Annotated in this window: 49 protein-coding genes and 3 tRNA genes; 20 read left to right on the top strand and 32 right to left on the bottom strand. The window is 47.6% G+C overall.

What is annotated here, in order from left to right; genetic code table 11:
* Positions 1–55: 55 nt before the first annotated feature.
* From sufC to M0R47_RS15210, 9 genes are all read right to left on the bottom strand, one after another.
* Positions 56–811, bottom strand: coding sequence for a Fe-S cluster assembly ATPase SufC (gene sufC, locus M0R47_RS15250; protein WP_292556348.1), 756 nt, complete (start codon positions 809–811; stop codon positions 56–58).
* A 64-nt stretch (positions 812–875) separates the two neighbouring features.
* Positions 876–1,646, bottom strand: coding sequence for a hypothetical protein (locus M0R47_RS15245; RefSeq protein WP_292556346.1), 771 nt, complete (start codon positions 1,644–1,646; stop codon positions 876–878).
* A gap of 173 nt (positions 1,647–1,819) precedes the next feature.
* The gene (locus tag M0R47_RS15240) at positions 1,820–2,086 is read right to left on the bottom strand and encodes a type II toxin-antitoxin system RelE/ParE family toxin (RefSeq protein ID WP_292556345.1); all 267 of its coding nucleotides are present in this window, start codon (positions 2,084–2,086) and stop codon (positions 1,820–1,822) included.
* Positions 2,086–2,280, bottom strand: coding sequence for a hypothetical protein (locus M0R47_RS15235; protein ID WP_292556343.1), 195 nt, complete (start codon positions 2,278–2,280; stop codon positions 2,086–2,088). Before M0R47_RS15235 ends, M0R47_RS15240 begins: the two co-directional genes overlap by 1 nt.
* A 33-nt stretch (positions 2,281–2,313) precedes the next feature.
* On the bottom strand, positions 2,314–2,523 hold the full coding sequence (locus M0R47_RS15230; protein WP_292556341.1) for a type II toxin-antitoxin system HicB family antitoxin: 210 nt from the start codon (positions 2,521–2,523) through the stop codon (positions 2,314–2,316).
* Positions 2,516–2,752 carry a type II toxin-antitoxin system HicA family toxin gene (locus tag M0R47_RS15225; RefSeq protein WP_292556339.1) on the bottom strand — a complete coding sequence of 79 codons (237 nt, stop codon included), beginning with the start codon at positions 2,750–2,752 and terminating at the stop codon, positions 2,516–2,518. The genes M0R47_RS15230 and M0R47_RS15225 overlap by 8 nt, the downstream gene beginning before the upstream one ends.
* Before the next feature lie 20 nt (positions 2,753–2,772).
* A complete protein-coding gene (gene sufB / locus M0R47_RS15220) occupies positions 2,773–4,221 on the bottom strand; it encodes a Fe-S cluster assembly protein SufB (RefSeq protein WP_292556337.1) in 1,449 nt (482 codons plus the stop codon).
* Between the two features lie 8 nt (positions 4,222–4,229).
* Positions 4,230–4,679 (bottom strand): SUF system Fe-S cluster assembly regulator, encoded by a 450-nt coding sequence (locus tag M0R47_RS15215; protein ID WP_292556335.1) that lies wholly within the window; start codon positions 4,677–4,679, stop codon positions 4,230–4,232.
* Positions 4,680–4,747: 68 nt separating this feature from the next.
* On the bottom strand, positions 4,748–7,111 hold the full coding sequence (locus tag M0R47_RS15210; protein ID WP_292556334.1) for a DNA internalization-related competence protein ComEC/Rec2: 2,364 nt from the start codon (positions 7,109–7,111) through the stop codon (positions 4,748–4,750).
* Between the two features lie 71 nt (positions 7,112–7,182).
* Between M0R47_RS15210 and M0R47_RS15205 the strand changes: the two genes are divergently transcribed.
* Complete coding sequence (locus M0R47_RS15205) at positions 7,183–7,749, top strand: DUF2062 domain-containing protein (RefSeq protein ID WP_292556332.1); 567 nt, start codon at positions 7,183–7,185, stop codon at positions 7,747–7,749.
* A 51-nt stretch (positions 7,750–7,800) separates the two neighbouring features.
* On the opposite strand, the gene lolD is transcribed toward M0R47_RS15205, so the two are convergent.
* The 3 genes from lolD to fur are packed head-to-tail and all read right to left on the bottom strand — an operon-like array spanning position 7,801 to position 10,163.
* Positions 7,801–8,481, bottom strand: coding sequence for a lipoprotein-releasing ABC transporter ATP-binding protein LolD (gene lolD / locus M0R47_RS15200; protein WP_292556330.1), 681 nt, complete (start codon positions 8,479–8,481; stop codon positions 7,801–7,803).
* Complete coding sequence (locus M0R47_RS15195; RefSeq protein ID WP_292556328.1) at positions 8,474–9,721, bottom strand: lipoprotein-releasing ABC transporter permease subunit; 1,248 nt, start codon at positions 9,719–9,721, stop codon at positions 8,474–8,476. The genes lolD and M0R47_RS15195 overlap by 8 nt, the downstream gene beginning before the upstream one ends.
* A gap of 25 nt (positions 9,722–9,746) precedes the next feature.
* Entirely contained in the window at positions 9,747–10,163 is a 417-nt protein-coding gene (fur, locus tag M0R47_RS15190; RefSeq protein WP_292556326.1) for a ferric iron uptake transcriptional regulator, read from the bottom strand.
* A gap of 151 nt (positions 10,164–10,314) precedes the next feature.
* Here fur and bamE point away from each other — a divergent pair, with 151 nt between their 5' ends.
* Positions 10,315–10,878, top strand: a complete 564-nt coding sequence (gene bamE, locus M0R47_RS15185) for an outer membrane protein assembly factor BamE (protein WP_292556324.1) — start codon at positions 10,315–10,317, stop codon at positions 10,876–10,878.
* Positions 10,879–10,964: 86 nt separating this feature from the next.
* On the opposite strand, the gene M0R47_RS15180 is transcribed toward bamE, so the two are convergent.
* The 7 genes from M0R47_RS15180 to M0R47_RS15150 all read right to left on the bottom strand — a co-directional run bounded on the left by M0R47_RS15180 (position 10,965) and on the right by M0R47_RS15150 (position 14,638).
* The gene (locus M0R47_RS15180) at positions 10,965–11,219 is read right to left on the bottom strand and encodes a helix-turn-helix transcriptional regulator (RefSeq protein ID WP_292556323.1); all 255 of its coding nucleotides are present in this window, start codon (positions 11,217–11,219) and stop codon (positions 10,965–10,967) included.
* Between the two features lies 1 nt (position 11,220).
* Complete coding sequence (locus tag M0R47_RS15175) at positions 11,221–11,502, bottom strand: type II toxin-antitoxin system mRNA interferase toxin, RelE/StbE family (protein ID WP_292556321.1); 282 nt, start codon at positions 11,500–11,502, stop codon at positions 11,221–11,223.
* A gap of 69 nt (positions 11,503–11,571) precedes the next feature.
* On the bottom strand, positions 11,572–11,724 hold the full coding sequence (locus M0R47_RS15170) for a type II toxin-antitoxin system HicB family antitoxin (protein WP_292556319.1): 153 nt from the start codon (positions 11,722–11,724) through the stop codon (positions 11,572–11,574).
* A gap of 221 nt (positions 11,725–11,945) precedes the next feature.
* Entirely contained in the window at positions 11,946–12,521 is a 576-nt protein-coding gene (locus tag M0R47_RS15165) for a hypothetical protein (RefSeq protein WP_292556317.1), read from the bottom strand.
* 50 nt (positions 12,522–12,571) lie between these two features.
* The gene (locus M0R47_RS15160; protein WP_292556316.1) at positions 12,572–12,847 is read right to left on the bottom strand and encodes an RnfH family protein; all 276 of its coding nucleotides are present in this window, start codon (positions 12,845–12,847) and stop codon (positions 12,572–12,574) included.
* Positions 12,840–13,271, bottom strand: a complete 432-nt coding sequence (locus tag M0R47_RS15155) for a type II toxin-antitoxin system RatA family toxin (RefSeq protein ID WP_292556314.1) — start codon at positions 13,269–13,271, stop codon at positions 12,840–12,842. The genes M0R47_RS15160 and M0R47_RS15155 overlap by 8 nt, the downstream gene beginning before the upstream one ends.
* A gap of 2 nt (positions 13,272–13,273) precedes the next feature.
* On the bottom strand, positions 13,274–14,638 hold the full coding sequence (locus M0R47_RS15150) for a sodium-dependent transporter (RefSeq protein WP_292556312.1): 1,365 nt from the start codon (positions 14,636–14,638) through the stop codon (positions 13,274–13,276).
* A gap of 139 nt (positions 14,639–14,777) precedes the next feature.
* Here M0R47_RS15150 and smpB point away from each other — a divergent pair, with 139 nt between their 5' ends.
* The 5 genes from smpB (at position 14,778) to M0R47_RS15125 (ending at position 18,089) form a co-directional block, all read left to right on the top strand.
* A complete protein-coding gene (smpB, locus tag M0R47_RS15145; RefSeq protein ID WP_292556310.1) occupies positions 14,778–15,263 on the top strand; it encodes an SsrA-binding protein SmpB in 486 nt (161 codons plus the stop codon).
* 90 nt (positions 15,264–15,353) lie between these two features.
* Positions 15,354–15,920: an isochorismatase family protein gene (locus M0R47_RS15140; RefSeq protein WP_292556308.1), complete on the top strand. Its 567-nt coding sequence runs from the start codon at positions 15,354–15,356 to the stop codon at positions 15,918–15,920.
* A 24-nt stretch (positions 15,921–15,944) separates the two neighbouring features.
* The gene (locus tag M0R47_RS15135) at positions 15,945–16,298 is read left to right on the top strand and encodes a HopJ type III effector protein (protein ID WP_292556306.1); all 354 of its coding nucleotides are present in this window, start codon (positions 15,945–15,947) and stop codon (positions 16,296–16,298) included.
* 176 nt (positions 16,299–16,474) lie between these two features.
* Positions 16,475–17,536: an FAD-binding oxidoreductase gene (locus M0R47_RS15130; protein WP_292556304.1), complete on the top strand. Its 1,062-nt coding sequence runs from the start codon at positions 16,475–16,477 to the stop codon at positions 17,534–17,536.
* Positions 17,514–18,089, top strand: coding sequence for a class I SAM-dependent methyltransferase (locus M0R47_RS15125; RefSeq protein WP_292556302.1), 576 nt, complete (start codon positions 17,514–17,516; stop codon positions 18,087–18,089). Before M0R47_RS15130 ends, M0R47_RS15125 begins: the two co-directional genes overlap by 23 nt.
* Positions 18,090–18,120: 31 nt before the next feature.
* On the opposite strand, the gene M0R47_RS15120 is transcribed toward M0R47_RS15125, so the two are convergent.
* Complete coding sequence (locus M0R47_RS15120) at positions 18,121–18,411, bottom strand: hypothetical protein (protein ID WP_292556300.1); 291 nt, start codon at positions 18,409–18,411, stop codon at positions 18,121–18,123.
* A 282-nt stretch (positions 18,412–18,693) separates the two neighbouring features.
* On the opposite strand from M0R47_RS15120, the gene M0R47_RS15115 reads away from it, so the two are divergent.
* The 4 genes from M0R47_RS15115 to M0R47_RS15100 all read left to right on the top strand — a co-directional run bounded on the left by M0R47_RS15115 (position 18,694) and on the right by M0R47_RS15100 (position 21,861).
* Positions 18,694–19,005: a pyrimidine/purine nucleoside phosphorylase gene (locus M0R47_RS15115; protein WP_292556298.1), complete on the top strand. Its 312-nt coding sequence runs from the start codon at positions 18,694–18,696 to the stop codon at positions 19,003–19,005.
* A 4-nt stretch (positions 19,006–19,009) separates the two neighbouring features.
* Positions 19,010–19,483 (top strand): NYN domain-containing protein, encoded by a 474-nt coding sequence (locus M0R47_RS15110; protein ID WP_292556297.1) that lies wholly within the window; start codon positions 19,010–19,012, stop codon positions 19,481–19,483.
* Between the two features lie 133 nt (positions 19,484–19,616).
* On the top strand, positions 19,617–20,153 hold the full coding sequence (locus tag M0R47_RS15105) for a YaeQ family protein (protein ID WP_292556295.1): 537 nt from the start codon (positions 19,617–19,619) through the stop codon (positions 20,151–20,153).
* Positions 20,154–20,274: 121 nt separating this feature from the next.
* Entirely contained in the window at positions 20,275–21,861 is a 1,587-nt protein-coding gene (locus M0R47_RS15100) for an ABC-F family ATPase (protein ID WP_292556294.1), read from the top strand.
* 184 nt (positions 21,862–22,045) lie between these two features.
* On the opposite strand, the gene M0R47_RS15095 is transcribed toward M0R47_RS15100, so the two are convergent.
* From M0R47_RS15095 to M0R47_RS15085, 3 genes are all read right to left on the bottom strand, one after another.
* Positions 22,046–22,729: a metallophosphoesterase gene (locus tag M0R47_RS15095; protein ID WP_292556292.1), complete on the bottom strand. Its 684-nt coding sequence runs from the start codon at positions 22,727–22,729 to the stop codon at positions 22,046–22,048.
* 167 nt (positions 22,730–22,896) lie between these two features.
* Entirely contained in the window at positions 22,897–25,038 is a 2,142-nt protein-coding gene (locus M0R47_RS15090) for a bifunctional TVP38/TMEM64 family protein/FAD-dependent oxidoreductase (protein WP_292556290.1), read from the bottom strand.
* A 164-nt stretch (positions 25,039–25,202) separates the two neighbouring features.
* The gene (locus M0R47_RS15085) at positions 25,203–25,469 is read right to left on the bottom strand and encodes a hypothetical protein (RefSeq protein ID WP_292556288.1); all 267 of its coding nucleotides are present in this window, start codon (positions 25,467–25,469) and stop codon (positions 25,203–25,205) included.
* Between the two features lie 258 nt (positions 25,470–25,727).
* Here M0R47_RS15085 and M0R47_RS15080 point away from each other — a divergent pair, with 258 nt between their 5' ends.
* The 3 genes from M0R47_RS15080 (at position 25,728) to M0R47_RS15070 (ending at position 28,470) form a co-directional block, all read left to right on the top strand.
* Entirely contained in the window at positions 25,728–26,231 is a 504-nt protein-coding gene (locus tag M0R47_RS15080) for a histidine phosphatase family protein (protein WP_292556286.1), read from the top strand.
* An 18-nt stretch (positions 26,232–26,249) separates the two neighbouring features.
* Positions 26,250–27,203: a magnesium/cobalt transporter CorA gene (gene corA, locus M0R47_RS15075; RefSeq protein ID WP_292556284.1), complete on the top strand. Its 954-nt coding sequence runs from the start codon at positions 26,250–26,252 to the stop codon at positions 27,201–27,203.
* A 202-nt stretch (positions 27,204–27,405) separates the two neighbouring features.
* Complete coding sequence (locus tag M0R47_RS15070; protein WP_292556282.1) at positions 27,406–28,470, top strand: GGDEF domain-containing protein; 1,065 nt, start codon at positions 27,406–27,408, stop codon at positions 28,468–28,470.
* A gap of 163 nt (positions 28,471–28,633) precedes the next feature.
* Here M0R47_RS15070 and M0R47_RS15065 read toward each other — a convergent pair whose 3' ends face one another.
* From M0R47_RS15065 to gltX, 6 genes are all read right to left on the bottom strand, one after another.
* Complete coding sequence (locus M0R47_RS15065; protein WP_292556280.1) at positions 28,634–28,756, bottom strand: hypothetical protein; 123 nt, start codon at positions 28,754–28,756, stop codon at positions 28,634–28,636.
* Between the two features lie 87 nt (positions 28,757–28,843).
* Entirely contained in the window at positions 28,844–30,460 is a 1,617-nt protein-coding gene (locus M0R47_RS15060; RefSeq protein WP_292556279.1) for an alkaline phosphatase, read from the bottom strand.
* Between the two features lie 275 nt (positions 30,461–30,735).
* Positions 30,736–30,811 (bottom strand) — tRNA-Glu (locus M0R47_RS15055).
* A 112-nt stretch (positions 30,812–30,923) separates the two neighbouring features.
* Positions 30,924–30,999: transfer RNA gene (locus tag M0R47_RS15050), tRNA-Glu, on the bottom strand.
* A 22-nt stretch (positions 31,000–31,021) separates the two neighbouring features.
* A tRNA-Ala gene (locus tag M0R47_RS15045) sits at positions 31,022–31,097 on the bottom strand.
* A 49-nt stretch (positions 31,098–31,146) separates the two neighbouring features.
* Entirely contained in the window at positions 31,147–32,550 is a 1,404-nt protein-coding gene (gene gltX / locus M0R47_RS15040; RefSeq protein WP_292556277.1) for a glutamate--tRNA ligase, read from the bottom strand.
* A 506-nt stretch (positions 32,551–33,056) separates the two neighbouring features.
* On the opposite strand from gltX, the gene M0R47_RS15035 reads away from it, so the two are divergent.
* Positions 33,057–34,241: an OmpA family protein gene (locus M0R47_RS15035; RefSeq protein WP_292556275.1), complete on the top strand. Its 1,185-nt coding sequence runs from the start codon at positions 33,057–33,059 to the stop codon at positions 34,239–34,241.
* Between the two features lie 113 nt (positions 34,242–34,354).
* Here M0R47_RS15035 and M0R47_RS15030 read toward each other — a convergent pair whose 3' ends face one another.
* Positions 34,355–35,047, bottom strand: coding sequence for a 4'-phosphopantetheinyl transferase superfamily protein (locus tag M0R47_RS15030; RefSeq protein ID WP_292556273.1), 693 nt, complete (start codon positions 35,045–35,047; stop codon positions 34,355–34,357).
* Between the two features lie 23 nt (positions 35,048–35,070).
* On the bottom strand, positions 35,071–36,738 hold the full coding sequence (ggt, locus tag M0R47_RS15025) for a gamma-glutamyltransferase (protein ID WP_292556271.1): 1,668 nt from the start codon (positions 36,736–36,738) through the stop codon (positions 35,071–35,073).
* Positions 36,739–36,986: 248 nt separating this feature from the next.
* Between ggt and M0R47_RS15020 the strand changes: the two genes are divergently transcribed.
* From M0R47_RS15020 to M0R47_RS15000, 5 genes are all read left to right on the top strand, one after another.
* Positions 36,987–37,178 carry a DUF2934 domain-containing protein gene (locus M0R47_RS15020; protein WP_292556270.1) on the top strand — a complete coding sequence of 64 codons (192 nt, stop codon included), beginning with the start codon at positions 36,987–36,989 and terminating at the stop codon, positions 37,176–37,178.
* A 59-nt stretch (positions 37,179–37,237) separates the two neighbouring features.
* Positions 37,238–37,747 carry an Hsp20/alpha crystallin family protein gene (locus tag M0R47_RS15015; RefSeq protein ID WP_292556268.1) on the top strand — a complete coding sequence of 170 codons (510 nt, stop codon included), beginning with the start codon at positions 37,238–37,240 and terminating at the stop codon, positions 37,745–37,747.
* A 107-nt stretch (positions 37,748–37,854) separates the two neighbouring features.
* A complete protein-coding gene (locus tag M0R47_RS15010) occupies positions 37,855–38,457 on the top strand; it encodes an Hsp20/alpha crystallin family protein (protein ID WP_292556267.1) in 603 nt (200 codons plus the stop codon).
* A gap of 58 nt (positions 38,458–38,515) precedes the next feature.
* A complete protein-coding gene (htpX, locus tag M0R47_RS15005) occupies positions 38,516–39,391 on the top strand; it encodes a protease HtpX (protein WP_292556265.1) in 876 nt (291 codons plus the stop codon).
* Between the two features lie 408 nt (positions 39,392–39,799).
* Positions 39,800–41,044, top strand: coding sequence for an aminotransferase class I/II-fold pyridoxal phosphate-dependent enzyme (locus M0R47_RS15000; RefSeq protein ID WP_292556263.1), 1,245 nt, complete (start codon positions 39,800–39,802; stop codon positions 41,042–41,044).
* 53 nt (positions 41,045–41,097) lie between these two features.
* Here M0R47_RS15000 and M0R47_RS14995 read toward each other — a convergent pair whose 3' ends face one another.
* On the bottom strand, positions 41,098–41,568 hold the full coding sequence (locus tag M0R47_RS14995; protein WP_292556261.1) for a YbhB/YbcL family Raf kinase inhibitor-like protein: 471 nt from the start codon (positions 41,566–41,568) through the stop codon (positions 41,098–41,100).
* Positions 41,569–41,951 lie beyond the last annotated feature (383 nt).

The following is a 41,951-nucleotide window of genomic DNA, read 5'->3' as shown; positions in this document are numbered from 1 at the left end:
CAGAAGCTATGGTTTGGTATTCAGCCGTATAACGGCTTGCTGTTGCCGTATTCATTTATGCCGCCGCCTGATCGTCTTCGACCCAACTGTAGCCTTTTTCTTCCAGCTCCAATGCCAGCTCGGGGCCACCGGATTTAACAATTTGACCATGCGCCAACACGTGGACAAAATCCGGCTTGATATAGTCCAGCAAGCGCTGGTAATGCGTCACCATCACAAACGAGCGTTCCGGTGAACGCAAGGAGTTTACGCCTTCCGCGACGATTTTTAACGCGTCGATATCCAAGCCGGAATCGGTTTCATCCATAATGCACAACTTGGGTTCCAAAATAGCCATTTGCAGGATTTCATTACGTTTCTTTTCGCCGCCGGAAAAGCCTTCATTGACCGCACGGTAAAGAAACTTCTCATCCATTTCCAGCAAGCGCACTTTTTCTTTAACCAGTGTTAAAAAATCCATTGCATCGACTTCAGGCTGTCCATGATGTTTGCGTATAGAGTTCAGCGCCGCTTTCAGCAAATAGACATTGCTGACACCGGGAATTTCGACCGGATATTGGAACGCCAAAAACACGCCTTCGCGCGCCCTGATTTCAGGCGCCATTTCCAACAAATCTTTGCCTTGATAAGTCGCCGTTCCTCCGGTCACGGTGTAACCGCTCTTACCTGACAACACATGCGACAACGTGCTTTTACCGGAACCGTTGGGCCCCATGATGGCGTGAATTTCACCCGCCTTGATTTCAAGGTTAATACCTTTGAGAATTTGTTTGTCATTCACATTGACGGTTAAATCTTTAATACTAAGCATGAGAGTTCCAATTGTTTTTAACGTTACTTAACCAGCTTGCTGCTCGTTTTATAAAGGCAGTGTGTTAGTCTATTTCTTTAACTTTTAGAATATTAAGTTGTTCCCTGGTTTGATATTTCCATGCAGAAGGATGATGCGCTGCATATAAATTATTATTAAACCCATGAGTAAGCAGACAATTCGTAACATTCATTTTTAAATTTGCTGTACAGCAATTAATAATATATTCGGGCTGGTAGTGTTTACAGCGAGCAATAAACTCTTCCCGAATAACATATTCGCCTTTTCCATTGATAATATTCCAAATCGCATTCCACACATTATCACGAACTTTAGTATTTAATTTATCAATGAAAATACCTAAAGAGCACAGATAAGGAATAGGGTTGGATATAATCAAGTTATAACTACCTATTGGTAAATCGGATATTTTTTTCAAAATATCGCTGATAAAACCTTCTATATTACGCCCCGTATAACCTTGAGCCGGCGCCTTGGGTTTCAGTGTAAAGCTTTTCTTGTCATGCTTATATTCGCTTTTATGAGGCGACTCCAGAATAAGCAAAATAATTTTTGTACCTACCGCATCGGCTGCAGGACGGTCATTAAAATCCGATAATTGAACCGTTTTATCAACCGATATAACCTCTATATCTGCATGACTGATGTCTACGACATACCGCCATACATCAGGAACGCGATGCTTGTTCTGAAAAATATCGAGATATTCACCGGTACAATAAGCATTTATTTGCTCTTGTGTTATAGGCGAAATATCAATTTCATCCGTGACATATTCTTCATCGTTACAATCAACCTTGGCTTTAATTTTCATTTCACATACCACCATTGATTCAACTTCAAAAAGACTAAAGCAACTGAGCTTATCTAATAATTGAGACTGGCGTTTTCGTCGTAGCAAATTGTTGGGCTTTCTGCGTCAGCCCAACCTACAACGCTACAAGGCTGCTTGTTTCATTCGAAATGCCCATGAACGGCCTTATAAAATCAAGGAAAGAATTTATATATTTCTCTTCTATGCATAACTGTCTTTACAGCAACTATTTCATTTTCAATCACTAAACCCAGACGGTAATTACCAAACCTGACTTTATAAAAACCATCATTGCCTTTCATTTTTTCAACTTTCCCCATTTCATAAATGGATGAAGCTAAAACTAATTCTTCAAATACAAAACTTTCAATCTTTGACCGAATATCACTGGGAACCGTTGCCAATTGTTTTAAGAATTTTTTACTGTACTCGACTTTCATCAAGCCTTATCCAGAGTCGCGTAGTATTTCTTTGCTTCTTCAGCACTCAGCGTTTCACTTTCATCCGCATTAATAAGCTGAACTAACGCGTAATTCTCCAGAACATCTTCAATTTTTTCGAAAGTATCAATATCAAGCTGCACCGCGACTTTATGATTATCTTCATCAACAATATATTGTCTTTTTAATTCCATTGTATTGCTCCCCAATGACTTAACCTATGTAGCTTAGGCATATAACAATCGCCCTTTAGGCTCAGGAACAAACCGACCAAGCTCTACCGCTGTCTCTATCCATTCAGTAATAACCCGTTCAGCATTACTAACCGCTTCTTGATAACTACTTCCATCGGCCATACAACCTGCTAATTCCGGCACTTCGGCGATATAAGACTGATCCTCTTCGCTCCAGTAAATAATCATTTCATATTTAGTCATCATCTAACCCCAAACGATAGCGAACAATAATGTGTCGGATTTGTTTAACCTGATATGCTTTTGCCATTGAGCCAATTGGTTGTATGTTCAAAATCTCGGCAATTCCATCTTTACTAAAAATATGATGGTCACCACGAACTCGCTCCTGAAAATCTAAACGTAATAGTAATTGCCTCAATTCAGAAAATAATACATTGGCATCGGAACGTCCATGAATGATTTTCTGCAAGATCTTGTCGTACTTGCCCACTAACCTACCGAACCTTCCAGACTAAGCCCCAATAACGCCTGTGCCTCAACCGCAAACTCCATCGGCAATTCCCTGAACACTTCCTTACAAAAACCGTTAACAATCATCGACACGGCGTCTTCGGCCGACAATCCGCGTTGCTGGCAAAAGAACAGCTGGTCTTCACTGATCTTGGAGGTCGTCGCTTCATGCTCAACCTGAGCCGACGGTTGTTTGACTTCCACATACGGAAAGGTATGCGCGCCGCATTTATCGCCGATCAACAGCGAATCGCATTGGGTATAGTTACGGGCGTTTTCTGCGCTTTTTAACACTTTAACCAAACCGCGGTAAGTATTCTGCGCACGACCTGCCGAAATACCTTTAGAAACAATGGTGCTACTGGTGTTTTTGCCGATATGAATCATCTTGGTGCCGGTATCGGCCTGCTGATAATTATTGGTCAGCGCCACAGAATAAAACTCGCCGGTGGAGTTGTCGCCGGTCAGGATGCAGCTGGGATATTTCCAGGTAATCGCCGAACCGGTTTCCACCTGCGTCCACGACACTTTGGAATTTTCACCGCGGCAATCGGCGCGTTTGGTCACAAAGTTATAGATGCCGCCTTTGCCCTCTTTATCGCCGGGATACCAGTTTTGCACGGTCGAGTATTTGATGGTCGCATCTTTCATCGCAATCAATTCAACCACCGCCGCATGCAGTTGGTTTTCATCACGCATCGGGGCAGTGCAGCCTTCCAGATAACTGACATGACTGCCTTCATCGGCAATAATCAATGTTCGTTCAAACTGGCCGGTGTTGGCCGCGTTGATCCTGAAATATGTCGACAGTTCCATCGGGCAACGCACGCCTTTAGGGATATAAACAAACGACCCATCGGTAAACACGGCTGCATTTAACGCGGCAAAGAAGTTATCGGTATGGGGCACGACCGAGCCCAAATATTGTTTGATCAGCTCGGGATGATCGCGTAACGCTTCCGAAATCGGGCAGAAAATAACCCCAGCTTCTTTCAGCTTGCCTTTAAACGTGGTCGCCACCGACACGCTATCAAAAACCGCATCGACCGCAACACCGGCCAGGCGCTCCTGCTCATCCAGCGGAATGCCTAACTTTTTGTAGGCTTCCAATACTTGGGGATCAATCTCGTCCAGGCTTTTGGGACCGTCTTCCTTGCGTTTAGGCGCCGAATAGTAGCTGATCGATTGATAGTCGATAGGATCGAACTTGACGAACGCCCATTCAGGAGACTTCATGGTCTGCCAATGACGAAACGCTTTCAGCCGATATTCCAGCATAAACTCAGGCTCATTTTTGACTTTCGACAACCTGTGAATAACCTCCTCATCCAATCCAGGAAGAAAGGTGTCGGTTTCCAATACGGTCACAAAGCCCTGCTTGTATTCCTTACCGATCAGATTCTTGATTTCTTGTTCACTTGCTGACATAAAATTTTCTACCTATATAAACTGGAGACCGGAATGAACACTTCTTCCGGCACAACAACCGGCCTGATTAAGTCGGCCAAAGTTACTGATTCTAATGCGTTATGAATGGTCTGGTTAATCAGGCTCCAGTTCCCCAAAATATCACAGCCCGAAGCCTGCTCGCAGCCTTGATGGGAAATACTGCATTCGGTGAGGGCAATCGGTCCTTCCAACGCACTGATAACTGTTGCAATGCTGATTTCTTCGGGCATTCTGGCTAAAACATAACCGCCTTTGGCGCCGCGTGTAGAAACCAACACGCCGGAATTAACCAGCAGCTTAAGAATTTTACTGACTGTCGGCAGAGCAATTCCGGTCACTGTCGATATTTCCATGGCCGCATGCATCTGCGTTTTTTCTTTGGCCATAAAACTTAGAATGACCGTCGCATAATCAGTTAACTTACTCAGCCTTAACATACCTTACTCCCAATAATTAAGGACTATTCTAGTCCTATTTAATAACAGAGTAAACCCCTAGGAAATTATCACTTAACATTCCAATATTTGCTTTCCGTTTCACGCATCCCCTGCACTACCCAGGCATTATTTCTAACATTAACAACAATAGCCCCGCTGTCGGCGCTATTCAGCCATTTGGCATTGACTTGCCGATAGTGCGCCAAAACATCTCTATGCGGATGGCCGAATTGATTCCGGTAACCCGCCGAAATCAACACGTAGTCGGGCTGTACGGCCTGCAAAAACTCAACTGTTGATGAAGTTTTGCTGCCGTGATGAGGCGCGACCAGCACGTCGGCTTTTATTGCTTCGCCGTAGGCCTTAACCAGCCAGGACTCCGCCGCAGCCTCTATGTCCCCGGCCAACAATACCGTGCCGTGTTTGGACTGGATTTTCAGCACACAGGAATTGTCGTTCTCTGACACAAACGCCTGCTGCGGAGCCAGCATGGTAAACTTGACCTCGTCCCACAGCCACGATTGTCCGGCTGCGCATTCGATTGGCGCATACTCGCTCAGCTGTTGCGGTACGCTGGTCAACACCTGCCGGGTATCAATGCCGCGTATTAGCGACACAGCGCCGCCGATGTGATCGTTGTCGCCATGGCTGATAATTAGGCTATCGACCTTATCCATACCTTGTGAACGCAAAAACGGCAGCAACACACTCTGTCCCATATCGCTTTGCTCGGAAAATTTAGCGCCGGTATCGTAAACCAGTAGATGATGAGTCGTTTGCACGACAGCCGACAAGCCCTGCCCGACATCCAGCAAGGTCATGTTGATATCACCCGTTTCAGGCTGTTTTGCATCGGTAAACACCAGCGGCAAAAACATCACCAGACTCAACCATCGAGCCGGAATGCCGACCGGCGCAAACAGCCATAAAATGCCCGGTACAACAAAAAGCAATGCCCAATGCGATGGCAGCGCGTGATTTATCGACGCCACCGGAAGCTCCGCCAACTGAACTAACAACCACCATAGACATTGCAATATCTGATCGACCCAATAGAACAGTTTGTTCGCCGCCTCCGGCAGGATAAACAGAACAATGACTGCCAGCAGCGAGAACGGCACAACCAGCAAACTAATGACCGGCACGGCGATCAAATTAGCCAATGGCGCAATCAATGAAACCTGCTGAAAAAACAGCAATAGCAGCGGCGATAAACCTACTGAAGTAACCCAGTTTATTTTTATTCCTCCCCACACATGCCCCAGCATGCCCAAGCGCCCGGACACTGTATAAATAATCACGCCCACGGCAACAAATGACAACCAGAAGCCTGCCGATAAAACGGCTAACGGATCGATAACCAACACGGCGAACATCGCAATGAACAATACATTAAAAGGGCGGCTGTTGCGTTGCAGGATAATGGCCGCCATCGCAACAGATAACATGATTACGGAACGCTGGGTTGGCACCGAAAATCCGGCCAGCCCGGAATAAAAAATCCCCGCCAGCACAGCCGAAAACGCCGCGACCTTTTGCGGCGACCAGGCTAAATAGCCCGACCACACCCACAATCTAAGCACCAGAAAATAAATTAACCCGGCAATAAGACCGATATGCGAACCGGAAATCACCACCAGATGAGTCGTGCCGGTTTTACGGAAAACTTCCCATTGTTGTTGCGTGATGCTGCTGCCGTCACCGATCGTCAGCGCCTTTATCAACGCCAGACTTTCGCTATTTCCCAGAGCGCTTGAAAGCTGATCGGTGATAGTTTGCCGCCAAACGGAAATACTGCTCCAGGCCGAATCGCGCCCCAGCAAAACCGGTTTTGGACTTGGCCGCACATAGCCCGTCGCGCCTACGCCTTCGGTAAACAGCCAACGCTCATAATCAAAGCCGCCGGAGTTCATCGTGCCGTGGACACGCTTCAGCTTAACGGTAAAAAGCCACTGTTGCCCTGCCTTGATCGGCTGATCAGGGTAATACCAGCTCAATCTCAGTTTAGAGGGTAATTGCCATTCAGATTCGGCGACGGTCGCCGGGCCAGTTCCCGACTGGCTTTTGACATACACACCATCCCTGGTGATCGCCGCACCCGTTCCCGACGGGTTTGCGGCATACACACCATCCCTGGTGATAAAGTCGAAGCGGGCGCGTTTTTCATCCTGTTCCGGCAAACCGGCTATGGTGCCGATCACCTGAATCTCTGAACCCTCCAATTGTTCAGGCAAACGTTCGGACAATCGGTGCATTGCAAATGCTATCGCCCAGAGTACGCCGACCATAAAAAACAGACACCGCCAATAGCGCAGCCATGCAATAATGCAGGCTGCTACACCGCCAACTACCAACCATTGAATATCCGGCAATACCGTCAACTGTTGAACCAGCATCAGTCCGGCTAGAAATAACAGAGCAGAGACAACCATTTAGCACCTTGGCGTTTTTTAGGCTAAAAACCTGATAGACTTGGATCAAACGCAATTTAAAAGTGACGACCATGCCAAAAGAAATCATACGAAAACTGATCAACAAGTTCATCCCCGATCCTGAAGTGATCAAACAGCACAAGAGCCTGCAATTTCTTGGCGATAAACTGCATGAGCCTAACCTCTGGCATTTAAACCGGCGTTCCGTTTCTATGGCTTTTGCTGTAGGTCTCTTTTGCGCCTGGATCCCCACCCCAACGCAAATGGCTATCGCTGCTGCAGGTGCCATTTATTTCAGGGCTAATCTTCCTCTTTCGGTAGGCCTGGTCTGGATAACCAACCCCATCACCATGCCGCCGCTATTCTATTTTGCTTATAAAGCTGGGCTCTGGTTTATGAATCAGCCGGCGCTCGCAGATGAATCCGAGTTTTCAGTAAGCGGTATGTTCTCCGGGCTTGGCGATGTCTGGCAGCCGTTTCTGGTCGGCTGTCTTATTATGGGCATCCTCTCGTCAGCGGCCGGTTACTTCAGTATTCAATATTATTGGAAAGAGCATATAACCAAAAAATGGGCGGAAAGAAAGGAAAAAAGGCTTGCGCTGCAAGGTGAGCCGATCGAAGACATAGAAGGCGATTAAGATTGACGAACGACTGCATGAATACAGTCGTTCGTGGCTTTATGCATTGTCTTAACCGACAATCAGCCCATCTTCCATATGCAAAACCTTGCCCATTCTTGCAGCCAGTTCGTGATCATGGGTCACCACCAAAAAGCTGACATTCAGCTCCTGATTTAATTCCAGCATTAACTGGTAAACCTGATCAGCAGTTTTACTATCCAGGTTTCCGGTAGGTTCATCCGCCAAAACCACGCCCGGCTTATTGATTAACGCCCTGGCGACCGCGGCACGCTGCCGTTCCCCGCCGGACAATTCACCGGGCTTGTGTTCAATGCGGTGCCCCAACCCTACCCGCTTTAACAACGCTATCGCCCGGTTACTTGCTTCCTTTACCGAGTTTCCGCCAATCAATAAAGGCATCGCCACGTTTTCCAACACGGTAAATTCGCCCAGCAAATGATGCGACTGGTAGATAAAGCCCAGGGACTTATTTCTTAGCTTAGCCAGCTGGCCTGCGCCGACCTCATTAAAATTAACACCGTCCAAAACCACCTTGCCGCCGGTAGGCTTTTCAAGCCCGCCCAGCAGATGCAGCAAAGTGCTTTTACCTGAACCCGATGCGCCCATAATGGCGACACGCTCACCGACACCGATGCTTAAATCAACCCCCTTTAAAACTTCAACATCCAGTCCGCCTTGATCATAGCGCATGGTCAACTGGTGGCACTGCAAAATGCTGGTATTATTCATATCTGAGAACTTCCGCTGGATTTACTTTGGATGCCTGCCAGGCAGGATAAATAGTTGCCAATAATGACAGGGAAAAAGCCATGCCGGCTATTGCATAAACATCCGTCCAGACCAGCTTGGAAGGCAACTCGCTGATGTAATACACATCGGCCGCCATAAACTGGACGTGAAACAGTTTTTCAATAGCCGGAACGATGGTTTCAACATTCAACGCCAGCAATACCCCGCCTACCGTTCCCAGCGCGGTGCCGGTGACGCCGATAACAGCCCCCAATACCATAAAAATCCCCATCACCGACCTTGATGTAAGTCCCTGCGTTTTTAAAATAGCAATGTCGCCGCGCTTATCGGTGACCACCATCACCAGCGTGGAGACGATATTGAAAGCCGCCACCGCCACAATCAGCAACAGGATGATAAACATAACCCGCTTTTCCGTCTGTATCGCCCGGAAAAAGTTGCTGTGCGCCAGCGTCCAGTCGCTAACCTGATAATCGTCATACAAGGCGTTTGACAGCGCACGGGTAATTTTCGGCGCATTAAACAAATCATCCAGCTTGATTCTAAGGCCTGAAACGGCATCATCCAGACGAAACAACTTGGCCGCATCGTCAAGATGAATCATCGCCATATTGCGGTCGTATTCGTACATGCCAACCTTAAAAATGCCGACTACGGTAAATCGCCGCATGCGAGGCACAATACCGGCCGGTGTCGAGTTTATCTGCGGACTGATGACGGTAATCTTATCGCCCATGAAAACACCCAGATAATTAGCCAGCTCTACCCCTAAAACAATGCCGTATTCGCCGGGAATTAGGTCAGCCAATTTGCCGTCCTGCATCTTATCGGCAACTTCCGACACTCTGGATTCATATTCCGGCAATATCCCGGTTAGCATGGTGCCGCTGACGCGCCGGTCGGCGTTAATCATCACCTGCCCGTTAATAAAAGGCGCAGTGCCTTCTACATGCGGATAATTTTTTAATTTTTGCTCCAGTTCATGCCAATTATCCAACTGGCCGTATTTTCCGGTGGCAGTCGCATGTGCAGTCATGCCAAGTATCCGCTCGCGCAGCTCGGCTTCAAAACCGTTCATCACCGACAATACGGTAATCAATGCGGTAACGCCCAAGGCTATGCCGAGAATGGAGGTCAATGTAATAAAAGAAATGAACTGAGTTCGGCGTTTAGCTCGCGTATAACGCAAGCCGATATAAAAAATGAGAGGTTTAAACATGAAGCCTACAAGTTGAAATTAAAAATCAGGATTTTCTGCATTGAGCGCAAAAACCATAGAGATAAAGACCATGATCGGTCAATTCGTAACCCAGTTTTTCTGCAATTTCTTTTTGCCGGGCCTCAATAACCTCATCGGTAAATTCATCGACCTTGCCACACTTCATGCAAAGTATGTGATCGTGATGAGTGCCTTTATCCAGTTCAAAGACAGAATTGCCGCCTTCAAAATGATGCCGACTCACCAGTCCGGCCGCTTCAAACTGGGTTAAAACCCGGTAAACCGTAGCCAAGCCGATTTCTTCATCTTCACTGAGCAGAATTTTATAAACCTGTTCAGCGGTCAAATGACGCTCATTAGTCTGACTTTCTAAAATTTGCAGAATCTTAACCCGAGGCAACGTCACCTTCAGGCCTGCATTCCTTAAATCATGAGTTTCCAACAGTAATCTCCGTTTATGCCTTGTATAGGCAGTCGTCTATAGAATTACATGCATTGTAGCCTTTTTTTGACAGTATGGGCATGACAGTTTTATAGGATAATCCTTTAACATCCTGTATCATCTTATATTTTAAATACATCCGCAGCCTCAAATGAGAAAGCCGTTTTTCACTTTAAACCTACTCGGCAAACGCTTCACATCCTGCACTCTTGCAGTCGCAGTAAGCCTGACACTAGCTTCATGCACCACCATTCTGAATAACTTGCCCGGCGTCTACAGAATCGATGTCCAGCAGGGCAATATCGTCGATCAATCCATGATCGACCAGCTCAGGCCCAACATGAACAAACGCCAGGTGCTGTACATCATGGGTTCACCGATGCTGGCTGATTTCTTTCATCAAAAACGCTGGGACTATCTCTATTCTGCGCAAATTGAAGGCGGCGACAGGCAGCAAAAAAGGATCTCGTTATTCTTCGATAACGATCAGTTGATCGGCGTGCAAGGCGATTTCAAGCCCAGCGAAGTGCCCGTTATTAAAACATCAGAAGAGACTACCGTAGAAGTACCGAAGCGGGATCTTGATAAAACTTTGTGGGAAATGATCACCGGCCTGTTTGGTTATGACGGCATTGATGACACGCCTAAAGCCGACAAATCGGAGACAAAACCGGTGCCGACATCCGGATCGCCAACAGATCAATTGCCGCTTTAGCAATGATAGGGGTGCATTGCACCCCTTTTTCGGTGTCTAGTTCAAAAATGGTGCGCTATGCGCACCCTGCAAAACTACAACTCTATTTAAGCGGCAATCTCGGCATCCCATCCAGGAAAAACCAATACTGCAGGATGACATTTAAGCGCTTTTGCCAAAATTTTCGCGCGCTCTATGCCTAAGTTTATCTTGTCATGTTCAATTGCCGAGATCGTTGACTGGGGAATGCCGGTAAGTTCAGCCAATTGATTTTGACTTAATTCTTGCAGTTCACGGATGATTCTTACTGATTCACCAACAGACACATCGATTGATTTTTTTGAGATTTGGTATTCATTCATATCATTTTCTCCGATAATCATGAGGCGTTACTTCTTCAACTTGAACATAGACTTCATTCACTTTGGTTTGATAAATAACCCGGTATTGCTTATTTAAGCGGGAAGACCTGTAGCCGTTCCATTCACCTTTTAAAGCCTCATCGCAAAAACCTTTGATCAGCATTAATCCTTGTGGGCCGGATATAACAACAATGTCTTTCCATTTTTCATATCGCTTTTGTACTTCGATCGGGCATGATTTCAACTGCTTTTCGACTCGTTTATGTTCGTATATTCTCCACATACTATTTATAGTATGTCAGTTTACAGGAAGGGTCAATTTTTCAACTGGTTGCGGCATAGGCAAATCATCTTAATTTAGTCCTTCGATATGAAACTCGATTGCCTCACGCATTTCTCGCTCAGTTTCCTCTACGGTATTGCCTGTAGCAACGCAGCCGGGCAAATCGAGCACATGGGCTGAGTAGTTATTTTCGGCTTTTTCGACAACGATTGAGTAACGCATGAGACTTCCTTTAGTTTTGATAACCCTGTAGGGGCGCGTCGTGCCTCCCTACAGGGGCAAACCATACTGGAAATTTTAATATTTGGAATGGATGACCTGTTGGAATGTTTTAAAATAGTCTGGCTATTTTGGCATTCGTAAATGGTGCGCTGTGCACTCTACATGACTAATCAGCCCGACTCGGCATGGTCTGCTGATCTTAGAGGATACGGTTTAGCGAGTTAGACCGCAATCTGTGGCAAGAGTTTAGTCTCCCAGCAGTTCATGGCCTCTGAGAGAACAGCGAGGGCATCGATGCGCACATCCATCTCAACAGAAACCCACGCATGAATCTCGGCTTGTTCGAAATTCTTCACATCTAAGGTCACGTCGCTGCCAGCAAAAATGATTCTCGCCACTGCGTCTTGCGGAACTGTGCAGCCTACGTCTACGAGCTCGGCGTGTCGCCCTGATCGACTTGACTTGAGAGTGCCGTGTTTCGCTCTATTGGCAATGTCGGCGACATAGGTCAGCGCAGGACACGCATTAACTTCATCTTCAACAAGAGCGCTCCTGAGGCCACGAGCTTCAAAGGCCTCCTTGATGTAGCCCTTAAGACTCCAGACCCAAACAAACAAAGCAAGAAAATCGTCTTCGAGTTGTTCTGGTGCTTTGATGCCGATGGCTTTGAAGTTTGTAATGAAGTCCTGTCCGTTGGCTTGATAGCTTGTGGCGTAGCTAATTCCAGAAGCTGTTTGGACAGAACAACGCGCCCTCTCGATGCGAGAACGCATTGCTTTGAGTGTCGAATAATTCATGATCTTGCTGCCTAACAAGTTATTGTCTGATTGTTAATAACCACACACAATCAGCCTCCCTTCAAAGCCCTTTGCCGCCTAGCCTCTTTCGGGTCATGAACCAAAGGCCGATAAATTTCTATCCTGTCACCCTCTCTAACAGGCTGATCCAGTTTGCAGGCTACACCAAAAATGCCCACATTAAGCTCGGACAAGACAATCTCAGGGAATCGTTCCGGCAACCCCGAGGCTTTTATCGCAGCTTCAACCGTCGTTCCTTCCTGCATTTGAAGCACAACTATCACCTGCTCTTCGGGCTTGGCGTAAGCCACTTCGACATTAACCATAAACGACTTTGGCCCGTGCGGTAAACGAACTGACCATCGTATTGCAGATCTGATTAAAGACTGCACCGAAAGCCATGCTTGCCAGCTTGCCTGACATTTCAAACTCCAGGTCCAGGGAAATCTTGCTGGCGTCCTCACGCAACGGTATAAACTCCCATCGTCCTTCCAAAGATGAAAACGGGCCGTTTAACAGGGACAGCGTCATGCTGCGTCCGTTATCAATCTTGTTCCGGGTCGCAAAGGATTTTTTAAAGCCGCCTTTGGAAATCATTAACTCGGCTTCGACAATGTCATCTTCGCGCTTGATGATCCGGCTGCCGCTGCACCAGGGCAAGAACTTCGGATAGGCTTCAATGTCGTTAACCAGATCAAACATTTGCTGCGCTGAGAATTTTACAAGGGCGCTTTTTTGAACAACGGTCATGCTTAAAGAACTCCAACCACGTGCAGAAATACCAGAAATACGGCGGCGGGAGAGACGTAGCTGATTAAAATTTTCCATATTTGATAGCCGAGCGGATTGGGCATGTTCAATTCCTGCTCGGTATGTTGCTGCTTCATGATCCAACCGGCGAACACTGCGATGCAAAAGCCGCCGATAGGCAACATCAAATTGGCTGTTAAATAATCCAGCAATTGAAAGATGGTTCTGTCGAAAATCTTGAGCTCAGACCAGATGTTGAATGAAAAAACGACGCCGAATCCCATCAGCCAAGTTACCGAACCTGACCAGATACAGGCTTGTTCCCGGCTCATGTTTTTATTTTCAATCAACCATGCAACAGCCGGTTCGATTAATGAAATGGACGAAGACAATGCCGCGAACACCAACATTACAAAAAATAAAATGCCGAATAACCAGCCGCCGGTCATGTTGCCGAAAGCAATCGGCAAGGTTTGAAAGATCAGTCCGGGACCGGCGGCAGGTTCCAAGCCATTGGCAAAAACAATCGGGAAAATGGCAATACCCGCTAACAGGGCAACCACGGTATCGGTACCGGCAATCCAATAGACGGTTTTGGCGATCGACACATCCTTAGGCAGGTAAGAGCCGTAAACCATAATGGCGCCCATGCCTAAACTCAATGTGAAAAAAGCATGCCCCATTGCGGTCAATACGCCATCAGCAGTTATCTTGCTAAAATCGGGCGTGAACAAGAATTTGATGCCTTTGTCATAATACTCGTCAAAGGTCATTGCATAAGCCACCATCAGCATTAGCAGCACAAACAGGCTGGGCATTAAAAAACGCACCGCTTTTTCCAGGCCGGTATTAACGCCGCGAACCACGATCAGCATGGTCGCCAGCATGAACAGGGTATGCCAAAACAGCAGCTTGATCGGGCTTCCGACAAAATCGTCAAAAAGCACTTTTATTGATGAGGCATCGGCACCCAAAAAACTGCCGGAAAAAGCTTTTACCACGTAAGCGGAAGCCCAGCCTGCAATAACGCTGTAATAAGACAGTATCAGGAAACCGGCAGTCACTCCCATCCATCCCAAGTAATGCCAGTTTTTATCGGCTCCGGCTTCATCGGACAAGGTTATCATGGTGCTAATGGGGTTTTGTCTGCTGCGCCGTCCCAGCAGGGTCTCCGCCATCATAATGGGAATGCCGATCAGCAATACACACAACAAATAGACAATGACAAACGCCCCGCCGCCGTTTTCACCGGTAATATAGGGAAATTTCCAAATATTACCCAGACCGACTGCGGAACCCGTCGCAGCAAGAATAAATGCGAAACGTGATGACCATTCACCATGTTGTGATTTTTTTGTATCCGCCATTTGTGTGCCTGTAAAAACTCAAAGGTTACCAATTCACCACGAAGTGCTCTTCGTGTCCTTCGTGGTGAGCTTTTCTGACTATTGCAGTAATAATCGAGTAAAATAACAAAATTATTCCTTTACGTCAGTTTAAAAATCTATGGCCGACAAAAAGTCCAAAAAAAATAACAAGCAGCAAAACGCCACTATCGCCGTCAATCGTCAGGCTAAATTCGAGTATACAATTGAAGAAAAGTTTGAAGCAGGAATAGTTTTGGAAGGCTGGGAAGTTAAGAGCCTCCGGGATGGCCGCGTGCAGCTTAAAGAGAGCTACGTCGCGATAAAGCGGGGCGAAGCTTGGTTGTCCGGCGCTCATATTTCGCCGCTGTTATCGGCGTCAACCCATGTTAACCCGGACGCTATCCGCGCCAAGAAACTGCTGCTGAACCGGCATGAACTCAACAAGTTGATCGGCGCCGTCGAACGCAAAGGCTACACCTTGATTCCATTGTCCATGTACTGGAAGAACGGCCGGGCCAAACTGGAAATCGGTCTGGCAAAAGGCAAGCAATTACACGACAAACGCGCGGCCTCAAAAGACCGCGACTGGCAACGTGAAAAAGCACGCGTTATGAAAAAAGGCTAAAGGCGCAAGGCAAAAGGCGAAGGATGTGTGTTTTAGCCTTTTGCCCTTAGCCCTTAGCCTTCTTCCCCTAACCCTTTCTTTCAAATTAAAATGACCACACACCCTAACCTACTGTCTGCACAAAACAGCCTGCTGATCGTTGTCGATTTGCAGTCAAAATTATCCGCTGCCATGCCTGAAGCCGAAGCTGAATTAACGACAGCCAACACCCGCAGCTTGGTTGAAGCCGCCGGACTACTGAACATTCCGGTGTTATTGACCGAGCAATATTCCAAAGGCTTGGGCCCGACCGATACGACCATCACCGATATATTGTCGGAAGGCACCCTGATTTTCGACAAGACCGGCTTTTCCTGCTGTGCGGCTGACGGTTTTACCGACACTGTCGCCAATACCGACCGCAAGCAGATCATACTGGTCGGCCAGGAAGCCCATGTTTGCGTCTTGCAGACCGCGTTGGAATTGATACACCTTGGCTATCAGGTGCATGTCGTTGAGGACGCCATTTGCTCACGCAAAGCGGAGCATAAATTCTATGCCTTGCAGCGCATGCAACAGCAAAATGCCTCCATCACCAATTATGAATCGGTGTTGTTCGAATGGGTTAGGGATTCCACCCACCCTGAATTTAAAAAGATTTCCGGATTACTCCGCTAACTCCTGTTTACCTTGTACTTATATATGTCGCGCGCATCATTTATTGAAAAAATAAAAAATAACGAAGCTGTCGGCTTTAATGACACCATCGCGATCATTACCGATAATTACCATTACCAAGCCACCGAATTCAGCAACGGCCTGAATGAGCAGTTGTTAGTCAATCAGGCCGGCACTAACGAAGGCTCCTGCAAGATTTTCGCTTTTGCCCAGATCAACCAGCTCGACCAGCAACAAACCTTAAACCTGTTCGGAGATTATTACCGAGTGGATGTATTAAACGATCCGGACGGCACAGGCCATCAGAACATCAGGAACTTCATGAAATTCGGCTGGGATGGCATTTGCTTTAATGGCGTGCCGTTGACGGCTAAATAGCATCATCGTTACAAGACATAAAAACTCACCACGAAGACACGAAGGGCACAAAGGTTTTTTTTGCTTGCTCCATTCCTACGCCCCAACGTAATAATGCAGTAAGTGGGATAAAAGCTTTTCACTTTGCTTTCTTCGTGCTCTTCGTGTCTTCGTGGTGAGCTATCATTACTCAAATTATGATCGACTTTCTAATCATCGGCCAGGGACTGGCAGGCAGCTTGCTTGGATGGGAGCTCATACAAAGAGGTTGCAAAGTCGTCATCATCGATAACGGCCGGGAAAATGCCTCGCATGTTGCCGCAGGACTGATCAACCCGATCACCGGCATGCGTTTTGTAAAATCCACTGATGTCGATCTGCTGTTACCTACGGCAAAACATTGCTATACCCAGTTAGCCGATTTTTTTCAGCAAACCTTTTATATCGAAAAACCGATGCTGCGGATTTTCCACAACGACAACGAATTTAAAAACGCTGGCAAACGCCTTAATGACCCCGCTTATCAAGCCTATCTCGGCGACATCCAGCCGCCGGGCAAAACCCTCGACAATCTGGCAACGCCGTTCGGTTTTCTGGAACAAAAACAAACCGGCTATTTATTAACCCGGCCATTACTAAGTTGCCTGAAAGCGTTTTTCATTGCTCAAAACAGCTACCGGCAAACTGATTTTGATTATCGGGACATACAGCTGCAACCGTCTTTACGCTGGCAGGACATTGCACCCAAACAGATTATTTTTTGTGAAGGCTATCAGGCAATGCAAAACCCCTGGTTTTGCTGGCTGCCTTTTCAACCGGTAAAAGGCGAGATTCTAACGCTTGAACACCGGATCGAACTGCCCGATAAAATCCTCAATTACGGCAACTGGCTGATCCCGTTAAATGCCCATCAAATCCGTGTCGGCGCGACTTTCGACCGGGACAATTTGGATACCGAAGCTACCGAGCACGGCAAAAACGACTTGTTAAATACCCTCAGCCAAATCTCGGCCGATTTGACACATTCAACCCTGATCAGCCATCAGGCCAATATACGGCCTTGTACGCAAGACAGACAGCCTTTTATCGGCTGGCACCCGCAACATAAGCACTTGGCTGTCTTTAACGGCTTCGGCGCCAAGGGCAGCTTGCAGATACCCTGGCACAGCCAGCACTTTGCCGATGCCTTATTAAAAGCCGCCACCTTACATCCAACTTGTACTATCCAACGCCATTATGAAACGCATTTCACTGGTTAACACCGCTCATGAACTGATCAGGAACATTCTCAGCCCCGGCGACATTGCCATTGATGCAACGGTAGGCAACGGCCACGATACGGTGTTTCTAGCCGAACAAGTCGGCCCGTCCGGCCGGGTTTACGGCCTTGATATACAGCAGGAGGCCATTGATTCTACGCGGGAGAAATTCCGGCAAAACGAGCTTTCGGATTGCCTGACCTTGATACATGCCAGCCATGCCGACATGAACGAAAAAATCCCTTTCGATCTTCACGGTAAAATCCGGGTGATCATGTTTAACCTGGGCTATCTGCCGGGCGGTGATAAAAGCGTCATCACCCTGACCGATTCGACATTGGGCGCCTTATCTGCCGCCATCCGGATTCTGGCTGTGAACGGCATCATCACCCTGCTTGCCTATCCCGGCCACCCGGGCGGCGATCAGGAAACCGACCAGGTTAAAACCTGGTGCGAACAACTAAATCCTGAGCAATTTAAAGTTCGTACTATTTACAGCACGGCACAGAAAGAATCAGCTCCAAGGCTTTTTGTGATTAGCAAGTTGAGCTAAAAACCACGGCCCCTGCCGAAAATAGCATGCGCTAAGGCTGGTATTTTATCGCTACGGCACGAACGCTATTCAATGGGACACCGCGAAAGCTGCCGGCTGGCCCATCCGATATCGTCCCGCCAATAGGTACATGCACCTGACCATGCTGATGGGTAGGCCCGATGACTATTGCGTCCGCGCCTATTTCCTTGGCCCTTTCAAGCAGAGCATTGTTCGCCTTGGAGCCTGCACTGACCTCAAGCTCTGCGATTTCCAGATATTTTCGATCCCGTGGCCAGGTTTGCAAGACCTCGGCATTAGCGGTCGGCTCGAAGGTATCCATGGTATATCTCATCTCTCGTACCGACGGAAGCCCGCTACAAGCGAACAATGAAAAAAGTATAATTAACAGGATTAATTTATATCTCATGATATGTCTCCCATAGAATCAGACTGTTTTGTTCAAACTACCCCCTTTTCAAGCTGTTAGCAACAATCCTGACCATAAACTTCAAGCCTCAACAGCCATCCAATCGCATTAGAATCCCAAAGATGCGCTAAAAAATGACAACAAATCTGGTATCATTGCGACCCTTTATTTATCCATTCCCCATAAGGACAACCCATGTCAGAATTTAATAATGTAACCGTCGTCAAAAAAGCCAATGTTTACTTCGGCGGCAATGTCAGCAGCCGGACTATCAAGTTCGCGGACGGCACGACCAAAACCTTGGGTTTCATGTTACCCGGCGAATACACTTTTAACACCGCCGATCCTGAACTGATGGAAATCATCGACGGCGACCTGGATGTTTTATTACCCGGCGCTGAATGGCAAAGCGTAAAAGGCGGCGAATCTTTCAATGTGCCTGCGAACTCTGCCTTCACGATGAAAGTTAAAGCGCCTAGCGATTATTGCTGTTCATTCCTTAAATAAGGACATGCAGAAAGTCGCCATCTTTGCCGATGTGCAGAATATCTATTACACCACCCGACAAAGCTACCGGCGGCATTTCAATTACGCTGCATTCTGGGCGCAAGCGACCACAAACAGGGACGTGGTCGCAGCGTTTGCTTATGCGATCGACAAAGGCGACAGCAAACAACAGGGATTCCAGCAGATACTCAGGAACATCGGTTTTGAGGTTAAACTGAAGCCTTACATCCAGCGTAGCGACGGTTCCGCAAAAGGCGATTGGGACGTCGGCATCACGCTGGACGTGATCGACACTGCCCCCAAGGTTGATGTGATTGTTTTGCTATCCGGCGACGGCGACTTCGACCTGTTACTGGATAAAGCTCGAGATGTTTATGGCACAACCACGGAAGTCTACGGCGTTCCGGCACTGACTGCCCCCTCATTGATCAATTCGGCCAGCCGTTTTATTGCTATTGACGACAAGCTGCTGCTGTAATGGAGTATAGGCTTCGCCTGCAAACGCAAGCAAAGCTTGCACTCCAGCTTGGCGTACTGTTTTTCTACCTGCTGAATAGCTACAAATCTGTTAGAATAAACTTTTATTTTTCAAAGCCGTAAAAAAACGCTCAATGGCGCTTAAGTCAACCATCTATAAAGCCGACTGTCAGATTTCAGACATGGACAGAGGCTATTATCAATTACATAACCTGACCATCGCCTTGCATCCCTCGGAAACCGAAGAACGCATGATGGTGCGTCTGTTGGCTTTTGTGATTAATGCCCATGAACAGCTGCAATTCACTAAAGGCCTGAGCACCGACGACGAGCCTGAGCTCTGGCAAAAAAGCTTGGCCGACGACATTGAACTGTGGATTGAGGTCGGCATGCCGGATGAAAAACGCATCCGCAAGGCCTCCAATCGCGCCGATAAAGTCATCCTCTATACCTACGGCGGACGCAACAATATCTGGTGGAACCAGATTCAGCCCAAGCTGGAACGCTTTAAAAACCTGACGGTCATTAACCTACCTAAAGAGGCCACCGATCAACTCTCATCCATGGTAAAGCGCACCATGCAATTGCAAGTCAGCATTCAAGACGGGCAGATTTGGGTTAGCGACGATCAAAACACGGCCAATATAGTGCCTGAAACTTGGCTTAATTAAAAAGCTTTCACCACGAAGTTCACGAAGAATATCATTAAAACTTCGTGTTCTTCGTGCCTTCGTGGTGAATTAATCTCTTTGTAACTCAACAATCTTTTACTTCAATCTTCGGAACAAAAACTTGATTTCTACAGCTAACATCACCATGCAGTTCGGGGCTAAACCCCTGTTTGAAAACGTCTCGGTCAAATTCGGCGACGGCAACCGTTACGGCCTGATCGGCGCGAACGGCTGCGGCAAATCGACCTTTATGAAAATACTGAGCGGCGATTTGGAGCCATCGGCAGGCAACGTCAGCATTAGCCCCAATGAACGCCTGGGTAATTTACGCCAGGATCAATTCGCCTATGAAGACCAACGCGTGCTGGACGTGGTGCTGATGGGCCATGCCGAGATGTGGGCGGCCATGTCCGAGCGCGACGCCATCTACGCTAACATGGAAGCCACCGAAGACGATTACATGCACGCGGCCGAGCTTGAGTCGGTATTCGCCGAATATAACGGCTATACCGCTGAAGCCAGGGCCGGCGAGCTATTGCTGGGACTGGATATTCCGTTGGAACAGCATAACGGCCCGATGAGCGCCGTAGCGCCGGGCTGGAAGTTGCGGGTCTTGCTTGCGCAGGCCTTATTTTCCAACCCCGACATCATGCTCCTTGATGAGCCGACCAACAACCTGGACATCAACACCATCCGCTGGCTTGAAGACATCCTGAACCAGCGTAATTGCACGATGATTATCATCTCGCATGACCGCCACTTCTTAAACAGCGTCTGCACTCACATGGCCGATATGGACTACGGCGAACTGCGCGTTTATCCAGGCAACTATGACGATTACATGATTGCGGTGACCGAAGTGCGCGAACGCCTGCTGGCCGGAAACGCCAAGAAAAAAGCCCAGATTGCCGAACTGCAAACCTTCGTCAGCCGCTTCTCGGCGAATGCATCCAAGGCCAAACAGGCTACCTCGCGCGCCAAACAGTTGGATAAAATCAAACTGGATGAAGTCAAACCTTCAAGCCGGGTTAACCCGTTTATCCGCTTTGACCAGACCAAAAAACTACACCGCTTAGCGTTGGAAGTTGAAAGTTTAAGCAAAGGTTATGGCGAGCAACCGTTATTCAAAGATCTAAACCTGATGGTTGCCGTCGGCGAGCGTGTTGCAGTCCTGGGCCCTAACGGTATCGGTAAATCCACCCTGCTGCGCACCCTGGTCGGCGATTTGACTCCGGATGCCGGCGTGGTTAAATGGTCGGAAAATTCGGAGGTAGGCTACTATGCTCAGGATCATGCCGAAGACTTCGCCGAAAACATGACCCTGATCGAGTGGATGGGGCAATGGCGCAAGGAATCGGACGACGACCAAGCTATACGCGGCACCCTGGGGCGCTTATTGTTCAGCGCGGACGACATCAACAAATCCGTTAAAGTCATCTCCGGTGGAGAGCAAGGCCGCATGCTGTTCGGCAAGCTGATCCTGCAAAAAAACAACATCATGGTACTGGACGAACCGACCAACCACTTGGATATGGAGTCGATTGAATCACTGAATACCGCGTTGGAAAATTATCCGGGTACCTTGATATTCGTCAGTCATGACCGGGAGTTTGTGTCATCGCTGGCGACACGGATTATCGAATTAACCCCGAACGGGGTGGTTGATTTCAATGGTAATTATGAAGATTATCTAAGCAGTCAGGCGTAAAGCGACAAATTGTAAGCTGGGTTGAATCGATAGCGTAAACCCAGCTTTTAATTTAGAACTGGATTGAGCAAACACGTAAAGATAAAAACATTGTCACCACGACACGAAGAGTTTTAGTTTTTCGTGTCGCGGTGAATAAAAGGCCGTTTACCAGCGTTCCGCGCTTAACCCGATTAGATAAAGACTAACCGCCGTTCCTTAACGTATTCCCCACCAAATCCGCGACCGCCCTGTTCGCCACGCCGACTACCTTGATATTGCTTTTAATAGTGCCGATGTAATTTTCGTGCAAATGGCCGTGAAAAATATTTTTTACGCCCATAGCGGCAGCCAATTCGCCAATCGCATCAAACCCGTGCCGATGAGACCCCGGCGCTTCATGGGTTACCAAAATATCCGCTTTCAGCGTTTTTAACGCCTCAAACTCATCGTGCCAAATCGCGCCTTTGTATTTTAACGACATAGCCGTATGTCTCGTATTGGCGGGCTGGTTATGCAGAAAGTGTTGCTTGCCACGCCATTTAGGCTGCTGCGGCGGATACCAAACCCGGCCAAGAAAAATACCGCCTAAACCGGCAATTCTCAGTCCCGCTATTTCCGTAACTTTCAAGTGTAAACTGTTTTCAGCCAGGGCCGAGTGAAACAGGTTTTTATATTTGCAGGGCGTTTCAAAATCATGATTTCCGGCAATCCACCAGATTTGGGTTAAACCGACAATTTCCTGCAAACAGGTATCTAGCGGCGTATCCAGGTCGTAATCGCCCAACAAGACAACGGCCTCGGGTTTATATTCATGTACTGCCGCTATCAGCGGCTTGAAATCTCCGTGCGGATCTCCTGCAAATAAAATCTTGTTTTTGGGGTTCAAACTGTTACTCCTGTTAACTGGAACCTGGCACTAACGCTGAAATAACATCATTCTATTTTCGTTGCTCCGCGCGGGCTTGGCATTTTTTTCGATTATAGACAAAAGTCGCTCTGATTAATATCAGGCAGTTAAATACGGAGTATATTTATCAAGATTTACAATGCGCCTTAACCTCTGCGCCAACCGTTATAACGAGCGACACACCATAACAAGCCTTTGGGCACATGGTTGCGCTTCCAGATGCCGGCCACATATTTGTTGGCTTCGGATAAGGTGGGATAAATATGAATGGTACCCAGCAGCTTATTCAGGCCGATATTATGTTTCATCGCCAGCACGAACTCGGCAATTAACTCGCCGGCCTGTTCACCGACAATGGTCACACCGAGAATCCTATCCCTGCCCGGCGGAGTTAAAATCTTAACAAAGCCGTGCGCCACTCCGTCGGCAATTGCGCGGTCAAGATCGTCAAGATGATAAGTGCTGACTTCAAAGGCAACCCCCTTGGCTAAGGCATCCTGTTCATTAATGCCTACCCGCGCAATTTCAGGATCAGTAAAAGTAGCCCAAGGAATCACCGAGTAATCGGTACGAAACTTAAACAAGCCGCCAAGCAGCGCGTTCACTGCCGCATACCAAGCTTGATGGGCCGCCACATGCGTGAATTGAAACGGGCCGGATACGTCGCCGCAAGCATAAATGTTCGGGTAGTTGGTCTGTTGAAATTCATTGGTTTCGATGGTGCGCGAAGTTTCAACGCCCAACTGTTCAAGACCATATCCTTGGATATTGGCAACCCGGCCGATAGCCAACAATACTTGATCGAAAGGAATACGCAGCTCTTTATCGTCATGCTCGGCAAGCAGGATTTTTTCATTGTTTTCAATGATAAATCCTTTGGCGGTATGTCCAACAAGCACATTAATGCCTTCCAGACGGAACTTAGCCATCACAGCCTCGGAAACTTCGATGTCTTCCTTAATCAGCAGGCGCGGCGCCATTTCGACTTGCGTGACCTGGCTACCGAAACGGGCAAAGCATTGGGCCAATTCACAACCGATCGGCCCGCCGCCCAATACCACCAATCGCGCAGGCAATTCGCGCAACTCCCAAATATTATCCGAGGTCAGATAGCCGATATCCTCGACACCTGAAATCGGCGGAATCAATGGCCGCGAACCTGCGGCAACAACGATGGCGCGCGTAGTGATAATGCGGTTTTCCCCGGCTGTTGTCACCTGAACTTCCCACGGTGAAATAATCTTCGCTTCGCCTTCGACAACGTTTACGCCAAGGTCTGTATAACGTTGCACAGAATCATGCGGCTCGATAGTAAGAATAACCGACTGCACCCGAGCCATGGCATCGGCGAAATCGAATTCGGTATCGGCTTTTTTAATGCCGAAATCGGCGGATCGGCGCATCTGGGCCAGCAACCTGGAGGATCGGATTAAGGCTTTGGACGGAACGCAGCCGGTGTTCAGGCAATCACCGCCCATCTTATGCTTTTCAACCAAAGTGACTTTGGCTTTGGCGGCGGCTGCAATATAAGCGGTGACCAAGCCGCCCGAGCCAGCGCCTATCACCACGATGTTGTTATCAAAGCGCGGCGGTTTATGCCATTTCGCATAAACCTTGTTGGCCTTGATAGCTTCGACGATTTTATTAGCCAACAGCGGAAAAATCCCCAATAAAATAAAAGAGCCAACCAATCCTGGAGACAAAATATCCGCTAATGATCCCAGTTTACTCAGCTGGGTTCCGGCATTCACATAAACCACGGTACCGGCGAGCATGCCAATCTGACTGACCCAATAAAACGTTTTGGTGTTCAGGTTTGTTAAGCCCATAACCAGGTTAATAACAAAGAAAGGAAAAGCCGGCACCAGCCTCAGTGTAAAAAGATACAATGCGCCGCCTTTATCTATACCTTTATTTATATTTTCCAGGCGGTCGCCGAAACGGGCTTTAACCGCATCCCGAAACAAAAAACGCGCCGCCAAAAAAGCCAGCGTTGCGCCGATCGTGGAGGCAAACGAGACAATCAACGTCCCCCACAATAAGCCGAACACCGCACCGCCGGCCAGCGTCAGAATCGTAGCCCCCGGCAAAGATAGCCCGGCCACTGCGATATAAATCAGTGCATAAATAAAAATTGCCGAAACGGGATGGTTGCTGCGATAAGCTTCGATAGACGCTTGCTGCGCCTTGAGTGTTTCCAGCGTTAGATAGCTTTGCAGATCAAAAATAAAAAACGCCGCGACCAGGGCGATGATGGCAGCCAAGAATGCCCAACGTGAAATATTCATGATATTCTCCTTGCCGAAAGTAGTTTGCAGGAATTCCCCATAGCCCTGTTTTATCTGTAAGAGGCCCAAAATGAACTATGAGTTCGATATCCTGCCTTCCTTAACTAAAGAGAATACAAGAAAATATGTAAGCTTATAAATTCTATGTGAATAAAAGGTAAAGCTTAACCCGCCAAACGTTTGGCAATTCGATGGTAAGCATCCTTAAGTTCTTCACCGACTATTTTTGCATTGGCTATAAATTCCTCGGAAGTTTCTACCGACTCATCCCCAATTTCAGCTGCTTTGGCTTTTAAATGGCGCCAATCTTTTTCGGCTTCTTCAAACTCTTGCCTTGCTTCCATGGAAGCAAGATGCAGCTTTAATTTGGCTTCATCACGTTCTGCTTGTAACTTTTTTAATACATTTTCAAAATCTTCTTTTAATGACATGATACGCTCCCGTTTTATCTCTCATCGCTTAATTTGAAACCCATTGATATCGCATAAATACCAGTAGAATAGAGAAATCAACCTCTTCAATCAATAAGTAGTTGCACTGATCAAGCTTGGCGACCAAGACTCCAAATGCCTTGCATTACCTGCGTTTCAGCTATTTTTTGCTGTATGATTTAATAAAATTGTAAAAAATTACTGGTATAGTATCTTGATAAACGAATGTCCGAAATTACATCCACGAATAGCACTTTTATGACATACCAACTTTTATTGTTAAGGCATGCAAAATCGGATTGGTCGGTTGATATGGATGATTTTTTCCGACCCTTGAAAAAACGCGGCCGGCGCGCTGCCAAGCAGGTGGGGCGCTGGTTGAGCACGCAGCACTTGATACCCGACACCATACTCAGTTCACCGGCAACGCGTGCCCTGGAGACGGCACAGCACGTTTGCCGGCAATTAGACATAGACGAGTCGTCTATTATTTGCGAACCGCGCATTTATGAAGCCGATGCTCAGACTTTGCTTGCCGTATTAAAAAATCGATGCCATGAACGGTGCGTACTGTTAGTCGGGCATAACCCAGGCTTAGAGGAATTGTTACTAAAATTAATCCTCCATCCGGTTCCATTATCGGCTAACGGAAAATGTCTACCTACCGCCGCTTTGGCTCAACTCGCATTTGAAAGCGACTGGGCAGAACTGACCGATGCCAGACTGGTCACGCTGATCCGCCCGGACAGCTTGCCTGAATAATTAAAAGACGGAAATATAATGTTAAGACTATTCAACTTTGACAAGGGCAGACTCAAAGAACATACCCCGCCTGAAGATCAGCTCAAGCAGGCCGTCGACAAAGCCGCCTGGATCGATGCACACGATCCCAGCGAAGACGAACGCGCCCAACTGCAAGCATTTCTGCGCACTACCCTGCCCGAATCGGATGATGTGGAGGAAATCGAATCTTCGGCACGTTACTTTACCGACCCCACCGGCGTTCATGTACGCTCTTTATTCCTGTCAATAAGCGAAGGGCGGCACAGTACGGCAACCGTCGCCTTCATTTTGCAAAATGACCGGCTCATTACCCTGCGTGAAGGTGCGTTAGCCGATTTCCGCCTGCTGCGTATGCGTGCCCGGCATGGACAGGTAGCGGCGCATTCACCGCAGGAATTGCTGGTGCTGATCTTCGAGCAAAAAGTGGAAAACCTCGCCGATGCGCTGGAAGATATCCACCGCAAACTGGAAGACGTTAGTTATCTGGTGCTGGAAGAAATAGACTCCGATCTTGAAAATGCCATTGACCAGTTGGCCAAACTGGAAGACAGCAACGGTAAGATTCGGCTGTGCCTGATGGATACGCAACGCTCCATATCCTTTCTGCAACGGCATTTGCGCAACCATCCCGAATTACAGGAAACGGCACGGGAAATTATGCGCGACGTGGACACGTTGATGTCGCACACCACTTTTCTGTTCGACAAAATCAACTTCTTGATGGACTCGACCCAAGGCTTTATCAACATTACCCAGAACAAGATCATTAAAATCTTTTCCATTGCCGCCGTGGTCTTTCTGCCCCCTACTCTGGTCGCCAGCATTTACGGCATGAATTTCCAGTACATGCCGGAACTCAACTTGCAGCTGGGTTATCCCGGTGCACTGGCATTGATGTTGCTGTCGGGGATTGCGCCTTATTGGTTCTTCAAACGAAAAGGCTGGCTGTAGGTTATTCAGCCTAAGTCAACATGCCACTCGAACCACTGTTTTAATCCGATCTAAATAAACAACTCGGTGATCAATAGCAAGGGCTATCGGTCATCGACAACCTACTCCACAGGGCTGTCGCGCAGCAATTGTGATAAGATAAAAAATTAATCTTCCCTCTCTACGTTCTACTGCCGGACACTGTCTACCTGGAAAATTCGCCATGCCCAAGGAACCTTTTTTTCGTCTCAATCAAGAACCCGATGCCCTGAGCGGTTTTTCCCGCACTGTCGCGGAAATCCAGTGGTTATTACTGGTCTTGATGATGTTTTACCTGGTGGTGGGCCAAATCGATGAAAACGTTAAAGTCTTTTTATTAGGCGGTCTCTGCGCCTTCGCCGGCTTTGTCATGACGTTCCATTACCTTAATTTTTTTGCCAAAGCCAACGTCTGGAAACTGGCATTAGAAACCTGGGTTATGATCTTGTTAGTCACTTGGTTCGTTTGGCATACCGGACGCCAGGACAGCCTGCTGCTTAACTTGTACTTTCTGCCCATCATTACCAGCGCCCTGGCCTTGGGCAGGCTAACTACATTATTAGAAGTAGCCTTAATCGGGGCTTGTTATCTGTATTTGGGCAAAAGCGGCCTGCCCAACGACGAGGTATTTTCCTTAACCCAAAGCAGCGTCCTATTGGCTTGGCTGTTTCCTATGTTGCTGGTCGGTTATGTCACCACCATGTTGTCCAGCGACATCTACCATGTCTTCAGTCGCATTAAAACCACCGCGCAAACCGATGAATTAACCAGTCTCTACAACCGCCGGGCATTCATGGATCTGCTAGAAAAACAGCTGCAACAAGCCCAACGTAGCGGACACACTTTCAGTCTGTTGCTGGGAGATTGCGATAACTTAAAAATCGTCAATGACAAATACGGTCATGAAGCAGGAAACCTGTTATTGCAAGCCATCGCCGGCAACTTTCGTAACTGTTTAAGAGGCTGCGACTCCGCTGCCCGCTACGGCGGCGATGAATTTACCGTATTGCTGCCCAACACTACTATAGAAGCCGCTGAACTGGTGACCAAGCGCATCCAGAAAACATTGGCTTCGAGCTGTTTTAATTACCGTGGCAGTGTAATCAGCACCAATATCAGTATCGGCATCGCCACCTATCCACAACATGGCAACACAGCTGAGGCATTGTTACGGCATGCGGATGAAGCCATGTATGCCAACAAGCGCGAAAGTAAAAATCAAGCTATTGAGAATGCAAAAGGATCGTAGAGCACATACAGCGCACCCTGTCCGGCTAAGTTTCAATCTTGTTTTTCAGATTGTTTTCAAGCGTACGAAACAGGTTTCGTCTGCAAACCCGCACCTCGCATATCCGCTCAACGTGCTCTGATCGTACTGATCAACTTGATGGGCTCGCCATTAATTCACTGCTTTAACCCAAGCGAAATAATTCCTTAAGCAATAGCTCAACACCCCAGGTAACAACCAATCCCAAAAAAGACATAGCCAACGATACTGTCATTATATTGAGATTATTCAGTGTAAATTTGTTCATCGCGATGCCCCTTGATAAAAAATCATTCAAGGAGTCATTTTGAGCCCTCCACGTTAAAATTTGATGACATGGCAATAGGCCGATCATTTATTGCAGGGCGTCAATCATCAACCGGCCCAATTGGGTATGATGCAGGATTTTGGCAAAGGGTCGCATCGTTTGCTCCTCCCCCTTTACGAAAACTAACACCGGCGTGCTGGTATGGGTTCCGGTCGCCCAAACTACCTGCTGACTGGTAGCTACTGCTTGTGCCAGCAAGTTTTCACGATTTCCATTTTGATAAACAAAAAACGCACCGTTAACCTCTATTTTGGGCACGACTTTCTTACCTAACGAGATATGCCCTTCCCGATATAAAGGATTGGCTTCGGTTGCGAGAATTTTTACCGCCTGAGATTCGGTAATCTTAAATTCCGTGTAGCGATTAACCAATTCGGTAAGTTTTAATGGTGTTTGTTGATCTTTAGGCAGTTGATCAAACTGGCTGAAAATATCACGGTAACTCAATTGTTGCGCATAAATCCTGTCCAACACTTCGGGACTGCCGAAATTAAAGTTGGGCTGAAACAATGTCCCCTCACCGAATGCGGCTCCAGGCAGACTGTGCGGTTTAGGGATGTCTACGCCAGAATAGCTAAAGCCGAAACCGCCGGTTTCATGATCGGCGGTGACTATAATCAATGTATCTTGCCGGCCTTTCGCCCAGTCCAGCACTGCATTCAAGGTGTCATTAAAACGCAGCATTTCATGCAACAGCAAACCGGTATCATTACGATGCGCCGCCCAATCGATCTGCCCGGATTCGATCATCAAGAAAAATCCCTGCTCGTTACGGTCAAGAATTTCTAATGCTTTAACGGACATTTCCTTTAACGTCGGTTGGACATGCTTTGCATCGCCACGGTTTTGAGTTTCAACAATACCGTTTGCCATGCCTGAACCTGCAAATAAACCCAGCGTTTTACCTTCGGATTGTTGCAGTTGCGCCTTGTTGAAAGCCAGCTTGTAACCTTTTTGTTGCGCGGCGGTTAACAGGTTTTTTTCATCCTTGCGCAACGATTTGATCTCAATGTTATTGTCCGTTAACTGTGCCAATTGCCGATATTGCTCAGAGTTTTTATCATCAACCTGTTCGGGCAACCAATAGCTTAAACCGCCCGAAAACATCACATCGGCCCCGGTTGCCAGTAGATCTTCCGGGATGCTGTCTACCTGACTGCGGTGCGTCTGATGCGCGGCAAAGGCGGCGGGGGTTGCATGGGTAATGTGGGTATCTGAAACCAAGCCAGTCGCTTTACCCAGGCGCCTGGCTTTTTCGATAATATTTTCCTGAACATTGCCATCCTTATCCAGGCCCAGCATTTCCGCGCCGGCAAATCTCCCGGTTGCCAGTTGCGTTGCCGATGCAGCCGAATCGGTCACTAGCGCGTCGCCGGTATAGGTCATGGAAATGCCCAGTCTCCCCTGCTCCATCATACGATCTAACGCAGTAGTACGGTTGGCGATAACGCTATGCGGCGCCTGTCTGGCATAAGACAATAATAATCCGACTTGCTGCGGCCCCATACCGTCGCCAATAACCATGATTATATTTTTGACCTTGGCGGCCGCCTGCGGCTTAACACTGTCCGCTGAGGTGCAACTTAACAGCGCCGCGCTAATCAGCAAAAAGAACCATCTTTCTTTCTTCAGTATTTTTAGCATTGTGTGTTTTTTAAACCGGGTAACGTACTGTTACTGGGTATGATTAAAAATGAGGAGGTTAACATACGTCAGAATACTCATTTTCCGTTACATGTTGATGACGGAGAAATTACGCTCGTGTATCAGAAACTTAAACGGGTGCCCATGACGAGCAACAAAGATCATAAAGGCCTGGTTTATGGAAATAAAATCAAGATGCTCTTTAATGCCCGACGCCAGAGTCAAACTGACAGGCATAAAAAAAGGGTTATCATTTCTGATAACCCTTCTATATATGGCGTCCCCAGGGGGGTTCGAACCCCCGTTACCGCCGTGAAAGGGCGGTGTCCTAGGCCACTAGACGATGGGGACTAAAACTGGTTTAGTCAGCCTAACTAACTGTAAATCACATTGCAGTTTTTTATGGTTTAAAACCACAAAAAATAAAGTCATAAAAAAAGCCTAAAAACTAGACTCTAATATATGGCGTCCCCAGGGGGGTTCGAACCCCCGTTACCGCCGTGAAAGGGCGGTGTCCTAGGCCACTAGACGATGGGGACTAGAACTGATTTATCAACTACTTGGTGGAGCCAAGCGGGATCGAACCGCTGACCTCTTGCATGCCATGCAAGCGCTCTCCCAGCTGAGCTATGGCCCCTCTAAGCTGAGAACCGGCATTATACGGCAATTACCGGTTATGTCCAACATTAATTTAAATCTCTTACGTAATTTATGGCACGCTGTATTCTAGCCAAGGTTTTTTCCTTGCCTAACAACGACAAGGTTATGTCGATGGCCGGTGACACCGCTGAGCCGCAAACCGCAACGCGCAAAGGCTGCGCCACTTTGCCCAGTCCAAGCGACATGGTTTCGGCAAGATTCAGCACAGTCTGGTGCAAGGCTTCGCCCTGCCATTCTGTCACGGCTGCAAATTCATCGTGCAAGCGCGCCAAAACCTCATCCGAGCCTGGAGTGAAATTCTTTTTAGCCGCTTTTTCATCATAGGCCTCGAAATCCTTGTAGAAATACACGCTGGCCGCGGCCATTTCAACTAATGTTTTGCAACGTTCCCGTTGCGCCTTGACCATATCGACAAGACTCGGACCCTCGGTAGGATCAATGCCCAGCTCGCCCATGTGCCAGCTTAAATGACGCGCCACATGCGCCGGATCGCTATTCATGATGTACTGATGATTCAGCCACAACAGTTTTTCCATATTGAATGCAGAAGCCGACGCGTTGACTTTTTCCAGCGAAAAATGCTCGATCATTTCATCAACGGAAAAAATCTCCTGATCACCATGCGACCAACCCAGACGCACCAGATAATTCAGCAACGCTTCGGGCAAATAGCCGTCGTCACGAAATTGCATCACACTCACTGCGCCGTGACGCTTCGACAACCTGGCGCCATCCGAGCCTAATATCATCGGCAAATGCGCGTATTTCGGAAGCGGAGCGCCTAGGGCTTTAAGGATATTCATCTGCCTTGGCGTATTATTGATATGGTCATCGCCGCGAATAACGTGCGAGACCTTCATATCCATATCGTCGACTACCACCGTTAAATTGTAGGTAGGCGAACCGTCACCCCTGGCAATAATCAAATCATCCAGCTCTTTATTGGCAACCACAATATCGCCCTTAATCAAGTCAGGGATGGTTACTGCACCGTCAACAGGGTTTTTAAAGCGTATGACCGCTTCCCGATCACCTTTAGGTTCATTCAAATCCCTGCATTTACCGTTATAGCGAGGCTTTTCCTTATTAGCCATTTGTTCGGTACGCAACTGCTCCAGTTCTTCTTTACTGCAATAGCAATAATAAGCGTCGCCCTGGTCCAGCAACTGCTGAATAATTTCCTTGTACCGATCAAAATGGTGGGTTTGGTAAAAGGGGCCTTCATCATATTCCAACCCCAACCAGGTCATGCCTTCCAGGATGGCATCGACCGACTCCTGCGTGGACCGCTCCAGATCGGTATCTTCAATCCTTAGGATAAACTTCCCGCCATGCTTTCGCGCATACAGCCAGGAAAACAACGCGGTGCGTGCGCCACCTACATGTAAATAACCCGTTGGACTGGGGGCAAAACGTGTTTTTATACTCATTTTAATATTATTTCGTTAGTAAAATTCTATTGGGATTTGCTTGGCGGCGATTTTTTCATGCCGCCCTATTGTCATTTTAACATCGTTTTTCATCGTCAATACCGGTGATTACTATTCTGCTCATATATCCTGACTAAATGCCAATAAAAAGCTAAAACAAATAATCTGAACATCAATACCTTTAACTTTATTTACAGAACGTACTATAGTTTCTAACAGCAATTAAAACACAATATCCTCGGCAATTGCTCTTGCATACCTGTCCAAGCAACCGTCGTGCTATTAAAAATTTAATTTTAGAATGCTGGTTTGCCCCTGCATTCAAACTAATAGTGTCCAATAAGTATTATTACTTATTTTATAGATAACCTGTTTCTTATAATCTGTAACTGTTTACCACCCAAACTCATTATTTTAGGATTATTTATTCGACTGAAAATCAACCTCGATGGCTGCTATATAGCATTACATTATCTAATAACTATTTGATAACAAGGAAATATGTCATGAAAAAAATATTCATCATTATTGCAGCCATTACGAGCGCGGTTATATCGGGATGCGCGTCGCAACCTACAAGCACTTTCGAAAGCTTTCACGCTCAGGATCTAAATCAAGCGGTTTCCTCAGGACAGTTTATCCAAAAAACCGACAACTTCTTTGTCCTCAATGACTCCTCATCATCGATGAAAGAAAATTATCTTGGCGGCGGTTACTCCGCTCATCCGGCTGCTAGCAAATTTTCAGTCGAAAAAGAAATCCTTAACCGAATAAACCAGACAATTCCCGACCTAAAGCTGACTTCAAGCATACGCAGCTTTGGTTTTGGCCCCTGCCTTTCATGGAGATACAGCAAACTTAACCTAGCACCAACCACCTACACAAGGTCATCTTTCGGTAGCGGTATAGATGCATTGACCTGTGCAGGCGGCGGCTCACCGATGGTTAGCGGCATTGAGGGAACAACTAAAGACTTAGCAGAAACAACAGGCAATATCGCCGTTTTAATTCTCAGCGATGGAGGCGTGGATTATTCCCCTGTTCCAGAAATTCAAGCCTTAAAACAGCGCTACGGTGACAAATTATGCGTTTACACTGTCTGGGTAGGCAATAAAAATGATGAACAGGGGCAAATCGGATTACATAGTCTCTCTGATATTGCCGGTTGCGGCTTTAGCACCACTGCTGACCGGATTGCAAGCAGCAGCGACATGGCCAATTTTGTGCAACGCGTTTTCTTGAAGCCCGGCACACCGGTTGCCGACTGCTCTAAGCAGGATGATGATGCCGACGGTATCAACAATTGCATTGATAAATGCCCAACCACTTTAAAAGGCGCTCATGTTAACCGATTAGGCTGCTGGATTGTTGATATAAAATTCGACAACAATAAAAGCAACATCAAGCCCCAATATTTTCATGAACTCGATAATGCAGTTACTGTTATCAAACACAATCCCGGCGCACACATTGAAGTCCAAGGCCATACCAGCAACACCGGCTCAGCGGCACATAACCTGAAATTATCAGAGCGCCGCGCTCAGGCTGTTAAGGACTATTTAATCCGCAACACCCAAGGAAGCGGAATGTTGACTGCGAGGGGGTACGGTTTAACCCAGCCTATCGACACCAATGAGACAGAAGAAGGGCGCGCTAACAACCGCCGAGTGCAACTGGAAGTCCTTAAGTAACTTTATCTGATACGGCAAGACCAGAACCCCTTGCATTAATAAAGGCTCCCATTTGCAAATAAGGGCGGGGTAAAACCCCGCCCTTTTCATTGCTTAACTTATTCAGCTATTTTTTAGTTTATTGCGTTCAAATCTACAAGCCTGACGCCAGCGATTTTCTTATCCGTCACTAATGCACTGCAAACGCCCTGCCCCAAATCTATATTCAGCGCATGCCACGTCGAAGCCTGCCCGTAATCAGCAGGCACCCTTAAAAACTCGGACTGATTTTCAGGATTAATAACGCAGCGATTCAACCCCAGGCCAATACCGCGTCCCGTAGCCTTAACGAAGGCCTCCTTACGCGTCCAGAAGCGGTAAAATTCGCTGACTTTTTGATCTTCCGGCAGATTGTTCCAATATGCGATTTCTTCGTCGGCAAAGCATTTATCGACCAGCCCAGCCAGACTGGTTCTCGACTTGCAATATTCTATGTCCACCCCCAACTGACAGTTCCATGCCAAAGCAATGACCATAGTGCTTTCAGAATGCGACAGATTGAATACCAGTTCGGGCCTATCGACAAGATAGGGTTTGCCATGATCGGTTTTTTTAATATTGATCAATTCCGGCGGCTCATTAAGCGTTTGGGCTAATACATTTCTTAACCGTCCATGCGACTCTACAAAACGTTTATGCAATAAATCGTTTTTTATTCTTTCGGCATGCGCCTGTTCGCCTGCGTCGAGAACCCGCCAGTAGCTTTGGTAATGAATATTATCGGCGGTAATATTGCCGTGCCATATTTGGATAGTCTCAGTATTCATAATCTTGGAGCACATCTACAGTATTAATGCCCAACAACAGCCCATCCTTCACCGCGACGATCGCTAGCAGCCATTAATTGATGAGTCGCCCTGCTCCACTGCACAGCCTGCATATCGCCATAATTGTAACGCGCCTCTTTCAGCTGATGCCCCATTGCAGCCAGACCGAGAAGCTCATTTGCCGTTAGCGCGCCTTTTTCATATTCAACTGTGTCAGGCATAAATTGATGATGAAAACGAGGCACTTGCACCCACGAGTCCGGCTCATGGCCTTTGGCAAAATCCAGCGCAGCCAGCAGCAGCATCGAAATAATACGGCTGCCGCCGGGCGTTCCCAACGCCGCAACATGTTGCCCATCATCAAGAAAAGTGGGTGCCATGCTGGACAACATGCGCTTGCCCGGCGCGATCGCATTGGCGGTGCCACCTATCAATCCGTAACCATTCATCGTGCCCGGCAGGCCGGCAAAATCATCCATTTCATCATTCAGCAGCACGCCGGTTCCAGGCGCCACTAAACCTGCACCAAACGGAAAGTTAATGCTTAACGTTGCCGCAACCCGATTGCCGTCTTCATCAATAATCGAAAAATGAGTGGTATTAATGCCTTCAGGTTGCGGTTGGATTTCGCCAGACAACAGAGCGCTGGGCAAGGCTTTATCAGGCCGCAAACTGCTACGCAGTCCGGCCGCATAATCATCGTTCAACAAACGCCTGACCGGCATATCGACAAAATCCGAATCACCCAGATATAAAGTCCGGTCATGGTAAGCGCGGCGCATGGCCTCGACAATAAGATGCTTTCGGGTCAGTTCATCGGCTTGTTTTAAATCGTAGCCCGACAGAATGTTTAGGGCCTCTATCAGCACAATTCCACCGGCAGATGACGGTGCCGCACTGGTGATTTTTATGCCGTTATAACTGCCCTTTACCGGCTCCCGCTCGACAACCTGGTACGATGCAAGATCCTGCTTTGTCCAGATGCCCCCAGCCCTGTTGACACCCTCCACCAGTTTATCGGCGATCTCGCCGTCATAAAACCCGTCCCGGCCCGAGTCGGCCAGTCGCTTTAAGGTATGGGCCAAATCCGGTTGCCGGAGTATTGAATAAGCTTTCGGTATAGTGCCGTTGACCAAGAATATCTTCGCCGTCTGCGGATGTTTTTTTATCACCTCGGACCTGAATTTGAGCAGTTTTCTATGCTTTTCGCCGATTGCAAAACCGGTCTCTGCCGCCCTGATCGCAGGCTTCAGGCTTTCCGCCAGCGGCAGGCGCCCATATTTTTCCGACAGGAGCACCAGGGCCGCAGGCATGCCGGGAATAGCGGCGGCCAGCGCGCCATCGAGCGATAACCGTGGAATCACCTTGCCTGACTTATCCAGGAACATCGCCTGATGAGCCGCGAACGGCGCTTTCTCCCGGCCATCGATCATGGTTTCAAAACCGTCCTGTTCCCTGTGCAACAACCAGTAACCGCCGCCGCCCAGTCCTGAACCGGAAGGTTCGACAACCGCTAATGTTGCGCTGACAGCCACCGCCGCATCGAAAACATTGCCGCCTTTGTCCAGAATTTCAAAACCGGCTGCGGTTGCCAAAGGATGAGCGCTGGCAATTGCAGCCTTAGTTCCATCCGCATAAACCTGCGCAACCCCGAAAACAATCGTCAAAAACAGCGCCGCACAATATTTCATTACCCTCTTATCCTCTGATCAAATTTAAACTGCAAATGGTTAATGCAATTAAACCACATTTATAAAAACGCACCAGCTTGATGCTCAACTGGTTGTTCAGTTTATCAATAAAATTATATTGTTGAATAAATCGCTAAGTATTTTCACCAATATTCTTTCTCATTTTTCTATTTAGAATGATAGTGAGATTGTTTGCTTCATACACAACTCAAAAAACAATCCCTTAAATCTAATAACAGAGGTGCAAAATGGCTAGAGCTGCTAAAAAAACTGCTAAAGAAGATGTTTCAAATCACGAAGAAGAAAGCCCAACAATATTCCTTCCTGACCGTGACGCCAAGATTGCTGAACTTGCCTATTACAAGGCTGAAAGCAGAGGTTTTGCACCAGGCTACGAGCTTGAAGACTGGCTTCAAGCCGAACAGGAATTTTTGCCGTAAGGAAACAGGCGGTATAAGTCGCAAGTCCCGTCAGGCTTATATTTTTAATTCATTTAAACATGTTGCCGGAGAAATTTATGCCAACTCAAAAAACTGATAAATCACAGCAAGGTTCTGAATTAATGCCAAAATCATCGTCTGGCGGCTTGCTGTCATTTGACGAGCTTGATAATTTTTTTGATGATTTTCTCTCGCGCAGATGGCCGCGTTTGCTGGATTGGAATATGTCTGCTCAATCAGAAACCAACTTTCCAAAAGTTGATATTCTCGATCACGACAATAACATAGAGGTTCATGCTGCAATGCCGGGAGTTAAAAAAGAAGATCTGGATGTAACCGTTACCAACCAGGCCATCACCATCAGGAGTTGCACCAAGGAAGAAAAAAAGGAAGAGGAAAAAGGCAAATATTTTCGTCGAGAAATAAGATGTGGTGAATTTCAGCGCACCCTGGCCTTACCCGAAAATGTCGATGGCAACCAGGCAAAAGCATCGTTCAAAGATGGCATACTGACAGTAACGATTCCCAAAACCGAAAAAAGCAAACGCAAGAGTATTGAAATTCATTGACCGCCCAAGCCGAAATAGCCTGTTTGAGCCTAAAAAATCAGGTTATTTCGGCATCGGGCACAAGTGTCGGTGCTTGCCGCGTCGTGGGTTTGCTCCGGGAGAAATAAATGAAAAATGAAACCATTGCCGCTATAGCGGCCGTATTAGTGATTATCCTTGGGATACAGGCTTATACGATGTTTCGACTGAATGATCGGCTCAATCAGTTAAGTGGGTTTTATAGCCAGAGCGGAGAACCTCAAACCAAAACATCAAACCCACCCAAATCAATCACATCGAATGGCGACGAATTCTTTAAAGGCCGTACCTGGAATCCTTATGCAGAAATGCAGCACATGCAAAATGAAATGGAACGCATGTTCGAAGATGCATTTTCGCGTTTTCACATGAAAACGCCTTCAGGCAGATTAAGCAAAATGCCTGACGTGGATTTACAGGAGAAACCCGACCTCTACATTGTGACTATGGATGCACCCGGCGCCGATGAATCGACCATGGACGTAAAGCTGGAAAATCAGGTTTTGCATATTTCGATTACAACGGAACAGGCAAAGGATGAAACTGAGGATAAAAGTAATCAATACAAGTATCGGGAACGCTTCGTCGGTCAGTTTCAACGCTCATTAACCCTACCGGGACCTGTCAACGCGGCAAAAATGACAACCGACTACCACAACGGCGTGCTGACCATTACTATTCCCAAGGCATAGTTACAAGCTACTTTATTTTAGTTATTCGATAACTTCACTTGATATAGCAGGCTTAACCATGATGCGAATATTTCTTTTTTTGGCGACCAATGTCGCAATAATGGTGGTGATCAGTATTGTCTTTAGTCTTTTGGGCTTATCCGGGACTTTAGATGCGCAAGGCATAAACCTTGACCTTAATGCCCTGCTGATCGTATCGGCGGTCATCGGCATGACCGGCTCGTTCATTTCGCTGGCTATGTCAAAGTGGACTGCGAAACAAGCCATGGGCGTTCAGGTTATCGAACAACCGCAAAACCAGACCGAACAATGGTTGAGCTCGATTGTAGCCAGCCATGCACAAAAGGCCGGCATCGGCATGCCGGAAGTCGGTATTTTTCAGGCCCCCGAGGCCAACGCCTTCGCTACCGGCATGAACAGAAACAACGCCTTGGTAGCGGTCAGTACCGGTCTGCTGCAACGCATGAACAAGGATGAAATTGAAGCCGTTGTCGGGCATGAAGTGACTCATGTCGCGAATGGAGACATGGTAACGATGGCCTTGATGCAGGGCGTGTTAAACACCTTCGTGTACTTTTTTGCTTCCATCATCGGCCATGTGGTTGACCGCGTTATTCTTCAAAACGAACGGGGGCATGGCGCCGGGTATTTTCTCGTGCAGATGGTTGCACAAATTGCCTTAGGGTTTCTGGCCACCATGCTGGTCATGTGGTTCTCCCGTTACCGGGAATTCAAAGCCGATGCCGGGGGCGCCAACTTGGCCGGCCGGGGAAAAATGATCAGCGCTCTGCGAGCCTTGCAACGCGATTACGAACAGCGAGACCTGCCCGGCCAACTGGCGGTTTTCGGCATCAACGGCAATAGCGCCAACAAGCTGTTTATGAGCCATCCGCCGTTGGAAGAGCGCATTGAAGCGCTACAAAATATGCGCTGAACTATTTCATATCGATGCTAAGCCACGCCGCTGTAACCTGTTAATCCACATCAATGGGTTTAGGGATCTGTCTGGTAAAAATCAGCCAAAATGGGGGCTGGTTAAGATGATTGAAGACACTAATCGGCCATAGTCCTTGCTTGGGAAAGTCTGGAATCAAGTTCAAGCCCCGATGCTGCGGGCTTCCTATCGACGAACTCGCCCTGCGGCAACGTCGCCGATAAACGTCCAATCACAACAAATTCATGCCGGTTAAGCACTGAATCGGTAGCTTTTCCATAATATTGCCCATAACCATTAAGTCGAGATTAAGCTACGCCATTTATATTACGCGAACCTCACCGTTATTTTTCATTCCTCATTTCAACTTTTATCCAAGGAGAAATGACAATTTAACCAGGAACCTCTATGAAAACCCAACCAAACTGGATAAGCGCCATTGATCGGATAGTCGATATGGGCTTGAACCATGGATTGGCGCAACGTACAACTGAAGATCAAGCTTTCAATGGGCGGACCATTTGTTTAAACGGCAAGCATGTGCTGAATTTTGCTCTTTGCAGTTATTTGGGATTAGAGCAGGATTCCCGCCTCAAGCAAGGAACTATCGATGCGGTGACCCGCTACGGCACCCAGTTCGCCATATCAAGAACCTATATGTCGGCAACGCCCTACACGGAATTGGAAGCGCAGCTTGAAAAATTATTCGGAAGCCATGCTCTGGCAACCCCGACAACGACATTAGGCCATATCGCCGCCTTGCCTGTGCTTATTCAAAAAGGCGATGCCATTATCATCGACCAGATGGCCCATAACAGCATGCAAACAGCCGCAAAGTTGGTGCAGGCGGAAGGGGTGCCTGTTGAAACTTTACTGCATAGTAACCTTGAGCTGCTTGAAGAACGGATTAATGTGCTTAGCCAGCAATATCGCCACGTCTGGTACCTGACGGACGGCGTTTTCAGCATGTTTGGCGATCTGGCTCCGGCGAAGGAATTAGGCGAGCTATTAAACCGCCATGAGCAACTGCATCTGTATTTTGACGATGCCCACGGCATGAGTTGGATCGGCGAACATGGCAGGGGTTATGTTCTCGATTGCCTGCCCATTCGAGAGCGGATGGTTGTTGCCACATCCTTGTGCAAGGCTTATGGGGCCGGCGGCGGGGCGCTCGTTTTTCCGAATGCAAGCATGCATAGACGGGTTAAAAACTGCGGAGGCCCGATGATTTTTTCAGGCCCTATCCAACCGCCAATGCTGGGCGCAGCGATTGCCTCGGCCCGCATCCATCTTTCATCGGAAATTGATCGTCTGCAAGCCGAACTGCAAGATCGCATTGCGCTCTGCAACCGGCTGCTTAAAGTTTACGAAATACCTGTAGCATGCAGCTCGCAGTCACCCATTTTTTACATCAAGGTAGGACATCCCCATCTTGCCGGCGACATGGCAAAATGCCTGCTTGATGAGGGCTTTTATACTAATCACGCTGTTTATCCGGCTGTGTCCCGGCGGAAATCGGGTATCCGCTTCACTTTAACGCGACACCTGAGTTTTGAGGATATTCACGGCCTGATTTCGACAATCGCCCGTATTCTTCCGAATTTCCGGGGAACCAGTTCCAGGAAGAAAACGGAAAAATGCGTGCCGCTGTAAACCTGCCGGATAGGCTCGGCAATTGACGCTGCCTGCCCTGATCTACTCGCCACCTAACGCTGATAAGTGCCAATCAGCTCTGTCTGCCCAATAATATGCCCTTGCATTGCCGCTTCCAGCTTGGCTTTATTGGGCTTATGCAAATCAGGCAACTCAACATCCAAGGCATAGAGCTTATGAAAGTACCGGTGCCGGCCAACTGGCGGGCACGGCCCTCCATAACCCGTTTTTTTCCAATCGTTTACACCTTCTTGAGTCCCGGCAGGCAAATTACTGGCAGTTGCAGAGCGCGGTAGCTCCGCAGCAACCGGTGGAATGTTGTACAGCACCCAATGCACCCAGGTCATTTTGGGTTTGGCCGGATCCGGCGCATCGGGATCATCAACGATCAAAACCAGACTCTTGGCATTTTCCGGAACCCCTGACCAGATTAAGGACGGCGAAGTATCGTCGCCGTCACAGGTAAAAAGCTTGGGAATTTCTCCCTGATGGACAAAGTCCGGCGACTTGAGGGTCAAAGTCATGTTTTGCTCTCCTTCAGCCCAAACGGCTGTAGCGACAAGGGTGCTAAAAACGAAACAAATTAAGCCAATAAACGTGGGTTTCCCGGTTAAACTCATTGATGACCACCTCGCGAACAGGAAGCTTATAGCTTCTGAAAATAAATTCCAAACTGGCGAACTATTCTTCTACTCATGTCCTCTTCTAAACCATAAACCTATCCTGACCGGCTGGCAATTGTAGAAAAGACCTACAGACAAACGACTTTTCATTGGTTTAAACTCCGGGCACTACAACCGATTCTTGCTCTATAAAATCAGGAGGTTGTGAGCATGAGAAGAATAAAACACCTAATTTTATGGCTTACGGTCGCCGGCATTATTTTGCTGCTGTTTTCCAGCCACGT

Source organism: Methylobacter sp., assembly GCF_023227905.1.
Lineage (GTDB): Bacteria > Pseudomonadota > Gammaproteobacteria > Methylococcales > Methylomonadaceae > Methylobacter_A.
The sequence above is the reverse complement of the archived record's forward strand: the minus strand, read 5'-3'. Positions and strand labels throughout refer to the sequence as shown.

What these genes read in the sequence shown, in the direction of transcription:
- sufC (WP_292556348.1), bottom strand. Translation starts at nt 811, where the DNA reads ATGCTTAGTATTAAAGATTTAACCGTCAATGTGAATGACAAACAAATT.
- M0R47_RS15245 (WP_292556346.1), bottom strand. Translation starts at nt 1,646, where the DNA reads ATGAAAATTAAAGCCAAGGTTGATTGTAACGATGAAGAATATGTCACG.
- M0R47_RS15240 (WP_292556345.1), bottom strand. Translation starts at nt 2,086, where the DNA reads ATGAAAGTCGAGTACAGTAAAAAATTCTTAAAACAATTGGCAACGGTT.
- M0R47_RS15235 (WP_292556343.1), bottom strand. Translation starts at nt 2,280, where the DNA reads ATGGAATTAAAAAGACAATATATTGTTGATGAAGATAATCATAAAGTC.
- M0R47_RS15230 (WP_292556341.1), bottom strand. Translation starts at nt 2,523, where the DNA reads ATGACTAAATATGAAATGATTATTTACTGGAGCGAAGAGGATCAGTCT.
- sufB (WP_292556337.1), bottom strand. Translation starts at nt 4,221, where the DNA reads ATGTCAGCAAGTGAACAAGAAATCAAGAATCTGATCGGTAAGGAATAC.
- M0R47_RS15215 (WP_292556335.1), bottom strand. Translation starts at nt 4,679, where the DNA reads ATGTTAAGGCTGAGTAAGTTAACTGATTATGCGACGGTCATTCTAAGT.
- M0R47_RS15210 (WP_292556334.1), bottom strand. Translation starts at nt 7,111, where the DNA reads ATGGTTGTCTCTGCTCTGTTATTTCTAGCCGGACTGATGCTGGTTCAA.
- M0R47_RS15205 (WP_292556332.1), top strand. Translation starts at nt 7,183, where the DNA reads ATGCCAAAAGAAATCATACGAAAACTGATCAACAAGTTCATCCCCGAT.
- lolD (WP_292556330.1), bottom strand. Translation starts at nt 8,481, where the DNA reads ATGAATAATACCAGCATTTTGCAGTGCCACCAGTTGACCATGCGCTAT.
- M0R47_RS15195 (WP_292556328.1), bottom strand. Translation starts at nt 9,721, where the DNA reads ATGTTTAAACCTCTCATTTTTTATATCGGCTTGCGTTATACGCGAGCT.
- bamE (WP_292556324.1), top strand. Translation starts at nt 10,315, where the DNA reads ATGAGAAAGCCGTTTTTCACTTTAAACCTACTCGGCAAACGCTTCACA.
- M0R47_RS15180 (WP_292556323.1), bottom strand. Translation starts at nt 11,219, where the DNA reads ATGAATGAATACCAAATCTCAAAAAAATCAATCGATGTGTCTGTTGGT.
- M0R47_RS15175 (WP_292556321.1), bottom strand. Translation starts at nt 11,502, where the DNA reads ATGTGGAGAATATACGAACATAAACGAGTCGAAAAGCAGTTGAAATCA.
- M0R47_RS15170 (WP_292556319.1), bottom strand. Translation starts at nt 11,724, where the DNA reads ATGCGTTACTCAATCGTTGTCGAAAAAGCCGAAAATAACTACTCAGCC.
- M0R47_RS15165 (WP_292556317.1), bottom strand. Translation starts at nt 12,521, where the DNA reads ATGAATTATTCGACACTCAAAGCAATGCGTTCTCGCATCGAGAGGGCG.
- M0R47_RS15160 (WP_292556316.1), bottom strand. Translation starts at nt 12,847, where the DNA reads ATGGTTAATGTCGAAGTGGCTTACGCCAAGCCCGAAGAGCAGGTGATA.
- M0R47_RS15155 (WP_292556314.1), bottom strand. Translation starts at nt 13,271, where the DNA reads ATGACCGTTGTTCAAAAAAGCGCCCTTGTAAAATTCTCAGCGCAGCAA.
- M0R47_RS15150 (WP_292556312.1), bottom strand. Translation starts at nt 14,638, where the DNA reads ATGGCGGATACAAAAAAATCACAACATGGTGAATGGTCATCACGTTTC.
- smpB (WP_292556310.1), top strand. Translation starts at nt 14,778, where the DNA reads ATGGCCGACAAAAAGTCCAAAAAAAATAACAAGCAGCAAAACGCCACT.
- M0R47_RS15140 (WP_292556308.1), top strand. Translation starts at nt 15,354, where the DNA reads ATGACCACACACCCTAACCTACTGTCTGCACAAAACAGCCTGCTGATC.
- M0R47_RS15135 (WP_292556306.1), top strand. Translation starts at nt 15,945, where the DNA reads ATGTCGCGCGCATCATTTATTGAAAAAATAAAAAATAACGAAGCTGTC.
- M0R47_RS15130 (WP_292556304.1), top strand. Translation starts at nt 16,475, where the DNA reads ATGATCGACTTTCTAATCATCGGCCAGGGACTGGCAGGCAGCTTGCTT.
- M0R47_RS15125 (WP_292556302.1), top strand. Translation starts at nt 17,514, where the DNA reads ATGAAACGCATTTCACTGGTTAACACCGCTCATGAACTGATCAGGAAC.
- M0R47_RS15120 (WP_292556300.1), bottom strand. Translation starts at nt 18,411, where the DNA reads ATGGATACCTTCGAGCCGACCGCTAATGCCGAGGTCTTGCAAACCTGG.
- M0R47_RS15115 (WP_292556298.1), top strand. Translation starts at nt 18,694, where the DNA reads ATGTCAGAATTTAATAATGTAACCGTCGTCAAAAAAGCCAATGTTTAC.
- M0R47_RS15110 (WP_292556297.1), top strand. Translation starts at nt 19,010, where the DNA reads ATGCAGAAAGTCGCCATCTTTGCCGATGTGCAGAATATCTATTACACC.
- M0R47_RS15105 (WP_292556295.1), top strand. Translation starts at nt 19,617, where the DNA reads ATGGCGCTTAAGTCAACCATCTATAAAGCCGACTGTCAGATTTCAGAC.
- M0R47_RS15090 (WP_292556290.1), bottom strand. Translation starts at nt 25,038, where the DNA reads ATGAATATTTCACGTTGGGCATTCTTGGCTGCCATCATCGCCCTGGTC.
- M0R47_RS15085 (WP_292556288.1), bottom strand. Translation starts at nt 25,469, where the DNA reads ATGTCATTAAAAGAAGATTTTGAAAATGTATTAAAAAAGTTACAAGCA.
- M0R47_RS15080 (WP_292556286.1), top strand. Translation starts at nt 25,728, where the DNA reads ATGACATACCAACTTTTATTGTTAAGGCATGCAAAATCGGATTGGTCG.
- corA (WP_292556284.1), top strand. Translation starts at nt 26,250, where the DNA reads ATGTTAAGACTATTCAACTTTGACAAGGGCAGACTCAAAGAACATACC.
- M0R47_RS15070 (WP_292556282.1), top strand. Translation starts at nt 27,406, where the DNA reads ATGCCCAAGGAACCTTTTTTTCGTCTCAATCAAGAACCCGATGCCCTG.
- M0R47_RS15065 (WP_292556280.1), bottom strand. Translation starts at nt 28,756, where the DNA reads ATGAACAAATTTACACTGAATAATCTCAATATAATGACAGTATCGTTG.
- M0R47_RS15060 (WP_292556279.1), bottom strand. Translation starts at nt 30,460, where the DNA reads ATGCTAAAAATACTGAAGAAAGAAAGATGGTTCTTTTTGCTGATTAGC.
- gltX (WP_292556277.1), bottom strand. Translation starts at nt 32,550, where the DNA reads ATGAGTATAAAAACACGTTTTGCCCCCAGTCCAACGGGTTATTTACAT.
- M0R47_RS15035 (WP_292556275.1), top strand. Translation starts at nt 33,057, where the DNA reads ATGAAAAAAATATTCATCATTATTGCAGCCATTACGAGCGCGGTTATA.
- M0R47_RS15030 (WP_292556273.1), bottom strand. Translation starts at nt 35,047, where the DNA reads ATGAATACTGAGACTATCCAAATATGGCACGGCAATATTACCGCCGAT.
- ggt (WP_292556271.1), bottom strand. Translation starts at nt 36,738, where the DNA reads ATGAAATATTGTGCGGCGCTGTTTTTGACGATTGTTTTCGGGGTTGCG.
- M0R47_RS15020 (WP_292556270.1), top strand. Translation starts at nt 36,987, where the DNA reads ATGGCTAGAGCTGCTAAAAAAACTGCTAAAGAAGATGTTTCAAATCAC.
- M0R47_RS15015 (WP_292556268.1), top strand. Translation starts at nt 37,238, where the DNA reads ATGTTGCCGGAGAAATTTATGCCAACTCAAAAAACTGATAAATCACAG.
- M0R47_RS15010 (WP_292556267.1), top strand. Translation starts at nt 37,855, where the DNA reads ATGAAAAATGAAACCATTGCCGCTATAGCGGCCGTATTAGTGATTATC.
- htpX (WP_292556265.1), top strand. Translation starts at nt 38,516, where the DNA reads ATGATGCGAATATTTCTTTTTTTGGCGACCAATGTCGCAATAATGGTG.
- M0R47_RS15000 (WP_292556263.1), top strand. Translation starts at nt 39,800, where the DNA reads ATGAAAACCCAACCAAACTGGATAAGCGCCATTGATCGGATAGTCGAT.
- M0R47_RS14995 (WP_292556261.1), bottom strand. Translation starts at nt 41,568, where the DNA reads ATGACTTTGACCCTCAAGTCGCCGGACTTTGTCCATCAGGGAGAAATT.